The 40,828-nt window shown below is 65.8% G+C and carries 37 protein-coding genes; 20 read left to right on the top strand and 17 right to left on the bottom strand.

Annotation, left to right across the window (positions count from 1 at the left end; all coding sequences use genetic code 11):
* Positions 1-152: 152 nt before the first annotated feature.
* From AC3WN8_RS27770 to AC3WN8_RS27755, 4 genes are read right to left on the bottom strand one after another with little or no spacing between them, the layout of a single operon-like run.
* Positions 153-944 carry an SDR family NAD(P)-dependent oxidoreductase gene (locus AC3WN8_RS27770; RefSeq protein WP_492672762.1) on the bottom strand — a complete coding sequence of 264 codons (792 nt, stop codon included), beginning with the start codon at positions 942-944 and terminating at the stop codon, positions 153-155.
* Entirely contained in the window at positions 937-2,934 is a 1,998-nt protein-coding gene (locus AC3WN8_RS27765; RefSeq protein WP_492672761.1) for an oxidoreductase, read from the bottom strand. Before AC3WN8_RS27765 ends, AC3WN8_RS27770 begins: the two co-directional genes overlap by 8 nt.
* 43 nt (positions 2,935-2,977) lie before the next feature.
* Positions 2,978-4,126, bottom strand: a complete 1,149-nt coding sequence (locus AC3WN8_RS27760; RefSeq protein WP_492672760.1) for a CaiB/BaiF CoA transferase family protein — start codon at positions 4,124-4,126, stop codon at positions 2,978-2,980.
* A 14-nt stretch (positions 4,127-4,140) separates the two neighbouring features.
* Positions 4,141-5,211 carry an LLM class flavin-dependent oxidoreductase gene (locus AC3WN8_RS27755; protein ID WP_492672759.1) on the bottom strand — a complete coding sequence of 357 codons (1,071 nt, stop codon included), beginning with the start codon at positions 5,209-5,211 and terminating at the stop codon, positions 4,141-4,143.
* Between the two features lie 229 nt (positions 5,212-5,440).
* Here AC3WN8_RS27755 and AC3WN8_RS27750 point away from each other — a divergent pair, with 229 nt between their 5' ends.
* The 5 genes from AC3WN8_RS27750 (at position 5,441) to AC3WN8_RS27730 (ending at position 10,630) form a co-directional block, all read left to right on the top strand.
* Complete coding sequence (locus tag AC3WN8_RS27750; RefSeq protein WP_492672758.1) at positions 5,441-6,013, top strand: VOC family protein; 573 nt, start codon at positions 5,441-5,443, stop codon at positions 6,011-6,013.
* A gap of 74 nt (positions 6,014-6,087) precedes the next feature.
* Complete coding sequence (locus AC3WN8_RS27745) at positions 6,088-7,080, top strand: thiamine pyrophosphate-dependent dehydrogenase E1 component subunit alpha (protein WP_492672757.1); 993 nt, start codon at positions 6,088-6,090, stop codon at positions 7,078-7,080.
* Positions 7,077-8,051 (top strand): alpha-ketoacid dehydrogenase subunit beta, encoded by a 975-nt coding sequence (locus AC3WN8_RS27740; RefSeq protein WP_492672756.1) that lies wholly within the window; start codon positions 7,077-7,079, stop codon positions 8,049-8,051. Before AC3WN8_RS27745 ends, AC3WN8_RS27740 begins: the two co-directional genes overlap by 4 nt.
* A 4-nt stretch (positions 8,052-8,055) precedes the next feature.
* Positions 8,056-9,222, top strand: a complete 1,167-nt coding sequence (locus AC3WN8_RS27735) for a dihydrolipoamide acetyltransferase family protein (RefSeq protein ID WP_492672755.1) — start codon at positions 8,056-8,058, stop codon at positions 9,220-9,222.
* A gap of 10 nt (positions 9,223-9,232) precedes the next feature.
* Positions 9,233-10,630 carry an FAD-dependent oxidoreductase gene (locus AC3WN8_RS27730; RefSeq protein WP_492672754.1) on the top strand — a complete coding sequence of 466 codons (1,398 nt, stop codon included), beginning with the start codon at positions 9,233-9,235 and terminating at the stop codon, positions 10,628-10,630.
* On the opposite strand, the gene AC3WN8_RS27725 is transcribed toward AC3WN8_RS27730, so the two are convergent.
* Positions 10,618-11,343, bottom strand: a complete 726-nt coding sequence (locus AC3WN8_RS27725) for a nitroreductase (protein ID WP_492672753.1) — start codon at positions 11,341-11,343, stop codon at positions 10,618-10,620. The two genes, AC3WN8_RS27730 and AC3WN8_RS27725, sit on opposite strands and share 13 nt — an antisense overlap.
* Before the next feature lie 186 nt (positions 11,344-11,529).
* Here AC3WN8_RS27725 and AC3WN8_RS27720 point away from each other — a divergent pair, with 186 nt between their 5' ends.
* Together AC3WN8_RS27720 and AC3WN8_RS27715 are read left to right on the top strand one after the other, a co-directional pair.
* Positions 11,530-12,438, top strand: coding sequence for an acyl-CoA thioesterase (locus tag AC3WN8_RS27720; RefSeq protein WP_492672752.1), 909 nt, complete (start codon positions 11,530-11,532; stop codon positions 12,436-12,438).
* Between the two features lie 18 nt (positions 12,439-12,456).
* Complete coding sequence (locus tag AC3WN8_RS27715; RefSeq protein ID WP_492672751.1) at positions 12,457-13,995, top strand: class I adenylate-forming enzyme family protein; 1,539 nt, start codon at positions 12,457-12,459, stop codon at positions 13,993-13,995.
* Between the two features lie 216 nt (positions 13,996-14,211).
* Here the strand turns inward: AC3WN8_RS27715 and AC3WN8_RS27710 are convergent, their stop codons facing one another.
* From AC3WN8_RS27710 to AC3WN8_RS27695, 4 genes are read right to left on the bottom strand one after another with little or no spacing between them, the layout of a single operon-like run.
* The gene (locus tag AC3WN8_RS27710) at positions 14,212-15,054 is read right to left on the bottom strand and encodes an alpha/beta fold hydrolase (protein WP_492672750.1); all 843 of its coding nucleotides are present in this window, start codon (positions 15,052-15,054) and stop codon (positions 14,212-14,214) included.
* Positions 15,051-15,815: an enoyl-CoA hydratase-related protein gene (locus tag AC3WN8_RS27705; protein WP_492672749.1), complete on the bottom strand. Its 765-nt coding sequence runs from the start codon at positions 15,813-15,815 to the stop codon at positions 15,051-15,053. The genes AC3WN8_RS27710 and AC3WN8_RS27705 overlap by 4 nt, the downstream gene beginning before the upstream one ends.
* 11 nt (positions 15,816-15,826) lie before the next feature.
* The gene (locus tag AC3WN8_RS27700) at positions 15,827-16,630 is read right to left on the bottom strand and encodes an SDR family oxidoreductase (protein WP_492672748.1); all 804 of its coding nucleotides are present in this window, start codon (positions 16,628-16,630) and stop codon (positions 15,827-15,829) included.
* A gap of 24 nt (positions 16,631-16,654) precedes the next feature.
* Positions 16,655-17,599, bottom strand: a complete 945-nt coding sequence (locus AC3WN8_RS27695; RefSeq protein WP_492672747.1) for an SDR family NAD(P)-dependent oxidoreductase — start codon at positions 17,597-17,599, stop codon at positions 16,655-16,657.
* Positions 17,600-17,666: 67 nt separating this feature from the next.
* Between AC3WN8_RS27695 and AC3WN8_RS27690 the strand changes: the two genes are divergently transcribed.
* Positions 17,667-18,116 carry an SRPBCC family protein gene (locus AC3WN8_RS27690; protein WP_492672746.1) on the top strand — a complete coding sequence of 150 codons (450 nt, stop codon included), beginning with the start codon at positions 17,667-17,669 and terminating at the stop codon, positions 18,114-18,116.
* 92 nt (positions 18,117-18,208) lie between these two features.
* On the opposite strand, the gene AC3WN8_RS27685 is transcribed toward AC3WN8_RS27690, so the two are convergent.
* Together AC3WN8_RS27685 and AC3WN8_RS27680 are read right to left on the bottom strand one after the other, a co-directional pair.
* Positions 18,209-18,967, bottom strand: a complete 759-nt coding sequence (locus AC3WN8_RS27685) for an SDR family NAD(P)-dependent oxidoreductase (protein ID WP_492672745.1) — start codon at positions 18,965-18,967, stop codon at positions 18,209-18,211.
* A 4-nt stretch (positions 18,968-18,971) separates the two neighbouring features.
* Entirely contained in the window at positions 18,972-20,222 is a 1,251-nt protein-coding gene (locus AC3WN8_RS27680) for a cytochrome P450 (RefSeq protein ID WP_492672744.1), read from the bottom strand.
* 199 nt (positions 20,223-20,421) lie between these two features.
* On the opposite strand from AC3WN8_RS27680, the gene AC3WN8_RS27675 reads away from it, so the two are divergent.
* Positions 20,422-21,036, top strand: a complete 615-nt coding sequence (locus AC3WN8_RS27675) for a carboxymuconolactone decarboxylase family protein (protein WP_492672743.1) — start codon at positions 20,422-20,424, stop codon at positions 21,034-21,036.
* A gap of 250 nt (positions 21,037-21,286) precedes the next feature.
* Here AC3WN8_RS27675 and AC3WN8_RS27670 read toward each other — a convergent pair whose 3' ends face one another.
* Positions 21,287-21,826 (bottom strand): nuclear transport factor 2 family protein, encoded by a 540-nt coding sequence (locus AC3WN8_RS27670; protein WP_492672742.1) that lies wholly within the window; start codon positions 21,824-21,826, stop codon positions 21,287-21,289.
* 110 nt (positions 21,827-21,936) lie between these two features.
* On the opposite strand from AC3WN8_RS27670, the gene AC3WN8_RS27665 reads away from it, so the two are divergent.
* The 4 genes from AC3WN8_RS27665 (at position 21,937) to AC3WN8_RS27650 (ending at position 27,367) form a co-directional block, all read left to right on the top strand.
* Positions 21,937-22,296 carry a limonene-1,2-epoxide hydrolase family protein gene (locus AC3WN8_RS27665; RefSeq protein ID WP_492672741.1) on the top strand — a complete coding sequence of 120 codons (360 nt, stop codon included), beginning with the start codon at positions 21,937-21,939 and terminating at the stop codon, positions 22,294-22,296.
* A 1-nt stretch (position 22,297) separates the two neighbouring features.
* Positions 22,298-23,650, top strand: coding sequence for an MFS transporter (locus AC3WN8_RS27660; protein WP_492672740.1), 1,353 nt, complete (start codon positions 22,298-22,300; stop codon positions 23,648-23,650).
* Positions 23,651-23,845: 195 nt separating this feature from the next.
* The gene (locus tag AC3WN8_RS27655; RefSeq protein WP_492672739.1) at positions 23,846-26,017 is read left to right on the top strand and encodes a TonB-dependent receptor; all 2,172 of its coding nucleotides are present in this window, start codon (positions 23,846-23,848) and stop codon (positions 26,015-26,017) included.
* Positions 26,018-26,032: 15 nt separating this feature from the next.
* Positions 26,033-27,367, top strand: a complete 1,335-nt coding sequence (locus tag AC3WN8_RS27650; protein WP_492672738.1) for a cytochrome P450 — start codon at positions 26,033-26,035, stop codon at positions 27,365-27,367.
* Here the strand turns inward: AC3WN8_RS27650 and AC3WN8_RS27645 are convergent.
* The 4 genes from AC3WN8_RS27645 to AC3WN8_RS27630 are packed head-to-tail and all read right to left on the bottom strand — an operon-like array spanning position 27,321 to position 31,312.
* On the bottom strand, positions 27,321-28,046 hold the full coding sequence (locus AC3WN8_RS27645) for an EthD domain-containing protein (protein WP_492672737.1): 726 nt from the start codon (positions 28,044-28,046) through the stop codon (positions 27,321-27,323). The two genes, AC3WN8_RS27650 and AC3WN8_RS27645, sit on opposite strands and share 47 nt — an antisense overlap.
* Positions 28,043-28,663 (bottom strand): 3-isopropylmalate dehydratase small subunit, encoded by a 621-nt coding sequence (gene leuD, locus AC3WN8_RS27640; RefSeq protein ID WP_492672736.1) that lies wholly within the window; start codon positions 28,661-28,663, stop codon positions 28,043-28,045. The genes AC3WN8_RS27645 and leuD overlap by 4 nt, the downstream gene beginning before the upstream one ends.
* A complete protein-coding gene (gene leuC, locus AC3WN8_RS27635; RefSeq protein WP_492672735.1) occupies positions 28,663-30,084 on the bottom strand; it encodes a 3-isopropylmalate dehydratase large subunit in 1,422 nt (473 codons plus the stop codon). The genes leuD and leuC overlap by 1 nt, the downstream gene beginning before the upstream one ends.
* 1 nt (position 30,085) lies before the next feature.
* Positions 30,086-31,312, bottom strand: coding sequence for a CaiB/BaiF CoA transferase family protein (locus AC3WN8_RS27630; protein ID WP_492672734.1), 1,227 nt, complete (start codon positions 31,310-31,312; stop codon positions 30,086-30,088).
* A 78-nt stretch (positions 31,313-31,390) separates the two neighbouring features.
* Between AC3WN8_RS27630 and AC3WN8_RS27625 the strand changes: the two genes are divergently transcribed.
* Both AC3WN8_RS27625 and AC3WN8_RS27620 read left to right on the top strand, forming a co-directional pair.
* Positions 31,391-33,394 carry an oxidoreductase gene (locus tag AC3WN8_RS27625; protein WP_492672733.1) on the top strand — a complete coding sequence of 668 codons (2,004 nt, stop codon included), beginning with the start codon at positions 31,391-31,393 and terminating at the stop codon, positions 33,392-33,394.
* Positions 33,395-33,450: 56 nt separating this feature from the next.
* Positions 33,451-34,215, top strand: coding sequence for an enoyl-CoA hydratase-related protein (locus AC3WN8_RS27620; RefSeq protein WP_492672732.1), 765 nt, complete (start codon positions 33,451-33,453; stop codon positions 34,213-34,215).
* A gap of 247 nt (positions 34,216-34,462) precedes the next feature.
* On the opposite strand, the gene AC3WN8_RS27615 is transcribed toward AC3WN8_RS27620, so the two are convergent.
* Entirely contained in the window at positions 34,463-35,122 is a 660-nt protein-coding gene (locus tag AC3WN8_RS27615) for a TetR/AcrR family transcriptional regulator (RefSeq protein WP_492672731.1), read from the bottom strand.
* Between the two features lie 194 nt (positions 35,123-35,316).
* On the opposite strand from AC3WN8_RS27615, the gene AC3WN8_RS27610 reads away from it, so the two are divergent.
* The 5 genes from AC3WN8_RS27610 to AC3WN8_RS27590 are packed head-to-tail and all read left to right on the top strand — an operon-like array spanning position 35,317 to position 40,650.
* Positions 35,317-36,843 (top strand): AMP-binding protein, encoded by a 1,527-nt coding sequence (locus tag AC3WN8_RS27610; RefSeq protein WP_492672730.1) that lies wholly within the window; start codon positions 35,317-35,319, stop codon positions 36,841-36,843.
* Between the two features lie 23 nt (positions 36,844-36,866).
* On the top strand, positions 36,867-38,072 hold the full coding sequence (locus tag AC3WN8_RS27605; protein ID WP_492672729.1) for an alpha/beta hydrolase: 1,206 nt from the start codon (positions 36,867-36,869) through the stop codon (positions 38,070-38,072).
* A gap of 15 nt (positions 38,073-38,087) precedes the next feature.
* Positions 38,088-38,897 (top strand): enoyl-CoA hydratase/isomerase family protein, encoded by an 810-nt coding sequence (locus AC3WN8_RS27600; protein WP_492672728.1) that lies wholly within the window; start codon positions 38,088-38,090, stop codon positions 38,895-38,897.
* Positions 38,894-40,054, top strand: a complete 1,161-nt coding sequence (locus AC3WN8_RS27595) for an acyl-CoA dehydrogenase family protein (RefSeq protein ID WP_492672727.1) — start codon at positions 38,894-38,896, stop codon at positions 40,052-40,054. The genes AC3WN8_RS27600 and AC3WN8_RS27595 overlap by 4 nt, the downstream gene beginning before the upstream one ends.
* Entirely contained in the window at positions 40,051-40,650 is a 600-nt protein-coding gene (locus AC3WN8_RS27590; RefSeq protein ID WP_492672726.1) for an NAD(P)-dependent oxidoreductase, read from the top strand. The genes AC3WN8_RS27595 and AC3WN8_RS27590 overlap by 4 nt, the downstream gene beginning before the upstream one ends.
* The last annotated feature ends 178 nt before the right edge of the window (positions 40,651-40,828 follow it).

Below are 40,828 nucleotides of genomic sequence, written 5' to 3'. Positions count from 1 at the left end.
ATGTGGGGCGGGCTGGGGGGTTCTGAGGGCGGGTATTACCGCGACCTCCCAAACCCGTTCGTGTCGAGCGAAGTCGAGACATGCTGCGCGGGGCCCCAACGTCCCTCGACTTCGCTCGGGACAAACGGCTGAGGCATAGAGGCTAAATCTCGTCAACTCGCCGGCGGCAGCATCGCGCTCGATATGCCCTGATCCGCCAGCACGAAGGATCCGTGCAGCGCGCGCGCCGCGTCGGAGACCAGGAACAGCACGACCTGGGCGATGTCGTCGGGCTCCATCATCGCATTGCCATAGGGGCTGACCGAGCGTGCCTCGCGCCGGACCATCGCCGCCTGTTGCTCGGGTGTCAGTTCGTCGCTCTCGAAGCCGAGCATCGGCGTGCGCACCGATCCCGGCCCGACCGAATTGATGCGGATGTTCGAGCGGCGCAACTCGGGCGCCAGGGTCCGCGTGAAATGCGCGATCGCTGCCTTGGTCGCGGCATAGACCGCAAATTCGTTGACGCCGAGCACGGCCGCGCCCGACGAGATGTTGACGATCGCGCCACCGCCCGCGCGGCGCATCGCGGGCATCGCCGCCTGGATCATCGAGATCGGGCCGATCGTGTTCACCCCGAACATCAGGTCGATCTTCTGAGCGGACATCTCCTCAAGCGGCCCCCAGAAACACACGCCCGCGCTCTGGACGAGGATATCGAGCCGACCATGCGCGGCCTCGATATCCGCGATGAGTTTCGCGATCGCCGCGCGATCCATGACATCGCAGGTCGCGGCGCTTGCCGATCCGCCCGCGGCGACGATCCGGTCGACCACCGGCTGCATCGCATCGACCGCAAGCTCGGACGTGATCACGACATGTGCGCCCTTGCTCGCGAGCAGTTCGGCGGTTCCCGCGCCGATGCCGGTGCCGCCGCCGGTGATGATGGCGATCTTGCCTTCAAGCATTCAAACTCTCCTGGATGCGGCCCGCCATATGGCCCTCGCGGATCGCCATCAGCAGATCGCGTGGGGCATTGGCGTCGCCGATGAGATGCAGTTGATAGGGCTTCGGCGAACGTGTCCCGCCGCCGAGCGCGCGGTAGATGTCGGACTGGGCCTCGTTGAACGAGATGAACACGACCGTCTCGGCCGGCACCTCCCAGACCTGCTCGCCGTCGAGATAGCCGATCGTGCAACTGTTCTCGCCGATCTCCACCAGCCGGCCACCGACCACCAGGGTGAAATCGCCCTGGCGCAGCCGGCGCAGCGCCGGGCTGGTGCGGACGATCACCTCGATCTGCGGCGCGAAGGACGAATGGCGTGCGACGAAGGTCACTTTCGCGCCGGCGGCGATCAGATGCTCGGCGGCGGCGATGCCTTCATAATGGCCGACATCGTCGAACACGACCGCCGACGCGCCCAGCCGGTCGGCGGGCATGTGGAGCAGATCGTGCGAGGAAAGGACGTGGCGCCTGTCGAAACCGGGCACCGGCGCTTCGGGGCGTGCGGCCTGCAATCCGTCCATCCGCGGCAGCGATCCGGTCGCGACGATGACGATATCGGGCGTTTCGGCCAGCACGTCGTCCGCCTCGGCATAGGTGGACAGGCGAATGTCGACGCCGAGATGGTAGAGTTCCTGTTCCTGCCAATAGGTGATGTCGCCGATGGTCGCGAGCTTGGGTGCGCGCTTGGCGATGTTGATCGTGCCGCCCAGCGTCGGCTGCGCCTCGATCAGTACGACCTTGTGACCGCATAGCGCGGCGACGCGTGCGGCCTCCATGCCTGCCGGGCCGCCGCCGACGATCACCACTTTCTTCGGATCGGTCACCGGCCGGATCAGTTCTTCGGACAAGGTACGCTCATATCCCACCACCGGATTGACGGTGCAGGCCATGCGCTGCTGCGCGGTGCGGATGCCGCCGATACAGCCCTGGTTGCAGGCGATGCAGGGGCGGACGCGCTCGGCATCGCCCGACAGCGTCTTGGCGACGAGATCGGGCTCGGCGATCATCGATCGGACATAGCTGACCATGTCGCCCAGCCCCTCGCGGATCGCCTGATTGCCTTCCTCCAGCGTGCGGTAGCGGCCGGCGATCATCGTCGGCACCGTCGCGCGGCTGACGATGGGCTCCGCCGAACTCAGCATATAGCCGGCGGGCTGATCCATCGCGCCGAGCATCGTCGCGATGCTGTAGGGGCTGCCCATCGAGCCGCTGACATAATCGACCATGTCGTCGGCACAGAGCCGCGCCACGATCTCGCCGGCTTCGTCGGGCGTCAGCCCGCCGGGGACATTATAGTCGGACAGGCGGATACCGACGGGATAGTCGCGGCCGACGCGGTCGCGCACCGCCTGCAGCACGCCGCGCCCGAAGCGCATGCGATTGTCGAGGCTGCCGCCATAATCATCCTCGCGCCGGTTGGTGAGCGGGCAGAGGAATTGATGGATCAGATAGCCATGGCCGAAATGAAGCTCGATCCCGTCGAGCCCGCTCAGCTGCACGCGAAGCGCGGCATCGACATATGCTTCGGTGATCTCGTCGATCTGGTCCTGCGTCATCGCGAAGGGCGTGTTGACCAGGCCGAGCGGGCAAGGGACGCTGGAGGCGGAGAGCGGCGCTTGGCCCGTCGCCGGCGCCCAGCGATGCCCGCCATGCCAGAGCTGGACGAAGGTGCGCATGCCGTGGCGTTCGGACGATTTCGCGAGCGCGGAGAAAGCGGGGATGATCGAATCGTCGACCGCATCGACGGTGTGATTGGCCGACGAGCGGTGGACCACCGTCGCCTCCAGGATATTGAGCCCGACGCCCGATTTCGCGCGCGCCTCGTGATAGGCGATCAGATCCTCGTTCACCGTGCCGCGGCCATAGCTGGTGCCGTGGCTGGCGCGTGCGATACGGTTCTTCACCTCGAGCCCGTTGATCGTGACCGGGCTCAGGATATGGTCAAGTGACACGATCCAACACCTCTCCAGCGTGCCGGTGGTCCGACCCGCAATCTTATAGCGACCAGATCACCTTTGCGGCGATGAGTTCGTCGATTTCCTCATGCGCGAATCCGGCCTCGGCCAGGATATCCTGCGCCGGACGCGTCCGGCGCGGATTGATGTCGGTCGTCAGTTCGGGGTGCCCGGACAGGCGCGGCGCCGGCGCGGCGGTCAGCGTGCCCGCTCCATCGGCGGTGACCGTCGCGCGTGCGGCATTGTGCGGGTCGGCCGCAAGCTCTTCGGTCGTCAGAACCGGCGCGCCGCACGAATCGACCGCGCCGAACAGCGGCGTCCACTCCGCCTGGGTCTTCGTCCGGAACGCGGCGGCGACGCGTTCGCGCAGCGCCGGCCATTGCGAACGGTCCATCTGCGCGCGCGCCGAGGCGTCGACATCGTCGAGACCCAGGATCGCGAGCATCGCGGCGTAGAATTTCTGTTCGATCGCGCCGACCGAGAACCATTTCTCGTCGGCGCAGCGATAGACGCCGTAGAAAGGCGCCTTGCCGCCGAGCAGCGCATGTTCCGGCTTGCCGTCCCACAGGCCAAGCTCGAGCTCGCCGAACATGGGGCCGAGCATATAGGATGCGCCGTCGACGATCGCCGCGTCGACCACCTGGCCCTTGCCGGTGCGCTGTCGTTCGACGAGTGCCAGCAGCATGCCGATCATCAGCGTATAGGATCCGTTGGCGAGATCGCCGAGCAGCCCCGGTGGTGCGGTCGGCTTGTCCTCTCCGGTCACGTTGAGCGCGCCGGAGATCGCCAGATAATTGATGTCGTGGCCCGCGCGAAGCGCATAGGGGCCGGTCTGCCCCCAACCGGTCAGCCGGGCATAGATCAGCCCGGGATTGGCCTCCATCAGCACGTCGGGGCCCAGGCCCAGCCGCTCCATCACGCCGGGGCGGAAACCCTCGACCAATATGTCGGCGGAACGCGACAGGCGCCGTGCGGCCGCCTGGCCATCGGGCGAACGCAGATCGAGGCCGATCGCGTCCTTGCCGCGCGACATGGCGGCGGCGGGATCGAAGGGCATCGGATCGGGGCGACGCACGCTGAGCACGCGCGCGCCGAAATCGGCGAGCATCATCGTGGCGAAGGGGGCGGGGCCGAGTCCGCTGAGATCGAGGACGCGAACCCCTGCGAGCGGGCCGCGACCGGCCGTCATGTCCGCACTCACGGTCAGGCCGTCGCGGCCATCGCCGGACGCGCCAGGTTCAGTTGCGGAACCACGTCATTCCCGAGGAGCTCGACCATCTCGACATATTCTTCGCGCGGTACGCCGCCCATGTCCATCTTGATCAGGTTGACGTCGGCGCCGACCAGCTCGCTCAGCGTCATCAGCCGGTCGGCGAATTTCGCCGGACCGCCGACGATCGCCGGCCCCTTGGTCGATAGCAATTCATAATCGAAGGCCGAGGTCACATAGGATGGCGGATTGGGGTTCACGCTCTTGATCACCGCCTGGTTGAAGGCATGATATTCGCGGTAGCGCGGCTCGTAGCGTTCGCGGGCCTGTGCATCGGTCTTGCCAACCCAGCCGTGCCAGCACGCGCCCACGCGCGGTTCATGGCTGTGCCCTGCCGCGGTGAATGCCTCGCGATAGATGTCGGCGATCGGGATGAACTTGTCGGGTTTGCCGAAGGCGCTGGGCAGCATCAGGTTGAGACCGAGGCGACCGGCGAGCTTCGCGGTGTCGGGTGAACTGCCGCCGCCCACCCAGAAGGGCGGATGATCGCGCTGGATCGGCGTCGGCTGAAGATATTGGCCGGTGATTGGTGCGCGGAACTTGCCCTCCCAATGGACGGGCTCGCCGGGCCAGAGCTTGCACGCAAGCTCCATCGACTCGGCGAAGCGCGCGGCGGAATCGTCGCAGGACTGACCGAACAGGTCGTAGGTCTTCTCGAAGAAATTGCCGCGACCGGTGACCAGTTCCAGCCGGCCGCCGGAAATGACGTCGACCGTCGCATAATCCTCGACCATGCGCAGCGGGTCGAGATTGGCGGCGAGCGCCACCGATGTGCCGAGGCGCAGCCGGGTGGTCCGTTCGGCGATGGCCGCCAGCACCACGGCCGGGGTGGAGAAGGTATAGGCGATGCCGTGATGCTCGCCGATGAAATAGCCGTGGATGCCGGTGCGGTCCGCGACCTCGGCCGCGTCGAGCGTCATGCGATAGCGTTCGGACGCCGTGAAGGCGCGACCCGTCACGGGATCGTCAATGATGTCACCCAGGGACATAAGCGCGATTTCCATGAATCCTCCCGCATCTCGTACTTCACTGTTCTCATACAGTGTATGTTTCGAATCGCAATAGGCTTTCGTGCTTGGTTATGCTCCGGTGTGGAACCGGGCGGCGACAACCCGCACGAATGGCGCAGTTGCGTGCGACAAGGTGGTTGCTGAATAATTCGTTCGATGTTAGTTTATTGATCGGAAGCATCGAGTGTATGATGCACGGACGCAGAAGCGAGAGGAACAAGGAATGGGCGTTCACCACTTTGCGATTGCCACCAAGAATTTCGAGACCGCGCACCATTTCTACACGCAGGTCATGCAGTTCCCGCTGGTCGCCGGCGTGAAGCGCCAGGCCCCCGGGGGCGGCTGGACCAAGCATATGTTTTACGACATCGGCGACGGCGAGACGATGGCGCTGTGGGACCTGCGCGGGATCGAGGGCATCCAGCTCAATCCCGACGAATGGCGCAGCGCGATCTCGACCGGGCTCGGCCTGCCGCGCTGGATCAATCACTTCGCGTTCAACTGCAAGGGCGGCGAGGAGGAGCTTCAGCAGCGCAAGCAGAATTGGCTCGACGCCGGCTATCACGTGTCGATGACCGACCATGAGTTCATCCGGTCGATCTACACATTCGATCCCGACGGCAATCTGATCGAATGGACCTATGACACGCGGCCGATCAACGCCGACGACACCAGATACGCGCACGAGATCCTGCTCGACGATACGCCCGCGACTGAGCCCGATTACGAAGGGCCGTTCGTGCGCTCGACCGTCCCGAAATACCGGCCGGATCCCAAACCCCTTCCTGTGGGCTGACGTTTGCCGAACCGCGGACGGGCACCGGTCCGTCCGCCAATAAGAACAGACCGGGTGGAGGATGCGTGGGCAAGGTGACTGAAGCTGCGGCCATCGCGGCGCACGGCCGCAACGAGGCCGGGCCCGAACTGATCGAGCTCTATCGGCGGATGGCGCTGATCCGCGAGGCGGAACGCAATTGCGGTGCGCTGTTCGCGGCTGGCGAGATCTCCGGCTTCATCCATCTGAGCGACGGGCAGGAAGCGGTCAGCGTCGGCGTGATGGCGTCGCTGCGCGCCGACGACACGATCGCCTCCACGCATCGTGGCCATGGCCATGCGCTCGCCAAGGGTCTGGGGCTGGACGGCTTCTTCCGCGAACTGATGGGCAAGGCCGATGGCGCCTGCAAGGGGCGCGGCGGCAGCATGCATGTGGCGGACCTCTCGGTCGGCATGCTTGGCGCCAACGGTATCGTGGGCGGCGGCATCGCGATCGCGCTCGGCAGCGGGATGGCGCAGAAGCTGCGCGGCGGCGACGGGCTGGCGGTGTCCTTTTTCGGCGACGGCGCGCTGGCCGGGGGCATCATCCACGAGTCGCTCAACATCGCGCAGCTCAAGAAAATCCCGATCCTGTTCGTCTGCGAGAATAATGGCTGGTCCGAATTCAGCCCGACCTCGACCCAGGTGACCTTCACGCTGGAGAAGCTCGCCGCAGCCTATAGCATCCCATATTTCGGGATCGACGGCCATGAGGTGGAGGCGGTCGCCGCACTTGCCGCCGACGTCGTCGCCAATGCGCGGCGCGACCGCGGTCCGGTCGTGCTCGAATTCTCGACCACCCGGATCCGCGGCCATTATGAAGGCGATTCCCAGCGCTATCGCAGCGATCCCGCACCCCCGGTCGATCCCTTGACCGTCGCGCGCGACATGCTGTCCGAGCGCGGCACGCCGGACGCCGTGCTTGAAGAACTGGAGGCCGATATCCGCACGCTTGTCCTGGCGGCGGTCGAGGCGGCGCGCCTCAGCCCCGAACCGACGCTGCAATCCGCCGCTGAAGAGGTCTATGCGACCCAGGAGGGTGCACGATGAGCGAGGCGCGCTTCGCCCATGCGATCAACCGGTCGCTCGACGACGCCATGGCGCGCGATTCCCGCGTCGTCCTGCTCGGCGAGGATATCGCAAATGCCGGCGGCACCTTTGCGGTCACGCGCGGGCTGCTCGACAAATATGGTGCCGATCGGGTGATCGACATGCCGATCGCCGAGAATGCGATCGCCGGCGCGGCGGTGGGCCTCGCGCTGGGCGGCTATCGCCCGGTGATCGAGATCATGTTCATGGATTTCATGACCTTGACGATGGACGCCATCGTCAACCAGGCGGCGAAGCTGCATTTCATGTTCGGCGGCCAGGGCTCGGTGCCAATGGTGGTGCGCACTCAGCATGGCGGCGGGCTCAATGCCGGTCCCCAGCATTCGCAATGCCTGGAGGCGTGGTTCGCGCATATTCCGGGGCTGAAGGTCGTCGTGCCCGCCACGCTCGACGATGCCTATGCGCTGCTGCAGAGCGCGATCGACGATCCCAATCCGGTGATCTTCGTCGAGAACAAGGCGCTTTATCCGATGAAGGGCGCGCTTTCGGACACGCCGGAGCCGGTGCCGCTCGGCAAGGCGCGGATCGCCCGGCCGGGCAGCGACGTGACGATCGTCACTTATGGCGCGATGGTCCACAAGGCGATGGCGGCGGCCGAGACATTGGCCGGCCTGTCGATCGATGCGGAGGTGATCGACCTGCGCACCGTCCAGCCCTGGGATGAGGCGGCCGTGCTCGAATCGCTCTCGCGCACGCACCGGCTGGTCGTCGCGCACGAAGCGGTCGAGGCATTCGGTGTCGGCGCGGAGATCGCGGCGCGGATGGCGCAGATAGGCTTCGACGAACTGGACGGGCCAATCGTCCGGGTCGGTGGGGCGTTCATGCCCGTGCCGTTCGGCCGTACGCTCGAAGTCGATTATATGCCGAGTGCGGCGCAGATCGTCGAAGCGGTGCACGCGACCCATGGCTGAGGGGGTGTCAGCCGCAGCCGAGACGATCGTCATGCCCAAGCTGGGCCTGACCATGTCCGAAGGGCTGCTTGCCGAATGGTGCGTGAAGCCCGGCGACGAGGTGGCTGCCGGGCAGATACTGTTCGTCGTCGAGACCGACAAGATCAGCAACGAGGTTGAGGCCCCAGCGGCCGGCCGGATCGTCTCTTTGCTGATTGAAGCGGGTGAGACGGTCGATGTCGGTACGCCGGTGGCGCTGTGGACGGGGCCGGGACAGGGCGGTGTGGCGCAAGCCGAGGCGGCGCGAGAAATCCCCGAGGTGATCGAGATCATCGCGCAGCCCGCCGTCCTGGCTGAACCCGGCATCCGCATCCGCTCCACCCCCTTCGCCCGGCGGTTGGCGAAACAGGGCGGGATCGAGATTGCCCGGGTTTCGGGCAGTGGCCCGCGTGGCCGGATCCAGGCGCGTGACGTGAAAGCGGCGCTCGATCGTGCGCCCGTGACGCCGCAGCCATCGGCGACCCGCGACCTGCGGCCATTGATCGCCGCGCGCGTGCTGCGCAGCAAGGCCGAGATTCCCCATTTCTATGTCACCGCCGATGTCGCGTTCGATGCGCTGGCCGCATTCCGGCGCGATCTCAACGCCGATCCGCTCGCCCCGCGCAAGCTGAGCGTCACCGCGCTGCTCGGCGCCGCCGTCGCGCGCGCGCTCGCGCTGGTGCCCGACGCCAATATCCTGTGGCGCGACGATCGCGCGCGGCCGGCGTCGCGCACTGCCATCGGCATTGCGGTCGAAACGCCGGGCGGGGTGATGGCGCCGGTGGTGCCGGCGGAGAACGGGCTTTACGCCTTTGCCGACGCGCTCGACGGCGCGATCGATCGCGCACGAGAGGGCCGGTTGGGCGCCGCCGATACCGGAGAGGCGGTGATCGGTATCTCCAATGTCGGCATGTTCGGCGTGCGCGCGCTCACCCCGATCATCGATCCCGACCAGAGTTTCATGCTCGGCGTCGGCGCGCCGCGGGGCACCTTCCGGCCCGCGCTGGACGGCTCGCCGCGCGTTGTGCAGGAAGTGACGCTCAGCCTCGCCTGCGACCATCGCGCGATCGACGGTGCCGACGCCGCGCGTTTCCTGGCGGCAATCGTCGAGCTGCTCGAACAGCCCGGGCGCCTACTGATCCCGCATCGATAGGAGAAGCGCGATGCGCGATTGCGACGTGCTGATCGTCGGTGGCGGCGGTGCCGGCATGGCCGCCGCGATCGAAGCCGCGGACCAGGGCGCGTCGGTGACCGTGCTGGAGGCGGGCAAGCGACCCGGCGGCTCGACCGCGCTGTCGGGCGGCGTGGTCTATGCCGCAGGCACCAGCATCCAGCGCGCCGCCGGCGTCGATGACGATGCCGAGCGCATGTACCGCTATTATATGACCTTCAATCGCTGGAATCTCGAGCCCTGGTTGATTCGGCGCTTCTGCGAGGAGTCCGCGCCGACGCTCGAATGGCTCATCGCGCTCGGCGTCGATATCCCCGTCGACGGCCTCTACATATCGGGCGTGGACGGCGTGGCGCGGGGCCATCACACCCATGGCTCGGGTGCCGCGCTGTTCGAGCATCTGCTGGGCGCCGCGTCCGCGCGCGACGTCGCGATTCATTCCGATATCCGCGTCGAGTCGCTTGTGGCCGACAATGGCCGTGTGACCGGCATCTCTGCGCAGGGCGCTGAGATGAAGGCGGGGGCGGTGGTGCTTGCCACGGGCGGCTATGGCGCGAACCGCGCTATGCTCGCCGAACTCAATCCCGACATCGCGGCGCAGGACGAGCGCTGGTCCTTCTATTTCGGGTCGGAGACGAGCCGGGGCGACGGCATCGCCATGGCGCGGTCGCTCGGCGCGGATGTGGTCGGTGCGAACCGGCTGCTGGTCAATGCATCGCCGGGCTTCTCGCGCGACGTCGCCGATTTCCATCCGCCCTGGCTGGTCTTCGTCAATCGCCATGGCCAGCGCTTCATGGACGAGACCTGGCCCTATTGCATCGCCGGCCACCGGATCGAGGAACAGCCCGGCCGGCTATGCTTCGCGATCTTCGATGAGCCGACACGCGCGGCGTCGCCCTCCCGCCATCCCTTCGCCGACAAGCTGGGCGTCGGCGATTTCGCCTATTCGTGCGACCGGCTGGCGGAGGAAGTGGCGTCGGGCCGGATCCTGACGGCGGACACGCTGGAGGCGCTGGCACGAAAGGCGGGTATCGATCCCGTCGGCCTTGTCGGATCGGTCGCCGCCTATAACCGGGATGTCCGCGCCGGCGGCGATCGCCGCTTCTTCAAACAGGGGGCGCTTACCACGATCGAGACCGCCCCCTTCCATGCCGCCGAAGTTCATGCCGCGAGCTTCGGCGCGACCTCGGCCGGCCTGCGCATCGATCCCGATGCGCGCGTGCTGGGCAGCGACGTGGCGGCGATCCCGGGCCTTTATGCCGCAGGGGAGACCGCGGGCGGCGTGCTCGGCGAACGCTATGTCGGCGGCGGCAATTATATCAGCAACGCGCTGATCTTCGGCCGCATCGCCGGGCGTGGCGCCGCCGCCTTCGCGGCTCAACCCGCGTAGCGGATAACCTGGTCGAGCGGCGCGCGCTTCGTGCGGAAGCTGTTGGCGGGATGATCGGGGTCGGCATAGCCGAACGAGATTCCGCAGACGATCTTGCGTTCGGACGGGATCGCGAAATGGTCGCGGACGAAGCCCGACACGCCGGCGAGCGCGGCCTGTGCGATGGTGGCGATGCCCAGGCTCTGCGCGGCAAGCATGATATGCGCGACATAGGCGCCGCAATCGATCGCGCCATAGACGCCCAGATCCTCCTCGGTCGTCACGATCATCACGTGCGGTGCGCCGAACAGGCGGAAATTCTCGAGCATCTGCTTGCCCGACGCGACCCGGTCGCCATGGGTCACGCCGACGCTTTCATAGAGTGCCCAGCCGGTCTCGCGCTGGCGCTCCTTGTAGATGCCCACATAGCGCGCGGGAAAGGGGAAGTCGGGCTGTTCGGGCCGGCCGCGCTGATCGTCCCAGCTCCCGCCGACGGCATGCGCGTAGAGCGCCTCGCGGAACCGTTCGGTCGCCTCGCCTTCGGTGACGATCGCCTGCCAGGGTTGCGAATTGCACCAGGATGCACTGCCCTGTGCCAGCTGGAGCATCGTGTCGATCATCGCGCGCGGTACGGCGTCGGGCAGATAGCCGCGGCAGCTGTGCCGTGCGCGGATCAGCCGCGCCAGCGTCGCGGCATCGGGCGGCAAGGGGGCATCGGCGATCGCTGCGGACATCGGCTTCTCCATCGATTTGCTCCCCGATACAGCGACAATACTGCGCTTGTCACCATACATCATTAGATTTTGATGCGGCCGCATCATCATAGCGATCGATGAGGTCCAAAATCGAATCTCGCATTTGATTATCCAATCACTGGATGATATCCACTCGGCCCCAATCCCGTCGATGCGAGCGACAGTTTGACCGAGATCACCCAGCAGCTTCACGATCAGGCCCGCGACGATCGTGTCACCATGTTGCGTCGGCTGATCGACCGGATGGGAAGGATCGCGCCGGCCGGTGAAGATCGCTTCGTCATCGAGCCTGCAGCCGGCGCGTTCGACCGTGTCTATGGCGGACAGAGTCTGGCCGAGGCGATGATCGCCGCGGCACGCACGGTGGCGCCGGACCGGCGGATCAATTCTGCGCATTGCTATTTCCTGCGGCTGGGCGATCCCGCGCGCCCGATCGACTATGTCGTCGACCGGCTGCGCGACACCCGCTCCTTTTCGGTGCGCCAGGTTCGCGCCGAGCAGGATGGCCAGGCGATCATCACTGCCACCTTCTCGTTCGCCACGCCCGGCGCGGGCATCGCGCATCAATGGGCGATGCCCGATGCGCCGCCGCCCGAACAGGTGCTGCCGCGCGACGTCGAACTGATCGCGCTCCACAAGGGCGATCTTCCCAAAAATGCCGGCGTGCCGTGGCCCATCGATCTGCGCCATGTCGATCACCGTCCCTGGGATGCCGAGATCGGCGATGGCCGCCATCGTCTCTGGATGCGCGTCGACGAACCTGTGCCCGACGATCCTCTGCTCCATGCCGCGCTACTGCTTTATGCCAGCGATCTCACCATGGCCGATGCCGTGACGGTGCAGCATCCGATCGTCTGGGAGGATCTGATCGCGGCGCGCGGGCTGTTCGGCGCCTCGCTCGACCATGCTTTCTGGCTGCACGCGCCCGTCCGGATCGACGACTGGCTGCTCCACGTCCAGGAATCTTCGCGCGCGGCCGATGGGCGCGGCTTCACCACCGGGCGCTTCTTCGATCGCGCGGGCACGCTGATCGCGTCGGTCGCGCAGGAAATTTTCATCAAGACATCGTCATAAGAAAACGGGAGAGCGGACATGAAACCCTGGGTCCATGATTGGGTCGCCTATCATGCGTCGCGACGGCCCGACGCACCCGCGGTGACCTGCGTCGAGCGCGGAGTCACGGTCAGCTGGGGCGAGCTCGAACGGCGGGTGGGGCGGTTGGCGCATCTGCTGCGCCATCGCTACGGGTTGCAGCCGGGCGATCGCGTCGCGCTGATCGCCGAGAACGACACGCGCATGTTCGAAGTGCAGTTCGCCTGCATGCGGGCCGGACTGATCTGGGTGCCGCTGAGCTGGCGGCTGTCGATCGGTGAGATGGTGACGCTGGCCGAGGATGCGAAGCCCGGCATCATGATCCATGACGATCTGTGGTTTGAGACCGGTACAGCCGTCGCCGACGCGGTCGGCATCGCCCATCGCATCCGCTGGTCCGACGATTTTGCGCAAAGCGACTATGACCGGCTGATCGACGACGCGACCGACGCGATGCCCGGCGGCATCCACGATGAGGATCAGATCACCCATATCCTCTACACCTCGGGCACGACGGGCATGCCCAAGGGCGCGCTGTGCAGCCAGGGGACGCTGAAGCACCACGCGCTGAACAGCGCGCAGACCTCGCGCACCGCCGAGCGTGGCGGGCACCATCTCAATATCGTACCGCTCTTCCACGCCGGCGGGCTCAACACTTTCTCCAATCCGATCCTCTATTGGGGCGGGCACGTCACGACGACGCGGCGCTTCGATCCGGCGGTGTCGCTGCGGCTGCTGACCGATCCCGCGGTCGGCATCACCCATCTCTGCGGCGTGCTCCAGATGTACGAGCTGATCACCGCTTTGCCCGAATTCGAACAGGCGACCTTCCCGGAGCTACGCACCGGCCTGTTCGGCGGCTGGGGTCCCAAGACCGTCTGGGTGCACCAGACCTGGCAGGATCGCGGCTTCTTCCTTCAGCTTTCCTATGGCTCGACCGAGCAGGGACCCAATGTCTCGGTGCTCGAGGAAGGGCGCGATCTGGCGCTGCTCAACTGTTCGGGCTTCATCAATTCGGGCACCGACCTCCGCCTGGTCGATCCCGAGGGCAACGATGTCGCGCAGGGCGAAGTCGGCGAGATCTGGACGCGCGGGCCGGCGATCACCCCGGGTTACTGGAACCGCCCGCGCGAGGATTATTTCACCGGCGACTGGTTCCGCACCGGCGATTGCGGCCGGCTCGACGAAGCCGGCCGTCTCTACATCGTCGACCGGCTGCGCGAGGTCTATCGCTCGGGCGGCGAGAATATCTATCCGGCCGAGGTCGAACTGGTCCTGTCGGACGCGCCTGGGGTCAAGGAGATCGCGGTGATCGCGGTCCCCGACGATCGCTGGGGCGAAGTCGGCATGGCGATCGTCGAGCCGGTGTCGGGCGCGACCGTGACGCTCGACGCGCTGCTCGCTCATGCCGATGGCCGGCTGGCGCGGTTCAAGCAGCCCAAACATGTCGCCACCATCACCGAGATGCCGCGCAACGCGACGCTCAAGATCGACCGCGCGGCGCTGAAAAAGGCCTATGGGGCAGCGCCGGCGGTTTAGGTTCTTCTGATCCCCTCCCCATCTCCGATAGGGAGGGGGACCACCGGCCGTAGGTCGGTGGTGGAGGGGAAATGCGATGTTGATGTTGAGCAGGTGTCTCGGACATCATCGCGCTAGCTGATGCGTCCCATTTCCCCTCCACCACGCCGCTTCGCGTCGCGGTCCCCCTCCCCACGCTGCGCGTAGGGAGGAGAGTTGGTTGTTGCTGCTGATCCGCTAACCCACTCGCCCCAGAAATTCGATGATCGCCTCGGCAAAGGCGTCGTTGCGATCGCCCGCCACCATGTGCCCGGCCTGCGACACCGCGACGATTTCCGCCTGCGGCGCCTGGGCGCGGAAACCCGCGATCGCTTCCGCGTCGACGACATCGCTTTGCGCGCCGGAGATCAGCAGCAACGGCAGCGTCGCGGGCAATGCCGCGAGTTTGGCGCTCAGCATGTCGGGAAGCGCCGCGTCGGGCGGATCGCCGACGACCGCCGGATCCCAGTGCCAGCGCAATCGTCCGTCCGCGCCCTCGCGAAGCGACCGCATCAGCCCCAAGGGGCTGCGCGACGGCGCGCGGTTGGGATTATAGGCCTGGACCGCGGCTGCGGCGTCCTCAAGCGTTTTGAAGCCGTCCGGATGGCCCTGCATGAAGGCCCGCACGCGTGCCACGCCTTCGGGCGCATAGCGCGGAACGATATCGACCAGCACGAGCGCACGCACCAGATCGGGCGTGTCGAATGCCGCGATCAGCGAGCTGATACCGCCCATCGACGCGCCGACCAGCGCAGCGGGCCGGCCGATCGCGCGCAATACCGCGACGAGATCGCGGGCGTGCGCCAGCATCGAATAATCCTTGTCCGCGGCCCAGCCGCTGTCGCCATGGCCGCGCGCGTCATAGGTGCCGACGCCATAGCCCGCCTCGACCAGGGCGTTGGCGGCGCTCGACCAGGCATGACGCGTCTGGCCGCCGCCGTGGAGCAGCATCACCAGCGGCGCGTCCGCCGGGCCACGCACTTCGCCGGACAGATGGATGCCTTCGTCGGTCGTGACCGAGATCGGACGCGATGCGGTCACGCCGGCGGAGCCTTGCGTGCAGCGAAGGCGGCAAAGGCGGCCGCGGCCTCGGGGGTGCCGAGCTGACGGATGAACGCGGTGCGGTCGGCTTCCAGCGCCTGCGCGATCGCGGCGGTGTCGCGCATCAGCGCCTTGGTCGCGGCGATGGCGGAAGGCGGTTTGGCGGCCAGCGCGATCGCCGCGTCGCGCGCGGCGGCCGCGACATCGGCCGCGGGCAGGGCGGCATTGGCGATGCCGAGTGCGGCGGCCTGCGATCCGTTCAATCGTTCGCCGAGCGCGAACAGTGCGAAGGCGCGGACATGGCCGATCCTGGCGGGCATCAGCAGCGCGGACGCGGCCTCCGGTACCAGGCCGAGATCGATGAACGGTGTGCTGAGCTGCGCATCCTCCGCCACATAAACGAGGTCGCAATGCAGCAGCATGGTCACGCCGATGCCGATTGCCCGGCCGGTCACTGCGGCGACGAGCGCCTTGGGGAAATTGCTGAGCGCCGTCAGGAACGGCCCGACATTCGATTTGGCGATATCCTGCTCGCCGCCGGCGGATGCGGCGAACATCGAGATGTCATTGCCTGCGCAGAAATCCGGGCCGTCGCCGTCGATCAGCACCGCTTTGATCTCGGCATCGTCCGCCGCGCGGGTCAGCGCCGCAGCGATCTCGCCATACATGGCGCCGGTGATCGCATTCTTCTTGGCGGCCCGATCGAGCGTGATGCGCAGCACGCCGGCCTCCGCCGAAACGCGGACTTCCGATATCGTCATGATCGCCTCCCTCAAACCTTGGCCGGCATGCCATCGACCGGGCCGCCGCGCGACAGCGAGGATCCGCCGTCGCAATCGAGGATCGCGCCGGTGATGTATTTGGCGCTGTCGCTGCACAGGAAGATCGAAAGATCGGCGATATCGCGCTTCTCGCCATAATCGCCCAGCGGGATGACGCGCTTGAGCGCGGCTTCGGTTTCGGGCGTGGGCGTCAGCCGCGCCATGCCTTCGGTATCCTTGATCGGCCCCGGCGCGATCGCGTTGACGCGAACGCCTGCGGGTCCCCATTCCATCGCGAGGCATTTGGTCAGCATGTTGATGCCCGCTTTCGCCGCGCAGGCATGGCTCTGGAACAGCGAGGGATTGACCGCCTGTCCCGCAGTGATCGAGATCACCGAGGCCCCCGGCTTGCGCAGATATTCATAGCTGGCGCGCAGCACGTTGAAGGTGCCGATCAGGTCGATGTCGATCACCGTCTTGAACGCATTGGCCGACATGCCGATCGCGGGCGCGAGGAAATTGCCCGCCGCGCCGGAGACGACGATGTCGATCGGCCCCCAGAGTTCGTGCGTGGCGCGGAGCGCCGTCTCGACCGCGGCATAGTCGCGCACGTCCGCTGCCCAGCCCGTCGCCTCATGCCCCGCGGCCTTGAGTTCCGCGACGGCCGCATCGACCTTCTCGATCTTGCGGCTGATGATCGCGATCCGCGCGCCCGCGGCGGCAAGGCCGTGCGCGATGCCCAGATTGATCCCGCTCGATCCGCCCGCGATGAATGCGGCCTTTCCTTCGAGCAGTTTCGGCGTGAAGGTCTCCATGATTCTCTCCCCTGTGGCGGATGATCAGATTGCGGCGTCGGTGCGCCGGACATCGGCAAGGCCGACGATCGCTGCAGCATGAGCCGATGAATCGGTTGCTCGAATGACGGGGCCGTCAAGCGGCAGGGATTGCAGGCCCTGTGCGATGGAATCGATCGTCGGTGTGAAATCCCAGAAACCTTCGAGGTCGCCGATGATCGAGCGGCTGACCCACCCCGCCATCGCCTGGATGATCGCGCCATTGTCGGTGCAGGCGGGATGGCAGAGCCAGGCGACGACCGGCGCGACCAGATCGGGCGAGAGATTGCGGCGCAGCGCCGCGGTGAATTCAGGCGGGCGCTCGGTGATGTCGACCATGCGTGTGAACGCGCCCGGGCTGAGGCCGTTGACCGCGACATTGCTGCCGCGCACCGCGGCGGCGAGCGACAGCGTCAGCCCCTGTATCGCGCCCTTGGCCGACGCATAGGCCGCGCTCGCCGCGCCGCCGTAAAGCCCCTGGGTCGAACAGGTGTTGACGATCCGCCCGCTGTCGGCGGCGCGCATATGCGGCAGGACGGCGCGGCAGAGATTGTAGGTTCCGCCGCAATGGCTGCGCCAGACCGTTTCGAACTCGGCAAGGCTGGTATCGGCGAAATCGGCGGGGGGCAGGAAATTGCCCGCATTGTTGACCAGGGCGTCGATCCGGCCATGCGCCGCGATCACACGATCGACCAGCACGTCGGCTTCCTCGGGCGACGAGACATCGGACGCGTCGGCGCTCGCGCTGCCGCCCGCCGCCACGATCGCCGCGACCACCGCTTCGGCGGGGGCGGTGGACCGGCCCTCACCCGTCATGCTCACGCCCAGATCGTTGACGATCACATGCGCGCCCAGGCCCGCGATATGGCGGGCATAGCTTTCGCCCAGGCCGCGCGCCGCGCCGGTGATCAGCACGACCGCCCCGTCCAGCCGCAACGGAAGGTCCGTCACTATCCTCTCCATCGTTGACGTCGATAACAGTACGACGTTAGATTACTTGTTGCAGGAGAAGACGACCATGGCAACCGCCCCGATCACCTATGCGAACATATCGACGATCCTGGATCATCCGATCGAGGCGGTCTGGGGGCATGTCGCCGCCTTTGGCGGGCTGGAACATTGGGCGGACGGAGTCAGCGACTGCTCGGTCGAAGGCAATGGCGCCGGCGCGATCCGGACGGTCGTCCGCAATGGCGGAAGCGTGCGCGAGCGGCTGGAGGCGATCGACCCCGGGACGCATATGATCCGATACCAGATCCTGCCGCCGCATCCGCTGCCGGCGGACGAAGTGCATGGGAATATCATCCTGCGCGCGATCGGTCCGGAGGCGACGGAACTGGTCTGGCGATCCGACGCGATCGATTTCCGCGTGCCGCCCGAGGCGCTGGGTGCGCGGATCGAGCAATTCTATCGCGATTCGGCGGAAGGATTGCGGCGGTTGCTGGACGAGGCACCGCCGTCACCCTGAACTTGTTTCAGGGTCCATGCCCCAATGGACGCCGCGGTTTGGGTTGATGCATGGATGCTGAAACAAGTTCAGCATGACGGTTGGGGTAACCCCTACCGATCCCGAATCCGGAACCCGCCATCCACATTGAGGATCGTGCCCGTCACGAAACTCGCCTCGTCCGATGCCAGGAACACCGCCGCGTCGCCGATCTCGCGCGGTTCGCCCAGCCGGCCGACGATCTGCATCGCGGTCATCCGCTTGATCGCCTCCGGATCGTCGAGTCCGGCGATGTGGCTCCGCATTAATGGCGTTTCCACCACCCCGGGGCAGATCGCGTTGCAGCGGATCGGCAGCCCGGTCTCGCCGCAATGGAGTGCGACGCTTTCAGTCAGGTTGAGGATCGCGGCCTTCGACGCCGAATAGGCGCATTGTGTCGATCCCGGCCGCTGGCCGCGCGTCGAGGAGACGTTGACGATCGCGCCGCCGCGCTCGCTCATCGCGCGCACCGCGTGGCGGCAGCCCAGGAATGTCCCGAACGCGTTGATCGTCATCACCCGGTGCCAGTCCTCGTCGGTCTGGGTGGCGATCGATCCGGTGCAGCTGATCCCGGCATTGTTGACGACGATGTCGGGCGGCCCGAACCGGTCCTGAAGCGTGGCGATCGCGGCCTGCCAGTCGGCGTCGGACGTCACGTCGAGCCGATGGTAGATCGCCTTGCCGTCATGATCCGTGTCGAGCGTGCCGCCGTCCGCATCGAGATCGGCGACAAGGACGCGGGCGCCCTCCTCGACGAAGCGATCGACGATCGCGCGGCCGATGCCGCGCGCGCCGCCCGTGACGAGCGCGATCCGTCCCTCCAGCCGTCCCATCGGATCAGCGCGGCGTGAAGCGGACGCGGAGCTGGCGATAGCCGTAGAAGATATAGCTCGGCACCATCTCGAACGCGTCCTGCAGGATCTCGATGTCGAAGCGCTTGACGGCGCGGGTGAAGAATTCGGTGAGCTCGGTGCGCGCCAGCATATGGCCGACGCAGAAATGCAGGCCGGGGCCGAACGACATGAAATCGCGCGTGTTGGCCCGTTCGATATTGGTCTCGAACGGATCGTCGAACACGCGCGCGTCGATGTTGGCGCCGGCATGCATGATCCACAGCAGGTCGCCCTTCGCGATCTTCTGCCCGCGCATCTCGATATCCTCGCCCGCGAAACGCGTCATGCATTTGACGGTGCCGGGATAGCGCAGCAGCTCGGTGGTCAGGTTGAACGCGCAGGACGGATCGTCGCGCAGCCGCTGCAGCAGTTCGGGATTGCGGACGATCTGCACCAACTGCGTGCCCAAAGTGTGGGCGGTGGTTTCCGCACCCGCCACCACCATGCCGTGCAGCTGGGCGAGCATCTCGTCATTGTTGAGCTTGTTGAGACCGTCGCGCGCATTGACCATCATCGAGATCAGGTCGTCGCCGGGATTCTTTTCGCGCTCCGGGATGAAGGTGTTGAACACGTCGTTCATCGTGCGGATCGAACGATCGAGCTGCAGCAGCAATTCGGGCGTCACCGTGGCGGCCGAACTCGCGGCGGTGAAATCCGAAGCCAGCTTGAACAGCAAAGGCTGATATTCGTCGGGCAGGTCGAACAGCCGCTGCATCACCCGCGTGGGCAGGACGGCACCGACGATCTCGGCGAAGTCGAACTCGCCCAGCCGTTCGCATTCGTCGAGTATCTCCTCGACCACTTCGCCGATGAAGCTTTCCACCTTGCGGATCGCGCCGCGATCGAACGCCTTGATCATCAGCACGCGGATGCGGGTATGGTCGCGCCCGTCGAGCCGATTGACGATCAGTCCGGTATAGAGGCGGACGGCCTCGAGCTGCTTCTGCAGTTCGGGCGGCATGCCGCGGAACAGCTGGTCGACGCGCGCCGCCGACAGGCGACGGTCGGCGAACGCCGCCTGGACGTCGTCGTGGCGCGAGATGATCCAGCCGCCCTGATTCTTGCTGTAGAAGATCGGCGCTTCATCCTGAAGCCGGATCATCGGCGTCCAGGGATCGGCCAGGAAGGCGGGATCGGCGAAGCTGACGTCCTCGATCTCGTCCGTCGGGGAAATGGTTGCGCTCTGCCCGCTCATCGCTCTCTCCATTTGCGAACGGCGTGGAAGCCGTCAGTCTTACAACGATAGATAAACCTCTCACTGTGCGATTGGCAACGCCTTTCGAACCGTGCCCCAGAATGCGTCGTGATCTCCTTTGCAAAGACTTAAAACAAACGTCGCTTGAATGTGTCTGGCGCCGCTTCTAGGCTGGGCTGGACATGAAGGGAGAGGATCGATGCCCAACCCGTTATTGAGCCGCGTGCCGGCCGATCAGTTGCCGGAGGATCTGCGGCGGCTGCACGAATCGAGCCTCGCGGTGGCGGGCGATGCCGACCGGTTGGAAGTGTTCGGCAATCATCCGACGCTCTATCGCTGGTATCAGTCGAACTTCTACGGATCGGTGTTCAACAATGCGGGCGGCGACATGGTCGTCGACGTGAAGTGGAAGTTATTGCTGCGGCTGAAGCTGTCGCTGACCAATGGCTGCTTCGTCTGCAACGCGCACAATGTGCCGGCGGCGCTGGCGGCAGGATACAGTCAGGCGCAGATCGACGCGATGGGCGATTCGGCGAGCGCTCTCTTCACGCCGCAGGAACAGGCGATACTGGCGCTGGGCGAGGTCTTCGCGATCGAGAATAGCAGCGGATCGCTCACGCCCGAACTCCATGCCCGGCTGGCCGAATTCTTCTGCGATGCGGAGATCCTCGAACTGGGCTTCGTTGCCGCGATTCTCAGCGGCTGGACCAAGCTGATCTTCGCCTATGACCTGGTGACGCGCGAATGCCCGATCAACAGCCCCGAGCGCATGGTGTCACCCAGCCGGACACATCTGCATGCGGGGGCTGGTTGAGGCACGAACCCGTCCCCCTGTCGCTCCAGCGAAAGCTGGAGCCTATACGATCCTCGGGCTGTAGAGGAATTGGACGTATCGCATGGGCTCCAGCTTTCGCTGGAGCGACAGGGGGGATTTGAAACTTGAAGCCCAAACCCCACACGTCACCCCAGCGTAGGCTGGGGTCTCCCACAGGATATGGCGCGATCTGGTTGGCAGACCCCAGCCTTCGCTGGGGTGACGTGGACGGGTTGGCTATTCCATCACCCTAAGCCTCGAGCCCCAGGGGATGCAGGCGATACAGCGGATCATGCGGCTTTGGCCCGCCGCGATTCTTCAGGCCGGCATAACGCCCGCTGTCCCACACCGAATTGCCCGGCCGCTCGTTATACCAGTCGATCGCCAGCGTGCGCGACAGGATGCGCCATTCGCCGTCGCGGCGCTCGTGCCGGTCGAGATAACGGCCGCCGACGACGCGCTCCAGCCGCCCGCCGCCTTCGGCCGGGAAATCGTGGAAGCCCTGGAAATAGCATTCGGAAAAGGCGCTGCCGTCCCCAGTCAGCTCGACCCAGATATTGGTGATCTGGTGCTGGGAGACGACGCCTTCCATAAAGGGGAAGCTGTAGGCGATGAATTCCTCGACATTGCCGGTGAACACCGCATGATCATCGATCGCGTCGGGCCAATAGGTACGCCGCATCAGATCGGCGTCGCGCCGGTCGATCGCGCGGCAATAGCGCAGCAGCACTTCTGTGACGGCCTGTTTGTCGATCAGTGCCTGAATGGCCTCCGCGCTCGGCTGGTCCATTTCGCTTTCCCTTCCATCCTTTCGCGCTTGACCCTGCGGGCGCGATCGTCTTCAACTCTACCAATCACTGTTAGGAAAACAAGCGCGTCAGCGCGGTGGAGGAGAGCGAGATGGATCCCGAGGCGACCGTGCTGGCATTTGTCGATGCGTGGAACGCGCTCGACGATGCGCGCATCTATCCGCTGATGTCCGAGGACATCTTCTACCACAATATGCCTATGAAGCCGGTCCAGGGGCGCGAGGCGGTGCGGGTGCACATGGCGGGCTGGCCCGTCGATTCATGCGAATGGATCGTCACCAATATCGCGACGCGCGGCAATGTCGTGCTGACCGAGCGTATCGACCGGTTCGTGCGCGGCGAGGACCGCATCACCATCCCGGTGATGGGCGCATTCGAGGTGGCCGACGGAAAGATCACGCACTGGCGCGACTATTTCGACATGGGCGCCCTGAAGCCGGAGCGGCGCTGACATGAATGCCATCAGCGAAGCGCCGGCCCGCGCTCTGCGCACCGTCGCCGATTACGAGACCGGCCGCTACAAATGGTACGTCGCCGCCGTGCTCGGCATCGCGCACACGATCGCGGTCATGGACCGGTTCGTCATGGTGCTGATCACCGAGCCGCTGCGGGCCACCATGCATCTGTCGGACACGCAACTCGGCCTGCTCCAGGGCACCGGCTTCGCCATCCTCTATTGCGGCTTCGCCATCCCACTCGGCTGCGTCGCGGATGCGACCAACCGGCGCAACCTGATCATGCTCGGCCTCGCGCTCTGGAGTCTCGCGACGGCGGCGGCCGCCTTCACCACATCGTTCGAGACATTGTTTGCGACGCGTGTGCTGGTCGGCATGGGGGAGGCGTGCCTGATCCCCGCCGGCATGTCGCTGCTCGCATCCTATTTCGCGCCCGCGAACCTTGCGCGCGGCACGTCGATCTTCGGGCTCGGCGCGAATTTTGGCTATGGATTCGCCTTTCTGGGCGGCGGTGCGCTGCTTGCCGCGCTCCAGTTCAGCGGGGGGCTGTCGCTGCCCGGCATGGGGCAGCTCCAGCCCTGGCAGGGTATCTTCCTGATCGCCGGGGTGACGGCGATCCCGGTGCTGGTGATGCTGGTCTGGGTGCGCGAGCCGCCGCGTCCGCACGATGCCGGCCTCAGCGCGTCGGCGCAGTTCGCGGCGATGCGCGAAGGCCTGTCCTATCTGGTCGGCAATCTGAGGAGCTATGCTCCCTTTCTGCTGGTCGGGGCGCTGACCGCGGTGACCGGCTATGCCGTCACCAGCTGGTCCTCCAGCCTGTTCGTGCGTGTTCACGGCATGGAGGCGGCCGATGCGGGCAAGCTCATCGGCCTGATCGGGCTGATCGCCGGGCCGATCGGCACGGTGAGCGGCGGCTATGTGCTCGATCGGCTGCGCGCACGCGGTGTGGTCGGCGCGCCGCTCGTCATCATGGGCTGTGGATGCATCTTCGCGCTGATCACCGCGGCGATGGTCGGCTATGCGTCCAGCCTGACGGTCGCCGGCGCCTTCTTCTGCCTGTTCATCTTCGAATCGACCTTCACGCTGCCGTCGCTCTATGTCGGCGTCCAGCTGCTGACGCCCGACCGGTTCCGCGGCGTTGCCGCATCCTTCAACATGATGGTCTACACGCTGGCCGGGCTCGGCCTGGGGCCGACCGCAGTGGGCCTGATCAGCGATCGCCTCGATGGCGAGCTCGGCCTCGCCCATGCCGTGGTGATCGTCGAGATCGCGATGGTCCTCGTTATCCTGCCCACGGCGCTGCTGGCGCGGCGCAGCTATCATGCGCGGATGCTGGCGGTCGCCGGCTGACGGCCGGGCCATCTGATACGTAGCCAAACGCTGTTAATTGACACTTTGCAGTGGAATTGTGCGAATCACTGCGAACTAGATTGACATAAAACAGATCATCATTAGATTTAAATGCAGATGCCCGGTCGAGGCGTCGTCAGGTTGCGGCCTCCAATGCGGGAAAAGCCGGACCAAACATAGGTAGGGAGGGCTTGAATGCGCGCCAGATCCAGATTTTCCATGTCCGTTGCGCCGCTGGCGATTCTCGCCGCGACGATGATCGCGTCTCCCGCCGCCGCGCAGGATGCCGGCGCGACGCCGCAGGCGGCCGCCGACGACGCGCAGGCCGCTGCCGGTGAGGACATCATCGTGACCGCGCAGCGGCGCGAGCAGCGGCTGCAGGACGTGCCGATCTCGATCACCGCGCTGACCGCGAACGAGCTGGGCAAGCAGGGAATCACGTCGACCCACGATATCGCGCAGTCGGTGACGGGCATGACCATCACCGAAAGCGGTGGCTACGTTCAGCCCTTCATCCGCGGCGTCGGCTCGACGGTCACCAATCTCGGCGAGCCCGGCTCGGCCGCCACCTATATCGACGGCGTCTATATGCCGACGGTCAACGGCCAGCTCTACGAACTCGCCAATCTCGAATCGATCCAGGTGCTGAAAGGGCCGCAGGGCACTTTGTTCGGCCGTAACGCCAATACCGGCGCGATCATCATCACCACGCGCCAGCCCCAGTTCGAGCCCTCGGGCAGCTTCAGCGCGAGCTATGGCAATTTCAACGCGATCAAGCTCAACGGTTTCCTGACCGGCGGTCTCAGCGACAAGGTCGCGGTCTCGATCGCGGGCAATTACGACAGCCATGACGGCTGGTTCGTCAATCGCAATCCCGCCAACGGCTTTGGCAAGCATCTCGGCGATTCCGAACGCTACACCATCCGCGGCACCGTGCTGATCCAGCCCACCGACGATCTGAAGATCACGCTGAGCGCCGACAAGATGCACGGCCTCGATGCCAGCCCGATCATCCTCCAGCCGATCAACGGCTATCAGGGCTATCTGCCGGGCGCGCTGCTGCCGCAGGGCCCCTATGACTATATCGGCAACGAGAAGCTCAACTACCGCACCGGCCAATGGGGTGTGTCGGGCCGGATCAACTGGGATCTCGGCTCGGTCGCTTTGACCTCGACCACTGCATTCCGTCATTATCTCTCGCGCTCGATCGATTATGATTCGGATACGACACCCGCGCGTATTTCCTCGATCAACAACCGCGATATTGGCGACAATTTCACCCAGGAACTGCTGTTGAGCTCGACCGGCTCGGGCAAGTTCACCTGGACCATCGGTGGCTTCTATCTGCGCCAGGACGGAAAACTCGATCCGCTTCGCATCCAGTCCGGTGCGGTGACCACGATCATCGAAGGCCAGCAGATTACCGAGGCGCTCGCGGTCTTCGCCGACGGCACGCTGAAGCTGGGCGATTTCGAGATCACCGGCGGCCTGCGCTACAGCAACGAGAAGAAGGATTTCAGCGGTCAGCGCAACGGTACGGCGATCGTCACCGATGCGAAGAAGAGCTGGAATTCGGTGACGCCGCGCGTCGTGCTCGCTTACCACCCCAGCCGCGAGCTGATGCTCTACGCAAGCTTCTCGCAGGGCTTCAAGACGGGTGCGTTCAACGCCAACGCATTGTCGCCGATCCCGATCGATCCCGAAACGGTGGATGCGTTCGAGGGCGGCTTCAAATTGTCTCCGGCGCCGGGCCTGACCCTCAATGGCGCGGCATTCTATTACAAGACCAAGGATCTGCAGGTCCAGGCGCTCAATCCCAACACCAATCTGATCGAACTGCGCAACGCGGCCGAAGTGACCTCGAAGGGCGCCGATCTCGACATTGCCTATTCGCCGGTCCAGAATCTGAACCTGAAGCTCGGCGTCTCCTATCTCAACGCCAAGTTCACCGATTTCCCCAATGCACAGGTGTTCCTGCCGGTGCCGGGCGGTGACGGGCGCAATGCGTCGGCGATCGTCAACGTCACCGGCAAGCGCAATGTCCGTTCGCCCGACTGGACCGTCAATTTCGCTGCCGATTATCGCTTTGAACTGGGCAATGGCGGCTCGATCGTGCCGTCGTTCAACATCTATCACTCGTCCAAATTCTTCTGGACGGTTGACAACCGCATCGTCGAGCCGTCGCATATCGTGGCGAATGCGACGATCACGTGGAACCTGCCCGGCGATCGCTTCTCGGTCGCGATCTGGGGGCGCAACATCACCGACGAACTGCGCTTCCGCAACGTCTCGGCGTCCGGCCAGGCGGATCGCCGCGCAGCGGACGAGCCGGCGCTCTACGGTGTCCGGGTCGGGTATCGCTTCTAATCTGGGGGAGTTGGGGTGGGCGCCGGTGGCGTCCACCCCTTGCTCGTCAATGGCCATTTCATGACCAAAGCTGCTCGTCCTCAAACGATCGATCATCACAGCGCCGAATTTGCGCGCGATCATCTCGCGCTCTATCGCGACGCACGCGCCGAATGCCCGGTGCTCCGGTCCGACGCTTATGGCGGCTTCGCCATCCTCACCCGCTATGCCGATATCCGCATCGCCCTGCGCGACGCGGACCGGCTGTCCTCGGCGCGGTTTCCGTTGGATGGCAAGCGGCTGGGCGGCGGTGTCGCGATCCCGCCCAACGGCATGCGTATCGGCATGATCGAGATGGACGCGCCCGAAGCGACCGCACTGCGCGCGCTGCTCCAGCCCTGGTTCACTCTCGCCGCGGTCGAGGCCGCGAACGACCGGATCGCTCAGATCTCGCGCTGGCTGATCGACACGCTGATCGAAAGCGGGGCCTGCGACGTCGTCGACGATCTCGCCCGGCCGATGCCCTCGCTGCTGATCCTCGACATATTGGGCTTGCCGCTCGATCGCTGGCGCGATTATGGCCGCGTCCTGCACGAGGCCGTCGCCAAATCCTCGGGCTCGATCGATGGGTTGCGCTGGCTGGCCGACGATCTGCGCCGCAGCGTCGAACAACGCGACTATGATCCCGACGGCCTGATCGCCGCATTCGTCGCGGCGGAGATCCGCGATGCGCCGCTCGGCACCGATCTGGTGTGCGAACTGGCGATGATGCTGCTGTTCGGCGGCACCGATACGACGATCGCGGCGATCGGCCATGCGATGCGCCATCTGACCGAGCATCCAGGGGATCGGCGCAAGCTGATCGATGACCCCGGCCGCATGGCCGCCGCGGTCGAGGAATGGCTGCGCCTCTATTCGCCGAGCACTGGGGTCGGGCGCACCGTGGCCGCGCCGATCGAGATTGCTGGCACCACGTTCGAGCCGGGCGACCGCGTGATGTGCGCGCTCAATTCGGCCAATCGCGACGAGAGCGTGTTCGCCGATGCTGAACGTTTCGACCTCGATCGCCCCAAGCGACCGCACCTCGCCTTTGGCTGGGGCATCCATGCCTGTCTGGGGCAGAATCTGGCGCGTGCCGACCTGCGCATCTTCCTGGGTGAACTGCTCGAACGCATGCCCGATTTCGAAGTCGATCTGGCGCGGACCGAGCCCTATGACTCGATCCCGCTGGTCAATGGCCATGCCCTTATGCCGATGCGCTTCACGCCAGGGCAGCCGAGCAGCGACGCGATCGGCGCCTGGCCGGTACTGACCGCGCCGCGCCTCAGACCCGCCGGAACATCGCGAGCATCGACGCCGAATGATCGATGAAACGCATCTCGTCGCGCGTGGCGTCTTCGGCGACTTCGGGCGCCGCACGCACGCGCCGGGCATGGTCGAAATCGTCGAAGAACACCATGCCGGCGCCGTCGAAAGGCCCGGTGTCGTTTTGGGCGTGTAGCTGGCGATAGCCGGCGGCGCCGATGCGCAGGCCGAATGGGGCATGCTCGTTGCGCCACCGGGCGAAATAGGCGGCGCGGTCGAGTTCGGGGCGGCGGCGGGTGAGCATGGTGACGAGGATGGAGCCCTGACCGGGCTGTATGATGTGTTCGGTGCCGGGCATGAGGATTGAGGCGGCGGGATCAAGCACGTTCGTGTCGAGTAGAGCCGAGATCTCAAACCCGTGCGAATGAAGTGGAAACACGACCCCAAACCCGTTCGTGTCGAGCGAAGTCGAGACACGCTGTGCCGCGTCCAACGTCCCTCGACTTCGCTCGGGACAAACGGTGTGGGGGGTGGGCTCGGCATAGGCCAGAAGCACCGCTCCAAACGGGAAAGGCAGAAGCGGCAACGACCTCCCCGTATCCGGATCGCGTTTCGGCAGATCCCCACCGATCCGCTCCCCGATCCAGCCTTCAGGCGACAGCCTCCGAAGCTCGGCGACGACATCCGCCACCGTCGCATCCGGACCAGGCACCGCAAACAGCGCGAGCGCCGCCCGGCCGGTCATGCCGATCGCATCTCGGCGAGCCAGGGCGCCTTGTCGCGCGTCCGGGACTCGTGCGCGGCGATGTCGGGTTCGAAGCGAAGGGCGGCAGCGATGTCGTCGACGCCTTGCAGCAGCCGTTCGCGACGCTGGGCCTCCAGCTCGAAGGCGATGGTGCCGCTTGCCCATTCGATGGTCAGCATTTCAAGATCGACCGTGAAGGTCGCGGTGGCCGGATCGCCGGTCTCCGCCATCAGCATGTCGATCGTCGCACGGGGCAGGCGGATCGGCAGGATGCCGTTCTTGAAGCAATTGCCGTAGAAGATATCGGCGAAGCTCGGCGCGACGATGCAGCCTATGCCGAAGTCGAGCAGCGCCCAGGGTGCATGCTCGCGGCTCGATCCGCAGCCGAAATTGTCGAGCGCCACGATGATCCGCGCATTGCACCACGGATCGCGATTGAGCACGAAGTCCGGACGTTCGCGACCCTCCGCATCGCGTCGCAACGCGTGGAACAGGCCGGCGCCGAGCCCGGTGCGCGACACGGTCTTCATGAAGGCGGCGGACAGGATCATGTCGGTGTCGACATTGGCGATCGGCAGCGGCGCGGCGATGCCGGTCAGGCGGCGGAACGGTTCCATCAGGCGAGTTCCCGCACGTCGACGAGACGGCCGGTCACCGCGGCGGCCGCAGCCATGGCGGGGGAAAGGAGATGCGTGCGCCCGCCCGGGCCCTGGCGCCCCTCGAAATTGCGGTTCGATGTGGAGGCGCAGCGCTCGCCGGACGCCAGCCTGTCGGGATTGAGCCCCAGGCACATCGAGCAGCCGGCGTCGCGCCACTCGAAGCCGGCCTCGCGGAAGATCCGATCCAGCCCCTCGGCCTCCGCCTGCTTCTTCACCGCAGCCGATCCGGGCACGACAAGCGCACGGACATGCGATGCCACGCGGCGGCCATTGGCGATCGCCGCCGCGGCGCGCAGATCCTCGATACGGCTGTTGGTGCAGCTGCCGATGAAAGCGACGTCGATCGGCAGGCCGGCAAGCTTCTGCCCGGCGCCGAGCCCCATATAGTCGAGCATCCGCCCGATCTGCGCGCGCCGCGCCGGATCGGGCTCGGTCGCTGGATCGGGCGTGGCGCCCGCGATCGTGGTGACGGCCTCCGGGCTGGTGCCCCAGGTGACCATCGGCGCGATCGCCGCGGCGTCGATCGCGATCTCCACGTCGTAGGTCGCGCCGGGATCGGATGCCAGCGCATGCCATTGTGCACAGGCGCGCGCGAATTCCGCGCCCTTGGGTACACCCGGACGCCCTTCCAGCCAGGCGAAGCATGTCTCGTCGGGAGCGATCATGCCCGCGCGTGCACCGGCCTCGATCGACATGTTGCAGATCGTCATGCGGCCGGCCATGTCCATCGCCGCGATCGCTTCGCCGGCATATTCGATCACATGCCCTGTCGCGCCGGCGGTGCCGATCCGGCCGATGACGGCGAGGACGACGTCCTTGGCGGTGATGCCGGCGCCCAATTCGCCGTCGATCCGCACCAGCATCGTGCGCGACGGCGTCTGCACCAAAGTCTGCGTCGCCAGCACATGCTCGGCCTCCGATGTACCGATGCCGAAGGCGAGTGCGCCGAATGCGCCATGGGTCGATGTGTGGCTGTCGCCGCACACGATCGTCGCGCCGGGCAGGGTCAGGCCCAGTTCGGGGCCGGTGACATGGACGATGCCATGGCGCGGCCCGGTGAGCGCGGCATAATCGAGCCCGAACTCGCGCGCATTGCGCTCCAGCGTCGCGACCTGCAGCCGGCTGTCGGGATCGCGGATCGCGTCGAGCCCGCCCGCGCGGTTCTCCGTGGGTACATTATGGTCGGCGACCGCGAAGGTCAGGTCGGGCCGCCGCACCGTCCGTCCGGCCGCGCGCAATCCGTCGAACGCCTGCGGGCTCGTCACTTCGTAGAGCAGGTGGCGATCGATATAGAGCAGCCATTCGTCGCCATCGAGGCGCGCGACGGCGTGTGCGTCCCAGATCTTGCGGTAGAGCGTCCGCGGCGGCCCGTCGGTCATCTCAGATCACGCCGTCGTTGCGCAGCTCCGTGATCGCTGCCGCGTCCATGCCGAGCAGTCCGCCGAGGATCTCGTCATTATGCGCGCCGATCGCGGGGCCGGCCCAGCGTATCTCGCCCGGCGCCTCGACCATGTGCGGGACGACGCCGGCATGGAGCACGGGCTGCGCGAAATTGGCGTCCTCGACGGTGCGGACCATGCCGCGTTCCAGATATTGCGGATCGCTGGCGATGTCCGCGGCGGTATAGACCTTCGAGCTCGGGATATCGGCCTGCTTCAGCATGTTCTCCAGCAAATCCGCGGGGAATCCGCGCGACCATTCGCCGATCAACGCATCGAGCGCAGCGACATTGGCGACGCGCGCCTGATTGCCCGAATAGTCGGGCGTGCCGATCAGCTCTGGGCGGCCGATCAGCGTCATCAGCCGCGCGAACAGCGGTTCGGAATTCGCGGCGATCAGCATCCATGCGCCATCGGCGGTGGGATAGGCATTGGTCGGCGCGGCGGTCGCGATGCCGCCGCCCGCGGGCTGCTTCACCTTGCCGAGCGCGCCATATTCGGGAAGCATCCCCTCCATCAGGCTCAAGATGCTTTCGGTCAGCGCGACGTCGACCGTGCGGCCCTTGCCGTCGCCTGCGCCGCGATCGCGCTGCCACAGCGCTGCGAGCACGCCCAACGCCGCATAGAGGCCGGACAGCGAATCGCCGACGCTGACGCCGACCCGGACGGGGGGCAGGTCGCTGGTGCCCGGGGCATGATCGGTCAGGTGGCGCAGACCGCCTATGGCTTCGCCGATCACGCCGAACGCGGCGCGGTCGCGATAGGGGCCGGTCTGCCCATAGCCCGAGATATGGGCGATGATCAGGTCGGGGCGCCGGGCACGCATCACGGCGGGGCTCAGGCCGAGCTTGTCGATCTGGCCGGGACGGAAATTCTCGATCACCGCATCGCATTGCTCGATCAGGTCGAGCACCAGATCGCGGGCACGGGGATGTTTCAGGTTGACGGTCACGCTGCGCTTGTTGCGGGCATGGGCGGACCACCACAGCGAATTGCCGTCGACCTGCTCACCCCATTGCCGTGCCGGATCGCCCGTCAGCGGTTCCACCTTGATCACGTCGGCGCCCAGGTCGGCGAGGATCCGGGTCGCGAACGGTGCCGCCACGAAATGCCCGATCTCGAGCACGCGCAATCCGCTGAGCACCTGCCGTGCGTCATCCTTGGCCATGAAATCCTCTCGCTCCGCTGATGTGATATTGAATAGCAAACAATGTTAGATATACAAGTCGACGCCAGGAGAGAGAGCATGTACGAGCGCGCATTGAGCCCGATCGCCATGGGCGGCGTCGACGTGAAGAACCGCATTGCGCGAACCGCGCATGCGACGATGATGTCGCGCGACGGCAAGATCACCGAGGCGCTGATCGCCTATCATCTGGCGCGCGCGCAGGGCGGCGTCGGACTGTCCATCCTGGAGGCGGCGGGCGTCCATCCGACGTCGCTGCTGTCGCTCGCCAATCTCGACGACACTATCATCGACGGTTATCGCGCCTTGTCGCGCGCGATCGCGCCGACGGGCATGCGCGTCTTCCAGCAGCTCTGGCATGGCGGCCATATCTATATGCAGCCCGACGGATCGCCGCCGTTGGCGCCGTCGACCGTGCCCAGCCCGATCGCCGGAATCGCGCCGCAACCGATGACGCGGCGCCAGATCGACGAACTGGTCGGCGCCTATGCGGCCGCGGCCCGGCGCTGCGAGCAGGGCGGGCTGGACGGGGTCGAGGTTCATGCCGGCCATGGCTATCTGCTCGCGCAATTCCTGTCACCCGTGCTCAACCGGCGCGACGACGATTATGGCGGCCCCCTCGAGAACCGGATGCGCCTGTTGCTGCGCGTCCTTTCCGCGGTGCGCGACGCGGTGTCGCCGGGTTTCGCTATCGGCGTCCGGCTGAGCGACAGCGCCGATCCGCGCATCCTGTCGATGGGAGAGGTCGGTCAGATCGCGGCGCGGCTCGAGCGCGATGAGCTGATCGACTACGTCAACATGTCCTATGGCGATTATTATGCCTCGCACCTCCAAGTCGCGGGCATGGACATGCCGAGCGGATTCCAGATCCCGCACACCGCGCCGCCGGTTGCGGACATAAGGCTGCCACGCCTGCTCAACGGCCGGTTCCGCACGCTCGAAGAGGTCGAACAGGTGCTGCGCGCGGGCGAGGCCGATCTGGTCTCGATGGTGCGCGCGCATATCGCGGATCCCGATATCGTCGTGAAATCGGCGGCCGGCCATCCCGAGCGGGTGCGCCCCTGCATCGCCTGCAACCAGGGCTGTATCGGCCGCGTCGCGACCTTTGGCCGGCTGGGCTGCGTCGTGAACACCGCGGCAGGCGACGAGATCGCGTTGGCCGAAAAGCTGATCGCGCCGGTGCCGATGCCGCGCCGCGTGCTGATCGTCGGCGGTGGCCCCGCGGGCATGGAGGCGGCACGCATCGCCGCGACCGCCGGCCATCACGTCGTCCTGGCCGAAGCGATGCCGGCCTTGGGCGGCCTGACCAACCTCTATCGATCGGCGCCGCGCATGGGTACGATCGCCGATATCGCCGGCTGGCTGGAACAGGAAGTCTATCGGCTCGGCGTCGAAGTGCGGCTGTCCACTTACATGGACGCCGACGATATCGCGGCGGAAGAGGCGGATACCGTCATCCTCGCGGTCGGCGCCGATCTGGATCCGCCGCGCCTGCAGGTGCAGTTTCCGGTGGATGCGGTGGTGCAGGACAGCGGCGCACGCGTGATCAGCTCGATCGACCTGTTTGCGGAGAAAGGCGTCGATCGCGGCCGGAGCGCGGTGATCGTCGACGAGACCGGCCATTATGAAGCGATCGCCTGTGCCGAGCATCTGCTGGAACAGGGACTGGCGGTCACCTTCGTCACGCGGCACAAGATGTTCGCGCCGGGCATCGACATCGCATTGCGGACGCAATCGGCACTCGAAAGGCTTTATGCGCGTGGCGCTTTCACGCTGCGTGTCGGCACAAGGCTGATGGCGGCCCGTGCGGGGGAGGCCGATATCGCACCGAATTTCGGCAGCGAGATCGAGACTGTCGCTGCGGATACGGTGGTGTGGGTGCCGATCCGGCCGGGGCAGACCGACCTTGTCGAGGCACTGCGCGGACGCGGTATTGCCGCGATCGGCATCGGCGACGTGGTGGCCGGGCGGAATCTGCAGACGGCCATTCGCGAAGGGCATCTCGCCGTGCGAAACCTGCCCCCCGCGATCGCCGCCTCCGGACGAATCCTGGCTGCGGCCTAGACTTAAAATAAAACATCGTTAGATATTGTGCGACGAATTCACTTGGGGAGAAGGCCGTGTTCACGGAACATCGACATGCCGACGGCGTGCTTGAACTGGTGATCGACCGGCCGCCGGTCAACGCGTTCAGCATCGGCCTGCTCCACGATCTTGCCGCACGCATCGAGTCGGTGCGCGACGAGGCCGATGTGAAGGTGGTCCTGCTGCGTGCGGACGGACGCGGTTTCTGCGGCGGCGGCGACGTCAAGGAAGTGGAGGGGTTGCCGGGCTTCGAGGGTATCCTCGGCCAGTCGTCGGGATCGATGCGGCTGAGCCTGGCGGTCCTGCAATGCGCGGTGCCGGTGGTGTGCTGCGTCCACGCCTATTGCGTCGGCGCTGGCGTGCTCGTCGCCGGTTCGGCCGACGTGCTGGTCGCGTCGCGCGATACCCGTTTCGTGCTGGCGGAGATCGATAATGGCGCGACCGCGGGGGCAGTGCAGGCGCTGAAGTTGATGCCCGAAAAGCGCGTGCGCGCGGCGATGATGACCGCGGATCCGGTGCTCGCGCAGGAACTCCATGCTTTGGGCAGTATCTATCGGTTGGTTGAGAGCCATGACGAGGTCGCCGCCGAAGGGCGCGTGGTCGCGGCGAAGATCGCGGGCAAGAGCGCGGAGGCGATGCGCCGGCTGAAGATCTCGCTCAACAACACGACCAAGGCGCACGAGCTGATGACCTATTACCGCGCCGAGATGAGCTACACCTACGAACTCAATATCATGGGCGACGCCAGCGCCGGCCGCACCGCCTTCATCGAAGGCAAGCGGGGGAGTTATACGGATTAGTATCTCTCCTCCCTACGCGAAGCGTGGGGAGGGGGACCGCCCTGGCGAAGCCGGGGTGGTGGAGGGGAAATGGGATGCGTCCATTCGCATCCGAATTTCTCCAGGTTGTTCCGTCGATCCGTTCGAAATTATGCGTGATTGCAGCATCGCATTTCCCCTCCACCACCGGCCACTGGCCGGCGGTCCCCCTCCCCATCGATGATGGGGAGGAGAGGTGTCGCGCTTCTAGCCGACTGGCAGTCCTGACCTAACCCTGCGCGGCCGCCTCCGCCCGTGCGCCACCCACATCGGTGCCGTGCGTCCGGTCATATTCCGCGATCAGCGAGTCGATCACTGCGCGGACCATGACGTCGAACGCCCGGCTCTGCGTGATCTCGCGGTTGCGGCTGACATGATAGAGGAACGGATAGGCGGCGGGCCAATCGTCCTCGCCCTTGTCGCTCTCGACCGCCGATTCATAGGCGGCGCAGCCCAGCGCCAGCGATTCGGTGCCGTCGAGCAACGCCATGATCGCGCCGGGCGGCACGCCCTGCACCGCGAGCAGGCCGGCGGTGGCATTATGCTCGCTCAGGCCGATGCGCAGCGGGTGGCGACGCATCAGGATCGGGATCAGATTGGGATGCGCGCGCAGTGCCTTGTAATATTCGGTGGCGTTGCGGACGAGCCATTCATGCCAGTCGATATGCGAGGTGTTGGGCGTGCGCACATCGGCAAGCGCGAGTTCGCACGCGCCGACCAGGATGTGATCCTTGCTCTTGAAATGGTGATAGAGCGAGATTCCGCGAACGTTGAGTTCATCGCCAAGGCGACGGATGCTGAGCGCGTCCAACCCCTCCGTGTCGATGATCCGCAGCGCGACCTCGAGGGTCTTCCGGCGAGAAATCAATGCCTGTTTTGGCCGGCCCATGGACGGGGCGTCTCCCAATGTTCGTTATGATCGTCGCGCATTTCTAGCCGCACTTGCCGGGCGGCGCGATCATTTTCGTCGGCCTTCATGCCCGAACCGCACCTCATCCATTGCGCAGATAAACTTGCAGTGTTAGGCAAGTTTTCAGGAGGCCGCCAAAAAAGGCGGCAGAATCGGATGTGGGAGTGGCTGCGATGAAATACGCTGCGGCGGACTGGGTCGGTAATTTTGCCCGGACGCAGCCCGATGCGATCGCTCTCCGCAACTTCGAGAGCGGCGAGACGCGGAGCTGGAAGGAACTCGATGCGCGCGTCGGCATGATCGCCCATGCGCTGGTCCATCGCCTGGGCCTCGAACGCGGTGATCGGATCGTCAACGTCTCTGACGGCGACCTTCGCCATTTCGAGCTTCAGTTCGCCTGCGCGCGCGCCGGGCTGGTCTGGGTGCCGCTCAATTTCCGCCATACGGCGTTCGAACTCGGGCGTGCCTGCCGCGAGATGCAGCCGAAGCTGATGCTGACCGACGCTGTGTGGGGCGATCTCGCCCGGACGGTGGCGGCGGATGTCGGCATCCCGCATGTGCTCGACTGGGGTCCGGACGAGGATTTCGATGCGCTGCTGAGCACCGATGCGCAAATCCCCGAAAATGGCGACATCGATCCCGCCGCGCCGCTGCAGATCCTTTACACCTCGGGCACGACCGGGACGCCCAAGGCGGCGATCGTCACGCTCGACGCGATGGTGTGGCATTCGCTCCAGCAGGTGCAGTTCTGCGCCACCGCGGAGCCGGGCGGGCATCTGTTCCAGCCCATGCCGCTGTTCCATTTCGGCGGGCTCAACACCGCGAGCAATCCGATCCTCTATTTCGGCGGGCAGGTCACCGTCGCGAAACGTTTCGATGCGGCCGAGACCGCGGCTTTTTGCGGCGATCCGGCCAATGCGGTGACGCATCTCTGCCTGCCTCCCGTCATGTACCAGATGATGGCGGACAGCGTTCCGTTCGCGGCCGCCGACTTCTCGACCTTCCGCCGGTTCATCTGCGGCGGCGGCCGTGTGTCCGAACGGCTGCGCGCGGCGTATCAGCCCAAGGGCGCGCGCTTCGTGCCGCAATATGGTGGAACCGAGACCGGCCCCGTCACCTCGATGAACCCCGATCGGCTCGACAAGATCATGGCCGGATCGTGCGGGCAGAAGTCGATGTATATCGACATGCGCGTGGTTGACGACGCGGGCAACGACGTGCCGCGCGGCGAACCGGGCGAAGTCTGGGTGCGCGGCCCCGGGGTGACGATCGGCTATCTGGGGGCGGAGGCGAGCATCGTCCGGCCCGAAGGCTGGCACCGGACCGGCGACGTCGTCTGGGAGGATGACGAAGGCTTCTTCTACGTCATCGACCGGGTGAAGGACATGTACAAGTCCGGCGGCGAGAATGTCTTCTCGGTCGAGGTCGAGAATATCCTGCTCACCAATCCCGCGGTCGCCGAATGTGCGGTGATCGGCGTCGCCGACGATCGCTGGGGCGAAGTCGGCCTGGCGGTCGTGGTGGCGACCGCCGGACACGTGGTGACGCTCGAATCGCTGTGCGCCACCTGCGAAGGCAGGCTCGCCCGCTACAAGCATCCCAAACATCTCGCGGTCGTCGAGAGCTTTCCGCGCAACGTCACCGGCAAGATCTCCAAACCCGCGCTGCGTGCCGAGTTCGGTGGCAGCAAGAGCGTTTAGCCAGGAACAGAAGGATCCGATCGATGGCAGAGCCCGTCCGTTATGCCCGCAAACCCTATCTGATCGTCCATCGCGAGGATCGCGTCCGCAAGGACGTCTATGGCGCGATCGACGATGCCGTGGTGCTGCATGCCCAGCAGATGCGTGGCGACAACCCGTCGGATACCGCGCTGATCGTGATGCATCCGATCGGTGCGCCCGCCTATCTGCCGGTGTTCGCGCAGCTCGCACGCGCCGGCCATCACATCATCGCCTGCGCGTCGCGCTATTCGGCGGGCGACGCGCCGCTCGAGATGGAGAATGTGATCCTCGACCTTGGCGCCTGCATCAGGGATGCCAAGGAACGGCTGGGCTACAAGAAGGTCGTGCTGCTCGGCTGGAGCGGCGGCGGCTCGCTGATGGCCGGTTACCAGGCCGAAGCGGAAAAGCCCGTCATCCAGCTCAGCGCATCGGGCGAGGAGACACCGCTCGCCGGCGCGAAGCTGATCGCCGGCGACGCCATCATGCTGGTCGCATCGCATCGCAGCCGGCACAAATTGCTCACCGGCCAGATCGATCCCTCGGTGCTCGACGAACTCGACCCCGACCGACGTGATCCTGCGCTCGACATCTACGATCCCGCCAATCCGGCGCAGCCGCCTTATTCGGAGACGTTCCTCGCCACCTATCGTCAGGCGCAGATCGACCGCAACCGGCGGATCAGCGAATGGGCGAAGGACAAGCTCGCTTCGCTGAAGGCGAAGGGCGGCGAGCATGACGAATATTGCTTCGTCGTCCATCGGACGATGGCCGATCCCCGCTGGGTCGATCCGACCGTCGATCCCAATCAGCGCAAGCCCAACTGGACCTATCTCGGCGACCCGCGCGTCGTGAACGACAGCGCATCGGCGCTCGGCCGCTTCAACTCGCTGCGCGGCTGGCTGTCGCAATGGAGCTACGACTATGCGCAGTTCGACTCGGTCGATTCCGGGCCGCGCATCACGGTGCCCGGCATGGTGATGACCGCGGGCGCCGACGATGCCTGCCCCCCCGAACATACCGACAAGATGTTCGACGCGATGGGGTCGGCCGACAAGCGCAAGGTCACGATCGATCACGCCAATCATTATTTCACCGGCCCCGACGGCAAGTCGCATCTGACCCAGGCGGTGGACATCATCTCGAGCTGGCTCGCCGAACGCGGGCTGGCCAACGACACCGTCCTTTCCAACACGCGCGTCGACGCCTGATTCCGGAGACTCAGCATGTCATGGTTTGACACTTATCAGGCGATCACCTTCGAGCGGCGCGGACGCGTGCTCCAGGTCACGCTCAATCGCCCCGAAAAACTGAACGCGGTCGATGCGGTGCTGCACACCGAACTGGCACGCGTCTTCGTCGACATCTCCAACGATCCGGACAGCGACATCGTCGTGCTGACCGGTGCCGGCCGCGCTTTCTCGTCGGGCGGCGACATCGGCTGGATGCAGGACATGATCGATCAGCCGGGCGGTTTCGAACAGACCGGCCGCGAGGCCAAGCAGATCGTGTTCGGCCTGATCGATTGCGAAAAGCCGGTCATCGCGAAGCTCAACGGCCACGCCACCGGGCTGGGTGCGACGATCGCACTGTTCTGCGACGTCATCTTCGCGGCGGAGCATGCCAAGATCGGCGATCCGCATGTCAGCGTCGGCTTCGTCGCCGGCGATGGCGGCGCGGTGATCTGGCCGCAATTGATCGGCTATGCCCGCGCCAAGGAATATCTGCTGACCGGCGACCTGCTGACCGCGGCGCATGCGGCGCAGATGGGCCTGATCAACTATGTCGTTCCCGCCGACGAGCTCGACGCGCGCGTCGATGCATTCGCCGACCGGCTGGCGGCGGGCGCGACCAAGGCGATCCGTTGGACCAAGATGTCGGTGAATATCGGCCTGCGCGATCTGGCGACCTCGATCATGGACGCCTCGCTTGCCTATGAAGCGCTGTCCAACGCCACGCCCGACCATCAGGAGGCGGTGCGCGCCTTTGCGGAGAAGCGTTCGCCGGTCTTCGGCCGGTCCGGAGGCGGGGCGTGAATTTCGACGAGGGCGATATCATCGGTTCGCTGCGCGAGACGCTGGAGCGTTTCGTCGAGAAGGAGATGCCGCGCAGCGCCGCCAAGGATTGGGACGCGCGCAATCATTTCCCGCGCGATGTGCACCGCAAGCTCGCCGATCTCGGCGTCCTCGGGCTGACCATTCCCGAAGCCTATGGTGGTGTCGGCCGCGACATATTGGCGACGATGATCGTCATCGAGGAATTGTCGCGGCGCAGCCTGGCGGTCTCCGTGCCCTATATCATGGCGGCGTGCTATGCCGGCATGAACATCGAAGAATGCGGCACCGAGGCGCAGAAGCAGGATATTCTGCCCAAGATCGTCTCCGGCGACATGCTCTTCGCCTATGGCCTGACCGAGCCCGATGCCGGTGCGGACCTGGCCAGCGTGAAGACGCGTGCGGACCGCGATGGTGACGTGCTGCGCATCAACGGTGCCAAGCGCTTCTGCTCGGGCGCGGGCATTGCCGACTATATCTACACGCTCGTCCGCACCGGGCCGGCCGATGCGCGGCATCGCAACCTCTCCTTCGTACTGGTGCCGCCGACCGCGCCAGGCGTCGAGATCACCAAGATCGAGTCGATGGGCATGAAAGGTGCGGCGACGACCGACGTGTCGTTCGACGATGTCGAAGTGCCGATCGACAATCTGGTCGGCGGCGACGCGGGCTGGAACAATGGCTGGCGCATGCTTGTCGGCCCGGGGCTCGACGTCGAGAAGCTGGAGGTCGCGGCGATCGGCATCGGTATCGCGCGCGCGGCGCTCGACGATGCCTGGGCCTATGCGATGGAGCGTCGCCAGTTCGGCCGGACGATCGGCGAGTTCCAGTCGATCCAGCACAAGCTGGCCGAGATGAAGACTCAGGTCCATGCGGCGCGGCTGACGCTCTATCAAGCGGCCTGGCTCGCCAACGAGCGCAGACCCTGCTCGGCGGAGACGTCGATGGCCAAGCTGTTCGCGACCGAAGTGTCGAAGACGGTCGCGCTCGAATGCCAGACGATCCTGGGCGCCTATGGTTATGTGAAGGATTTCGACGCCGAGCGTTATGTGCGCGATGCGCTGCTGATGCCGATCATCGGCGGGTCCTCCGCGGTCCAGCGCAACAACATCTTCAAACTGTCGGGCGCGCGGCCATGAAGGTCGCGTTGGTCGGCGCCAGCGGCAAGGTCGGCCGGCGGCTGGTCGCCGAACTGACCGGACGACGCCATGACGTCGCGGGCATCGCGCGCACCGACCCCGGCGATGTCGGCGTGCCGATACGCATCGCCGACGCGACCGATGCCGGGGCGCTGGCCGATGCGATCCGGGGTAATGACGCGTTGTTCGTGTCGGCGACTTTCCGGTCGATCGATCCGGCGTCGATCCTGGGTGCCATGGCCGATGCCGGGCTCCGCCGCCTGCTCGTGGTGGGCGGGGCGGGCAGCCTTTATGTCGCGCCGGGCCTGCAGTTGCTCGACGCGCCCGACTTCCCAGAGATCTTCCGCGTCGAAGTGACGGCGGGCCGTGATTTCCTGAACGCATTGCGCCGAAGCGATGTCGACTGGACCTTCCTGTCGCCCGCGCTCAGCTTCGTGCCCGGCGAGCGCACGGGCCGGTACCGGCTGGGCGGCGACGAGCTGATGCGCGACGAGAGCGGGGCCAGCGTCATATCCTATGAGGATTTGGCGAAGGCGCTGGTCGACGAACTGGAAGATCCCCGGCACATCCGCGCACGCTATTCGATCACCTATTGACGCGGGCACGGATCGGCCGAGGGCATAGTTCCAAATTCGATCGTCATTGCGAGCAAAGCGAAGCAATCCAGGGATGCGTCGGCCTCTGGATTGCTTCGCTACGCTCGCAATTGTCTGTTGAAGATAGCGTATGACAGGGATGTTCCGCATTGTCGGGATGCCCGGAGCTGGGTGGCCA

Source organism: Sphingobium sp. FW305-3-2-15-F-TSA7 (assembly GCF_058787155.1).
The sequence above is the reverse complement of the archived record's forward strand: the minus strand, read 5'-3'. Positions and strand labels throughout refer to the sequence as shown.

Bases quoted from the DNA above. Each gene is read 5' to 3' on its own strand.
- AC3WN8_RS27770 (WP_492672762.1), bottom strand. From the start codon at position 944: ATGCTTGAAGGCAAGATCGCCATCATCACCGGCGGCGGCACCGGCATC.
- AC3WN8_RS27760 (WP_492672760.1), bottom strand. From the start codon at position 4,126: ATGACGGCCGGTCGCGGCCCGCTCGCAGGGGTTCGCGTCCTCGATCTC.
- AC3WN8_RS27755 (WP_492672759.1), bottom strand. From the start codon at position 5,211: ATGGAAATCGCGCTTATGTCCCTGGGTGACATCATTGACGATCCCGTG.
- AC3WN8_RS27750 (WP_492672758.1), top strand. From the start codon at position 5,441: ATGGGCGTTCACCACTTTGCGATTGCCACCAAGAATTTCGAGACCGCG.
- AC3WN8_RS27740 (WP_492672756.1), top strand. From the start codon at position 7,077: ATGAGCGAGGCGCGCTTCGCCCATGCGATCAACCGGTCGCTCGACGAC.
- AC3WN8_RS27730 (WP_492672754.1), top strand. From the start codon at position 9,233: ATGCGCGATTGCGACGTGCTGATCGTCGGTGGCGGCGGTGCCGGCATG.
- AC3WN8_RS27725 (WP_492672753.1), bottom strand. From the start codon at position 11,343: ATGTCCGCAGCGATCGCCGATGCCCCCTTGCCGCCCGATGCCGCGACG.
- AC3WN8_RS27715 (WP_492672751.1), top strand. From the start codon at position 12,457: ATGAAACCCTGGGTCCATGATTGGGTCGCCTATCATGCGTCGCGACGG.
- AC3WN8_RS27705 (WP_492672749.1), bottom strand. From the start codon at position 15,815: ATGACGATATCGGAAGTCCGCGTTTCGGCGGAGGCCGGCGTGCTGCGC.
- AC3WN8_RS27700 (WP_492672748.1), bottom strand. From the start codon at position 16,630: ATGGAGACCTTCACGCCGAAACTGCTCGAAGGAAAGGCCGCATTCATC.
- AC3WN8_RS27690 (WP_492672746.1), top strand. From the start codon at position 17,667: ATGGCAACCGCCCCGATCACCTATGCGAACATATCGACGATCCTGGAT.
- AC3WN8_RS27685 (WP_492672745.1), bottom strand. From the start codon at position 18,967: ATGGGACGGCTGGAGGGACGGATCGCGCTCGTCACGGGCGGCGCGCGC.
- AC3WN8_RS27680 (WP_492672744.1), bottom strand. From the start codon at position 20,222: ATGAGCGGGCAGAGCGCAACCATTTCCCCGACGGACGAGATCGAGGAC.
- AC3WN8_RS27675 (WP_492672743.1), top strand. From the start codon at position 20,422: ATGCCCAACCCGTTATTGAGCCGCGTGCCGGCCGATCAGTTGCCGGAG.
- AC3WN8_RS27670 (WP_492672742.1), bottom strand. From the start codon at position 21,826: ATGGACCAGCCGAGCGCGGAGGCCATTCAGGCACTGATCGACAAACAG.
- AC3WN8_RS27665 (WP_492672741.1), top strand. From the start codon at position 21,937: ATGGATCCCGAGGCGACCGTGCTGGCATTTGTCGATGCGTGGAACGCG.
- AC3WN8_RS27660 (WP_492672740.1), top strand. From the start codon at position 22,298: ATGAATGCCATCAGCGAAGCGCCGGCCCGCGCTCTGCGCACCGTCGCC.
- AC3WN8_RS27655 (WP_492672739.1), top strand. From the start codon at position 23,846: ATGCGCGCCAGATCCAGATTTTCCATGTCCGTTGCGCCGCTGGCGATT.
- AC3WN8_RS27645 (WP_492672737.1), bottom strand. From the start codon at position 28,046: ATGACCGGCCGGGCGGCGCTCGCGCTGTTTGCGGTGCCTGGTCCGGAT.
- leuD (WP_492672736.1), bottom strand. From the start codon at position 28,663: ATGGAACCGTTCCGCCGCCTGACCGGCATCGCCGCGCCGCTGCCGATC.
- leuC (WP_492672735.1), bottom strand. From the start codon at position 30,084: ATGACCGACGGGCCGCCGCGGACGCTCTACCGCAAGATCTGGGACGCA.
- AC3WN8_RS27630 (WP_492672734.1), bottom strand. From the start codon at position 31,312: ATGGCCAAGGATGACGCACGGCAGGTGCTCAGCGGATTGCGCGTGCTC.
- AC3WN8_RS27625 (WP_492672733.1), top strand. From the start codon at position 31,391: ATGTACGAGCGCGCATTGAGCCCGATCGCCATGGGCGGCGTCGACGTG.
- AC3WN8_RS27615 (WP_492672731.1), bottom strand. From the start codon at position 35,122: ATGGGCCGGCCAAAACAGGCATTGATTTCTCGCCGGAAGACCCTCGAG.
- AC3WN8_RS27610 (WP_492672730.1), top strand. From the start codon at position 35,317: ATGAAATACGCTGCGGCGGACTGGGTCGGTAATTTTGCCCGGACGCAG.
- AC3WN8_RS27605 (WP_492672729.1), top strand. From the start codon at position 36,867: ATGGCAGAGCCCGTCCGTTATGCCCGCAAACCCTATCTGATCGTCCAT.
- AC3WN8_RS27600 (WP_492672728.1), top strand. From the start codon at position 38,088: ATGTCATGGTTTGACACTTATCAGGCGATCACCTTCGAGCGGCGCGGA.
- AC3WN8_RS27590 (WP_492672726.1), top strand. From the start codon at position 40,051: ATGAAGGTCGCGTTGGTCGGCGCCAGCGGCAAGGTCGGCCGGCGGCTG.